A 54,893-nucleotide genomic window follows, 5' to 3' on the forward strand; every position below is an offset into this window, starting at 1 on the left:
ACTCTATCAGACTCTTTCGTGTCCGATTCCCGGTCGAAGCGGGTCAAGCGATTTTCGCTTTCCAGTTCTTCGCTTTCGCGTTTCCCTTTCCGGCGAGTCCGACTCTATCAGATCCTTTCGGGCCTGATTCCCAGTCAGCGGGGCTTGCCTTCCCGGCCGTTGGGCCGTTCCGACGAGTGAGACATTAGCGGATTCCTGGACTCCGACGCCAATCGGGGTCGCGCCCTTTCGAACGCGGATTCCTCATTTCGCATAAGCGCACGCCAAGACATGCGACAACTGTCGCGTGCTCGTTGTATTTCTTGCGGAATGGCTGTCCGGGGACCGACCGGGGTCGGCGCTCACGTCGGACAACTCGGAGCACACTACGGATCGGGAGAGGGCGTGTCAACCCCGGGGTGGCCGGGGTCGACGCGTGGGTGTCAGCCGTTGCCGGAGGCCAGTTCGCGGCTGCGGTCGCGGGCGGCTTCGAGGGCTGCGATGAGGGCCGCGCGTACGCCGTGGTTCTCCAGCTCTCGGATGGCGCTGATCGTGGTGCCGGCCGGGCTGGTCACGGCCTCGCGGAGCTTGACCGGGTGCTCGCCACTGTCCCGGAGCATCACGGCGGCGCCGATCGCGGCCTGGACGATGAGGTCATGGGCCTGGGCGCGCGGCAGGCCGAGCAGGATGCCGGCGTCCGTCATCGCCTCGACCAGGAAGTAGAAGTACGCCGGGCCCGAGCCGGACAGGGCGGTGGCCGCGTCCTGCTGGGACTCCGGGACGCGCAAGGTCTTGCCGACGCCCTTGAAGATGGCGTCCGTCGAGGCGAGGTGATCGCCCGTGGCGTGGCTGCCCCCCGAGATGACCGACATGCCCTCGTCCACCAGGACCGGGGTGTTCGGCATGACGCGGACGACCGGGGTGCCGGCGGCGAGGCGGTCCTCGATGAACGCGGTCGTGATGCCGGCCGCCGCACTGATGACCAGGCGGTCCGCGGTGAGGTGCGGGGCCAGCTCGTCCAGGAGGCGGCCCATGTCCTGCGGCTTGACCGCGAGGATCAGGATGTCGGCCCGCTCGGCGGCCTCCGCGTTGGTGACCGCGTCCACGCCGTAGCGGTCGTGGAGTTCGGCGGCCCGGTCCGAGCGGCGGGTGGTGACCAGCAGGTTCGACGGGCGCCAGCCGGCCCGGATCATCCCGCTGAGCAGGGCCTCGCCGATCTTGCCGGTGCCGAGGACTGCAACTGTCTGGGTCATGCCGTTCACCCTCCGGGCGGTGCTCGATGTGCGCGGTGCTCAGTGCTCGTCGGCGCCATCTTCGCACCGCCCCGTCAGGCGGTGCGGCGGCGGAGGGTGGCCGCGCCGAGGGCCAGGACGAGCAGGGCGCAGCCCGCCACGACGAGGACGTCGCGGACGAAGTCCCCGGTGACGTCGGTGTGGTGAAGGACCTGGTTCATCCCGTCCACGGCGTACGACATCGGCAGCACGTTCGAGATGGCTTCGAGGAACGGCGCCATCCGGTCGCGCGGGATGAACAGGCCGCAGAGCAGCAGTTGCGGGAAGATCACCGCGGGCATGAACTGCACGGCCTGGAACTCGGAGGCCGCGAACGCCGACACGAACAGGCCGAGTGCCGTGCCGAGCAGCGCGTCGAGCAGGGCGACCAGGAGCAGCAGCCACGGCGATCCCATGACGTCCAGGCCGAGGGCCCACACCGACAGGCCGGTGGCCAGGAGCGACTGGAGGACGGCGACGGCGCCGAAGGCGAGCGCGTAACCCGCGATGAGGTCGCCCTTGCCGAGGGGCATCGCGAGCAGGCGCTCCAGGGTGCCGGAGGTGCGTTCGCGCAGGGTGGCGATCGAGGTCACCAGGAACATCGTGATCAGCGGGAAGATCCCGAGGAGCGAGGCGCCGGTCGAGTCGAAGGTCTGCGGGCTGCCGTCGAAGACGTACCGCAGCAGGGTGATCAGAAGGACCGGGATCAGCAGGAGCAGCGCGACCGTACGGGGGTCGTGGGCGAGCTGGCGCAGGACGCGGCCGGCGGTGGCGAGGGTGCGGGCCGGGGTCAGGGGGGCCGTGGTGCTCATCGGGCGTTCTCCTTGCGGTGGGCGGCCGCGTCGACCAGGTGGAGGAAGGCCGCTTCGACGGTGTCGGTGCCGGCGGCGGTGCGCAGGGCGTCCGGGGTGTCGTCGGCGAGGATCTCGCCCCCGCGCATGAGGAGGAGGCGGTGGCAGCGCTCGGCCTCGTCCATGACGTGGGAGGAGATGAGGAGCGCGGTGGAGCGTTCGGCGGCGAGGGTGTGGAAGAGCTGCCACAGATCGCGGCGCAGGACCGGGTCGAGGCCGACGGTCGGTTCGTCCAGGACGAGCAGGTCCGGGGTGCCGAGGAGGGCGACGGCGAGCGAGACGCGGGTGCGCTGGCCGCCGGAGAGGTTGCCGGCGAGGGCGTCCTCGTGGCTGGTCAGGTCGACCTCGGTGAGCGCGCGGGTGACGGTCTGGTGGCGGGCGTCGCGGTGGGCGCGGCCGGGCCGGAGGATCGCCGCGAAGTAGTCGAGGTTCTGGCGGACGGTGAGGTCGGTGTAGACGGAGGGCGCCTGGGTGACGTACCCGACGCGGGGGCGGAGGGAGGGGTGTCCTGCGGGGCTGCCGAGGACCTTGAGGGTGCCGGTGACCTTGGCCTGGGTGCCCACGACAGCGCGCATGAGGGTGGATTTGCCGCAGCCGGAGGGGCCGAGGAGGCCGGTGATCCTGCCGGGTTCGACGGTGAAGTCGAGGCCCTTGAGGACCGTGCGGCTGCCTCGTTGGACGGTGAGGCCACGGGCCTCGACGGCGACGCCCGAAGAATTCATCATGTGATGAATATTGGCTCGGCGGGGCATCGCCGTCAAGGGACGGGGCGGGGCTGTCGGCTCAGCGCACGGCCGCGTGCAGCTCCACGACGTACGCCTCCTCCACCGTGCCGTCCGGGAACTCCGCCAGGAGCCGGTCCCGCTCCTCGGCGAGGAAGCCCCGGGCCGCCTCGTCGTCCATGGTCAGGAACGCGGAGTGGCTGCCGAGGTTGTCGACGTGGGTGGTGAGGGGGACGCGCCGGGTCCACGGGACGCGGCGGTACGTGAAGTCGAGGTCCGGCGGCAGGCCGCGGTCCTGGTCGGCCGCGCCGTGGGAGCCGCGTCCCAGCTCCTCCGGCCCGACCCCGAAGAAGCGCAGGAGCCGTTCCCCCTGGGCGGCGATCCACGGGACCGTGCGGTCTGAGACGTTCCACCAGAGGGCGAGCGTGCCGCCCGGCCGCAGGACGCGCCGGACCTCGGCGGCCGCGCGGGCGTGGTCGGTCCAGTGCCAGGACTGGGCGTACGTGATCAGGTCGGCCGAGGCGGTCGCGAAGGGGAGCCGGTTGCCGTCGCCCTGTACGAGCGGAGCGTCCGGGAGGTCCCGGCGCAGCTGGGCGGCCATGCCGGGCCCGGGTTCGACGGCGACGACGCGGGCGCCCCGGTCGAGGAGGCGGCGGGTCGAGATGCCGGTGCCCGCGCCCACGTCCAGGGCGCGGGCACCTCGCAGGGGGCGTCCGGCGATGTCCTCGACGGCGTCGAACAGCGCGTCCGGGTAGCTCGGGCGGGCGGCGGCGTACTGGGCGGCGGCCCGGTCGAAGGACAGGGCACGCGTGGGGCCCGGGACGGCGCCCGGTGAGTGTGTCGTGGTCATGCGGCCATCGTGCCCGGTGGCCGCACGGCCGCGTCAGCCGCGGCGGCCCTTCTTCTTGCGGGCGGCCGGGTTGCCGGTGCGGGAGGCGCGGCGCTTCGCGTACCGGGCGACGGCCTCCTCGTACTCCGTGCGCCGCAGCTTCTCACCGGGCGCCTCGGTGAACGTACGGAAGAAGTACGCGAGCAGCGAGCCGATGAAGCCGATGGCCTTCAGGCCGCGCAGGTTCTCCTCGCGGGCCGGGTCGGCGGGGCGGCGGCTGAAGCCCTCCCAGGTCTTGCGGAAGGCGACCGCGCTGCAGAGGGCGAACATCGCGACCACCAGCACGCCGACGAAGCCGCCGACGTCGGCGATCTCCAGGCCCTGGTACGCGAAGCGCAGGACGAAACAGGCGGCGGCGGCCGCGAGGAGGGAGCCGGCGGCGGCTCCGGCGCGGCGCAGACCGTAGTGGCCGTCGTGGGCGACCCAGGTGGTGCCGAAGAAGCGGAGGGGCTCGGGCTGCGGGCCCTGCGGGGTGCCGGCCGCGGGCTCGGACGGGCCGGGGGCCGCGCCTTCGGGGGTCTCGCTGTTCTCGCTCACGGGGTCGATTATCCCGCAGGGTCGGGGGGCGCCGGGGGGCCGTGCGTGCGGCCCCCCGGTCCTGCTTGCGTCAGCCCAGCTTCGAGACGTCGCGGACGGCGCCCCGGTCGGCGCTGGTCGCCATCGCGGCGTACGCGCGAAGGGCGGCCGAGACCTTGCGGTCGCGGTTCTTCGGGGCGTAGACGCCGTTCAGGGCCTCGCGGCGGGCGGCCAGTTCCTCGTCGGGGACCAGGAGGTCGATCGAGCGGTTCGGGATGTCGATCCGGATGCGGTCGCCGTCCTCGACGAGCGCGATCGCGCCGCCGGAGGCCGCCTCGGGCGAGGCGTGGCCGATGGACAGGCCCGACGTGCCGCCGGAGAACCGGCCGTCCGTGATCAGGGCGCAGCTCTTGCCGAGGCCGCGGCCCTTCAGATACGAGGTCGGGTAGAGCATCTCCTGCATGCCGGGTCCGCCCTTGGGGCCCTCGTAGCGGATGACGACGACGTCGCCCTCGTTGACCTGCTGCGTGAGGATCTTCTGGACGGCCTCCTCCTGCGACTCGCAGACGACGGCCGGGCCCTCGAAGGTCCAGATGGACTCGTCGACACCCGCCGTCTTCACGACGCAGCCGTCCACGGCCAGATTGCCGCGCAGGACCGCGAGGCCGCCGTCCTTGGAGTAGGCGTGCTCCACGGAGCGGATGCAGCCGCCCTCGGCGTCCTCGTCCAGGGTGTCCCAGCGCTCGGACTGGGAGAACGCCTCCGCCGAGCGCACGCAGCCGGGGGCGGCGTGCCACAGCTCGACGGCCTCCGGCGCCGGGGAGCCGCCGCGCACGTCCCAGGTCTTCAGCCAGTCGGCCAGCGACGGGCTGTGCACGGAGTGCACGTCCTCGTTGAGCAGGCCCGCGCGGTGCAGTTCGCCGAGGAGGGCCGGGATGCCGCCGGCGCGGTGCACGTCCTCCATGTAGTACGTGCGGTTCTTGCCGACGTTGGGGGCGACCTTGGCCAGGCACGGGACGCGGCGCGACAGGGCGTCCATCTCGGTCAGGCCGTAGGCGACGCCCGCCTCCTGGGCGGCGGCCAGGAGGTGCAGGATCGTGTTGGTGGAGCCGCCCATCGCGATGTCGAGCGCCATGGCGTTCCCGAAGGCGGCGGCCGTGGCGATGTTGCGGGGCAGGACCGATTCGTCGTCCTGCTCGTAGTAGCGGCGGGTCAGGTCCAGCACCGTGCGGGCGGCGTTCTCGTAGAGCGCCTTGCGTGCGGTGTGGGTGGCCAGGACCGATCCGTTGCCGGGGAGCGAGAGGCCGATGGCCTCGGTCAGGCAGTTCATCGAGTTGGCGGTGAACATGCCGGAACAGGAACCGCAGGTGGGACAGGCGTTCTCCTCGATACGGAGGATGTCCTCGTCGGAGATCTTGTCGTTGACCGCCTCCGACATCGCGTCGACCAGGTCGAGCGTGCGGACGGTGCCGTCGACCAGCGTGGCGCGGCCCGACTCCATCGGGCCGCCGGAGACGAAGACGGTCGGGATGTTCAGGCGCAGGGCCGCGTTGAGCATGCCCGGGGTGATCTTGTCGCAGTTGGAGATGCAGATCAGCGCGTCGGCGCAGTGCGCCTCGACCATGTACTCCACGCTGTCCGCGATGAGGTCGCGGGAGGGGAGGCTGTAGAGCATGCCGCCGTGGCCCATGGCGATGCCGTCGTCCACGGCGATCGTGTTGAACTCGCGCGGGATGCCTCCGGCGGCGACGACCGCCTCGCTGACGATCCGGCCGACGGGGGCCAGGTGGGTGTGGCCGGGCACGAACTCCGTGAAGCTGTTGGCGACGGCGATGATCGGCTTCCGGCCGATGTCCGCGCCGGGTACCCCGGAGGCGCGCATAAGGGCGCGGGCGCCCGCCATGTTGCGGCCGTGGGTGACTGTGCGGGACCTCAGCGTGGGCATCGTCCTGTCGCTCCTTCTGCGTTGAAGACTGCTCCCGAGCGTACGCCGTTGGTGCCAGGATGTGGACCGGGTGTCCGCTATGCGGAAGCGTGCGGGGGCGGGGGGCGCCTGCGGCGGGCGTTGTCCCCTGCCCGCCCCTTCCCGGAACCGGGGCGCTGCCCCGGGCCCCGCTCCTCAAGCGCCGGAGGGGCTGAGTTTCCGCGGCGGGGTGGGTCTGCGACGGCAGCGGCACAATCAAGCCCCTGCGGCGATTGAGCAGCGGGGGTCGGGGGGCAGCGCCCCCGACAACGGTGCCGCGGGCTTACGCGGACGGCTCCGTCAGGTAGCGCTGGAGGGTCGGGGCCACCATCGCGACGATCTTCTCCGGCGGCGCGGACGCCAACGGCTCGGCCCGCAGCACGTACCGCACTATCGCGATGCCCACCATGTGCGAAGCCGCGAGCTCCGCGCGGAACGTCGCGTCCGGGACGTCCAGGCTCGCCGCCACGCGTTCCAGCAGGCGGCGCAGGACGAAGCTGCGGAGGACCGTCGCGGCGGCCTCGTGGGTGAGGGCGGAGCGGAGGACCGCGAGGAGGGGGGCCCGGGTCGTCGGGTTCTCCCAGATGCCGATGAAGGCGCGGGCGAGGCGTTCGCCGACGTCGGCGGTGTCGCCTTCGAGGACGGCCGGGACGAGCAGGGCCGGCTCGAAGGACAGCTCGATCGCGGCGGCGAAGACCTCGTCCTTCGTACCGAAGTAGTGGTGGACCAGCGCGGAGTCGACGCCGGCCGCGCGGGCGATGCCCCGGACCGAGGTCTTGTCGTACCCGCGCTCGGCGAACTCCGTGCGGGCGGCCTCCAGGATGCGGGTGCGCGCGTCCGGGCCGGTGTCCGAAGCGGCGCGGGCGGGGCGGCCCCGGCGCCTGGGGCCCGGTGCGTCGGGAGTCATGAGCGGGGCGCGCGCTCGGGGGACGCGGCGAGGTGGAGCCGGGTGAAGGCCAGCGCCTCCGCGAGGTCGGCCTCGCGTTCGGCGGTGGACATCGCGCGGCGGGTGTTGACCTCGATGACCACGTGCCCGTCGAAGCCGGAACCGGCCAGCCGCTCAAGGAGTTCCGCGCAGGGCTGGTCGCCCCGGCCGGGCACCAGGTGCTCGTCCTTGTTGGAGCCCTTGCCGTCGGCCAGGTGGACGTGGGCCAGCCGGTCGCCCATCCGGTCCACCATGGCGAGGCCGTCCGTGCGCGCGGTGGCGGTGTGCGACAGGTCCACCGTGAAGTGCCGGTAGTCGTCGTTGGTGACGTCCCAGTCGGGGGCGTACGCGAGCATCTCGCGGTCCCGGTAGCGCCACGGGTACATGTTCTCGACGGCGAAGCGGACGTCCGTCTCGTCGGCCATCCGCCAGATTCCGGTGACGAAGTCCCGGGCGTAATTGCGCTGCCACCGGAACGGGGGGTGCACGACGACCGTCGACGCGCCCAGCTTCTCGGCGGCGGCGCGGGCCCGCTGGAGTTTGACCCACGGATCGGTCGACCAGACCCGCTGGGTGATCAGCAGACACGGCGCGTGCACGGCGAGTATCGGCACCTGGTGGTAGTCGGAGAGCCGGCGCAGCGCCTCGATGTCCTGGCTGACCGGGTCGGTCCAGACCATGACCTCGACGCCGTCGTAGCCGAGGCGCGCGGCGATCTCGAAGGCCGTCGCCGTCGACTCCGGATAGACCGAGGCCGTCGACAGGGCGACCTTCGCATCCGGGACGCGCACCACTGGTTCTGCCACGCAGACAGCGTACGGGCAGTGCTGCGCACCGCCGAGGGAGAGCGGCGGAAAGTGACCAGGGCCGCACCACGCCCCCCGCACCTCAGTCCAGCGCCGCTTCCCCGGCCGACGGCAGGTGGTCCAGGCGGCGCAGGATCACGCCCTCGCGCAGCGCCCACGGGCAGATCTCCAGCTCGTCCACGTCGAGCAGATCCATCGCGCCTTCCGCGACCAGCGCCCCGGCCAGCAGTTGCGCGGCCCGGCCCTCGGAGACGCCGGGCAGGGTCTGCCGCTCCTCGGCGGTCATCGCGGCCAGCTTCGGCACCCACTCCTCCAGCGCCTTGCGGCTGAGGGTGCGCGGCACGTACTGGCCCTCGGCGGAGCGCGCCGCGCCCGCGATCCTGGCGAGCTGCTTGAACGTCTTGGAGGTGGCCACCACATGGTCCGGGCGGCCGATGCGCGTGAAGTCGCCGACGCTGCGGGCGATGCGCGCCCGTACGTGCCGGCGCAGCGCCTTGACCTCCGCCGGGTCCGGCGGGTCGCCCGGCAGCCAGCCGGCGGTGAGGCGCCCGGCGCCCAGCGGCAGCGAGACGGACGCGGCCGGTTCCTCGTCCATGCCGTACGCGATCTCCAGCGAGCCGCCGCCGATGTCGAGGACCAGCAGCTTGCCCGCCGACCAGCCGTACCAGCGGCGGGCGGCGAGGAAGGTGAGCCGCGCCTCCTCCGTACCGCTGAGGACCGCGAGGCCGACGCCGGTCTCCTCCCGTACCCGCTCCAGCACCTGGTCGGCGTTGCTCGCGTCGCGTACCGCGGAGGTGGCGAAGGCGAGGACGTCCTCGCAGCCCTTGTCCTCGGCTGCTTCGAGCGCGCCCGCGATGGTCCCGACCAGCCGGTCCACGCCGAGCGGACCGATCGCGCCGTCCTCGTCGAGGAGTTCGGCGAGGCGCAGCTCGGCCTTGTGCGAGTGCGCGGGCAGCGGGCGGGCGCCGGGGTGGGCGTCCACCACCAGCAGATGAACCGTGTTCGACCCCACGTCGAGGACTCCGAGTCTCATGCAGGGCACGCTACTGCGGGCGGCGGACTTACTCTGGGCCCGTGCCAAAGACGAAAAAGGCGAAGCCGGGCAAAGCCACGAAGAAGCGGGACATCGAGGCGGAGACCCCGCAGGACATCAAGCACGTCGAGAAGGTGGAGATGCACACGCCGCTGGCGGAGCCCGACCCTTCCGACGAGACGGAGCCGGACTTCCCCCGCGCCTGGGTGGAGTTCCCCGACCCCGCCGACGACGAGCAGGTCTTCCGCTGCGATCTGACGTGGCTGACGTCGAGGTGGACGTGCATCTTCGGCAGCGGCTGCCAGGGCATCCAGGCGGGCCGCGCCGACGACGGCTGCTGCACACTGGGCGCCCATTTCTCGGACGAGGACGACGAGAAGCGCGTGGCCGGTCATGTGGCGCGCCTCACTCCGGAGCTGTGGCAGTTCCACGACGTGGGTACGGAGACGGGCTGGACCCAGACCGACGAGGACGGCGACCGCCAGACGCGGCGCTGGCAGGGCTCCTGCATCTTCCAGAACCGGCCGGGCTTCCCCGCCGGGGCGGGCTGCTCGCTGCACATCCTGGCGCTGCGGGAGGGCCGGGAGCCGCTGGAGACCAAGCCGGACGTGTGCTGGCAGCTGCCCGTACGGCGTACGTACGAGTGGATCGACCGGCCCGACGACACGCGGGTGCTCCAGGTGTCGATCGGTGAGTACGACCGGCGGGGCTGGGGCCCGGGCGGCCATGACCTGCACTGGTGGTGCACGTCGGCGACCTCGGCGCACGGGGCCGGTGAGCCGGTGTACGTGTCGTACCGGCCGGAGCTCATCGAGCTGATGGGCAAGGAGGCGTACGCCACGCTGACCGAGCTGTGCGAGCAGCGGCTCGCCTCGCTGCTGCCGATGGCCCCGCACCCGGCGGACCCGGCGTAGGGCTTCTCCTTCGGACCGGGCCGCATGGTCAGTCCGCGGGGGGCGGGGTGCTCGGCCCCTTCGGCGGGGCGGGTGGTTCCGACGAGCCGGTGGGGTCCGGGGGCGGGCTCGTCTCGGACTCCGTGGGCGTCGGCGTGGGCGTCGGGTCGCTCGGGTCCGGCGTCGGCGTGGACGGGTCCGGGGTGCTCGGGTCCGGGTCCGGCGGGGTGGACCTCGGCGGGACCGGGCGCGGGTGGAGTCCGCGCGGCGTGGCGCCGGGGGTGGGCGCCTTGGCCCCGTAGCCGTGCAGGGCGACGACCGCGCCCGAGGGGGCGACGGTGAGGTGGGCGGTCCAGGGCCCCGCGGGCTGCCGCGCGTGGTCCACGAGGGCACGGATCGTGACGCTGCCACCGGCCGGGAGCTTCCCGGAGGTGCGGCTCAGGCGCACCCAGGACCGGTCGGTGGCGACGGACCAGGAGACCGGGCCGGCCTTCGACGCGGTGAGGGTGATCAGGGTCGCGGAGCCGGCCGTGCCGGTCCGCACGGTGAGCCGGCCCCCGCCGTGCGCGCCGGGCTCGCGGGAGGGGTCGGTGCCCTTGCTGACGATCTCAGCGGAGACCTCGGGCCGGGAGTCCTTTCCGGTGAAGCGGGAGCCGGCGTCCGGGCGGGCGTTGCCTGCGTTCTCGTAGTCGTCGTAGGGGGTCTGCGTCGTGCCGGTCCCGTTGTCGGCGGCGCTGACCGCCGGGCCGTCTCGGCCCTCGCCGGTGAGGGGCGCGCCCCGGTAGGCGGACCACAGGGCGATGACCGGGGCGGCGACCACGGTGGCGACGACCGTCGTCGTCATGACCCGGGAGCGCAGCCGGTCGCGGCGGGCCGCGTGGTCCTTGGGGTCCATGGGGAAGCCGGTGCGGTCGAAGCGGGGTGTGGCGGACCGATTCTTCTGGTGTTTCTGCGCGTGCAGCATGGCCACGTACGCGGACGGCCTCGGGGCCTCCACGACCGGCAGCACGGCGGCCGGGGTCACCGTCTTCCCGGGCCACGGCCCCTCGGCCCCGGCGCGTTCGGCGGCGCGGCGGCAGCGCGGGCAGTCGTCCACGTGCCGGACGAGCTCGCGGCGGAGCGTGGGCGAGAGGAGGGCGCGGTGGTCGCCGGTGAGCCGGCCGGCCGTGGGGCAGTTGCCCGTCTCGACCACGGCGAGGGCGGCCCTGGTGCGCTCGACCTCGCAGGCGGCGCCCGCCAGGAGCTCCCGGGCGGCCGTGGCGTCGAGGCCGAGGACGGCGGCGACGGCGCGCGGGGTCAGCCCGTGCCGGACGGCGAGCTCCAGGGCCTCGCGCTGTTCCGGCGTGGTGCCCGCGGCCTCGGGCCAGGCCAGCTGGGCCAGCTCCCTGCGGTGCGCCTCGGCGGCGGGGGCGCTTTCCGTGGCCTCCGCCGGGGCGGGCGCGGCTGCGTGGGCGGCCGGTGACGCGGGCCGCGCCGCGCGGCGGGCGGGGCGGGCGGCAGCGCCGGCGTGGCGGTCCTCGTCGGCGGGTCTGCGGTGCGGGGGGCGGGCGGGGTCGGGGCGGCGGTGGGCGCGGCGGCCCTGCTTCTGCTCGGTGAGCCGGCGCAGACAGGTCCACCTGGCCAGGGCGTACAGCCAGGTTTTACGTTCCTCCTCGCCGGCCGGGCAGCGGGAGCCCTGGCGTTCGGCGAGGGCCAGGACGCCGCCCAGCGCCTCGGTGGCGGCGTCGTGGTCGCAGAGGACGGAGAGGCAGTAGGTGAAGAGGCCGTCGAGATGCGGCTCGTAACGGGCGGGCGGCTTCTTCGGCGCGGCGTGCGAGGAGTGGGGCGCGCGATGCTGTCCGCGGTGCGCGCCGGGGGTGTTCGTCGGAGTCTCCAGCCTGCTGCTCGTCACCTTGCGACCGTAGGCGCGGCGGCTTCGCCCCTCGCACTCCTTGAGTAGATTTAACCCTTACGGGTGAACGTATCGCGCGATAAGGGACAGCCGTTCCCGGCCGCGCTGTCAGTGCCCACCGATACGGTGGCGCCATGGCTGCCCGTACGAAATCCGCGAAGGACCGGCCGTCCTACCGCTGCACCGAATGCGGCTGGACCACCGCGAAGTGGCTCGGCCGTTGCCCCGAGTGCCAGGCGTGGGGGACGGTCGAGGAGTTCGGCGGCGCGCCCGCCGTCCGGACCACGGCCGCGGGGCGGGTCTCCACCGCCGCGCTGCCCATCGGCCAGGTCGACAGCCGGCAGGCCACCGCCCGGCCGACCGGGGTGAGCGAGCTGGACCGGGTGCTGGGCGGGGGTCTGGTGCCCGGGGCCGTCGTGCTGCTCGCGGGCGAGCCGGGCGTCGGGAAGTCCACGCTGCTGCTCGACGTCGCGGCCAAGGCGGCGACCGACGAGCACCGCACGCTGTATGTGACGGGCGAGGAGTCCGCCTCCCAGGTCCGGATGCGGGCCGACCGGATCCGGGCGATCAGCGACCACCTGTATCTGGCGGCGGAGACCGATCTGTCGGCGGTCCTCGCCCACCTGGACGCGGTCAAGCCCTCGCTGCTGATCCTGGACTCGGTGCAGACCGTGGCCTCGCCGGAGATCGAGGGCGCGCCGGGCGGGATGGCGCAGGTCCGCGAGGTGGCGGGGGCGCTGATCCGGGCCTCCAAGGAGCGCGGGATGTCGACGCTGCTCGTGGGCCATGTCACCAAGGAGGGCGCCATCGCCGGGCCCAGGCTCCTGGAGCACCTGGTGGACGTGGTGCTGTCGTTCGAGGGCGACCGCCATGCCCGGCTGCGCCTGGTGCGCGGCGTCAAGAACCGGTACGGGGCGACCGACGAGGTCGGCTGCTTCGAGCTGCACGACGAGGGGATCACCGGGCTCGCCGATCCGTCCGGCCTGTTTCTCACGCGGCGCGACGAGCCGGTGCCGGGCACCTGCCTGACCGTGACGCTGGAGGGGAAGCGGCCCCTGGTCGCGGAGGTACAGGCGCTGACGGTGGACTCGCAGATCCCGTCCCCCCGGCGGACCACGTCGGGCCTGGAGACCTCCCGGGTGTCGATGATGCTCGCGGTCCTGGAGCAGCGCGGCCGGATCAGCTCGCTGGGCAAGCGGGACATCTACAGCGCGACGGTGGGCGGTGTGAAGCTGTCCGAGCCGGCCGCCGACCTGGCGATCGCGCTGGCGCTGGCGAGCGCGGCGAGCGACACACCGCTGCCGAAGAACCTGGTGGCGATCGGCGAGGTGGGCCTCGCGGGCGAGGTCAGACGGGTCACGGGGGTCCAGCGCAGGCTGGCCGAGGCGCACCGGCTGGGGTTCACGCACGCCCTGGTCCCGACCGATCCGGGCAAGGTCCCGGCCGGTATGAAGGTGACGGAAGTGGCCGACATGGGCGACGCCCTCAGGGCGCTCCCGCGCCGGACCCGCGCACAGGCCCCCCGGGAGGACGACGCACGCCGGTAGACTTTGCCCTGGTCTCGCCCGTCCGTACGAACGGCACGTGGGACGTAGGGTCCTTCGATCGGATCCGGCCTGTTTCCGACCGACAGGCCACGAGGGCACCGCAAACCTGTGACCGGAGGAGTGCAGTGGCAGCCAGCGACCGGGCAGCATCGCCCGGAAAGTCCGGCCAAACCACGGGCAACGAGGCGCTGATGCGCGCCTCGTTGAGCGCCGTCGCGCCCGGAATGGCCCTGCGGGACGGCTTGGAGCGCATTCTCCGCGGCAACACCGGGGGTCTGATCGTGCTCGGCATGGACAAGACCGTCGAGTCGATGTGCACGGGCGGCTTCGTGCTGGACGTGGAGTTCACCGCGACCCGGCTGCGGGAGCTGGCCAAGCTGGACGGCGCCCTGATCCTCGACAAGGACATGACCAAGATCCTGCGCGCGGGTGTGCAGCTGGTCCCGGACGCGTCGATCCCCACCGAGGAGACCGGCACCCGGCACCGCACCGCGGACCGGGTCTCCAAGCAGTGCAATTTCCCGGTCGTCTCGGTCTCCCAGTCGATGCGCCTGATCGCGCTGTACGTGAACGGGGAGCGGCGGGTCCTGGAGGAGTCGGCGGCGATCCTGTCCCGCGCCAACCAGGCCCTCGCCACGCTGGAGCGGTACAAGCTGCGGCTCGACGAGGTCGCCGGGACGCTCTCCGCGCTGGAGATCGAGGACCTGGTGACCGTCCGGGACGTGACGGCGGTGGCCCAGCGCCTGGAGATGGTCCGCCGGATCGCGACGGAGATCGCGGAGTACGTGGTGGAGCTCGGCACCGACGGCCGGCTGCTCTCGCTCCAGCTGGACGAGCTGATCGCGGGCGTGGAGCCGGAGCGCGAGCTGGTCGTGCGGGACTACGTGCCGGAGCCGACGGCGAAGCGTTCGCGCACGGTGACGGAGGCGCTGACCGAGCTGGACTCGCTGACCCACACCGAGCTGCTCGAACTCCCGGTGGTGGCGCGGGCGCTGGGCTACAGCGGCTCGCCCGAGACGCTGGACTCGGCGGTGTCGCCGCGCGGTTTCCGGCTGCTGGCGAAGGTGCCGCGGCTGCCGGGCGCGATCATCGACCGGCTCGTGGAGCACTTCGGCGGTCTGCAGAAGCTGCTCGCGGCGAGCGTGGACGACCTCCAGACGGTGGACGGGGTCGGCGAGGCCCGGGCGCGCAGCGTGCGCGAGGGCCTGTCCCGGCTGGCCGAGTCGTCCATCCTCGAACGGTACGTGTAGCCCTCCGGCACTCCCCCGGGACGTCCGCCCCGGCGCTCAGTCCTTCGCGAGGACGAACGAGGCGCGCTGCACGGGCTGGCCCGGCGCCTTCGCCTCCACGAGGTACGTGCCCGGCTTGGCCTTGCCCGGCGGCGGCGTCGCGCACTTGGGGGCGCTCTTCGCCCGGTCCCACTGAACGGTGTGCACGACGGTCGTCCCGGCGGGCACCTCGATCAGGGCGGGCTTCGGGTCGCGCGGGCAGTCCTTGGACGACCAGACCTCGTCGTCGTCCCCGCCCGCCTCGGTGACGGTGAGCACCGCGCTCTTCGGCCCGAAGTCGGCCTTGCAGGCGGTGGACGAGGTGTTCGTGACGAACAGCCGGAACTTCGGCTTCTCGTCGGGGGCGTAGCTGAGTTCGGTCTTCAGGGAGATCCGGATCGCCCCGGCGGTGCAGTCGGCGAGCGAGGAGCCGGCCGGGACCGGACGCGCGGCCTGCGCGCCTTCGCCCGTACCGGAGCCGGTGGAACCGGAAGCGGAACCCGAACCGGTGTCCTGGCCGCCGCCGTTGGCGTCCGAGGAACCCGAGGAGCCGCCCGTACCGGCGGAACCGCCGCCCGAACTGCCGTCCTTGTCACCGCCGCTGCCGCCGGAGCCGTCCGACTCGCCGCTCCCGCCGGGCTGTTCGGTGATCGCGGGGCCGGAACCGGAGGGTCCGGGCGTGATCGATCCCGCAGGGCCCGAGCTCGGCGGCTTGGAGTCGTCGTGGTGATCCCCGTTGCCGCCACCGGAGGTGACGGCCCATGCGATCAGCAGCGCGAGCAGCACGACCAGGGCCGCCGCGACCGCCCTCCGTCGCCAGTAGATGCTGGAGGGTAGCGGACCGATCGGATTGCGCAGAGATCCCACGGCGCAAACTGTACGAGAGATCCGGCCCAACTCCCGCCCCACCCGCCGCCTTGATCCCCAAGTTTTCCGGATCATCATCCCGCGAGGGCCAGTTCGGGCACCGGAAGTGCGCGATGTGACCTCGTGCGACGAAACGTTTGCGCACGGTGATCACGTCCGGGCGGGCGGAAAACGGGTCATCGGCCAGTTGCCGCAACGGCTCGCGGGGCGTGGGGCCTCTGACCGGAACGCCGTGTCAGGATCGAAGGTGCGATGACTGCCACGACTGCGACACAGACGCCCCCCGCCTCCCTCCACGCCCCCGTGATCGGGTGGTTCGACCAGCACGCCCGCGATCTGCCCTGGCGCCGCCCCGAAGCGGGTGCCTGGGGTGTGATGGTGAGCGAGTTCATGCTGCAGCAGACCCCCGTCAGCCGGGTCCTCCCGGTGTACGAGCAGTGGCTCGCCCGCTGGCCGCGCCCCGCCGACCTCGCGGCCGAGCCGCCCGGCGAGGCGGTCCGCGCCTGGGGCCGGCTCGGCTACCCGCGCCGCGCTCTGCGCCTCCACGGGGCCGCCCAGGCGATAACGGAACGCCATGGCGGAGACGTACCGAGTGAGCACGCCCAGCTCCTCGCCCTGCCCGGCATCGGCGAGTACACGGCGGCGGCCGTGGCCTCGTTCGCGTACCGGCAGCGTCACGCCGTCCTCGACACCAACGTCCGCCGGGTCTTCGCACGGGCCGCGTCCGGCATCCAGTACCCGCCGAACGCGACGACGGCCGCCGAGCGCAGGCTCGCCCGGGAGCTGCTGCCCGACGAGGACGAGCGGGCGGCCCAGTGGGCGGCGGCCACGATGGAGCTGGGCGCCCTCGTCTGCACCGCGAAGAACGAGGACTGCTCGCGCTGCCCCATCGCGGAGCAGTGCGCCTGGCGGCTGGCCGGGAAGCCCGCGCACCAGGGGCCGCCGCGCCGGGGTCAGACCTACGCCGGCACGGACCGGCAGGTGCGCGGCAGGCTCCTCGCCGTGCTGCGCGAAGCGGTCGGCCCGGTGCCGCAGGCGGCGCTGGACACGGTGTGGGACGAGCCGGTGCAGCGCGCCCGCGCGCTGGACGGGCTGGTCGCCGACGGGCTGGTCGAGCCGCTGGCCGGCGGCCGTTACCGGCTGCCGCTGACCTGAGGGTCCGGGTCGTCCCACCCGCGTAACAGCGTCCGCCCGCCTTCGTAACAACGGCGGACAGGGTCCGTCCGCTCCGTGACAATGACGGGGCGGGCGGGCCTTTCGCGCGTCCGGCGCGGGATCGTTTGTCCGGTCTCCTCCCCGCGCTGTTACACAACCGATGGACAGCCGTGCGTCCGCCTACGGCTGCCCCGCACAGCCTCGTGACAACCGCTCCGTAGCGTCTGCGACGTCAGCCGGAAACGACCACCGGCGGGCGGCGGTACGAGCGGTTCAACGGGGATCCACGGGGATGGAGGCGGTTGTGATGGCGCAGGGCGAGGTGCTCGGCTTCGAAGAGTACGTACGGACCCGGCAGGAGGCGCTGCTGCGCAGTGCGCGCCGGCTCGTCCCGGACCCGGTGGACGCCCAGGACCTGCTCCAGACCGCGCTGGCCCGGACCTACGGCCGCTGGGACCGCATCGAGGACAAGTCCCTCGCCGACGCCTATCTGCGCCGCGTCATGATCAACACCCGCACCGAGTGGTGGCGGGCCCGCAAGCTGGACGAGGTGCCCACCGAGCAGCTGCCCGACGCGAGCATCGAGGACGGCACCGAGCAGCGCGCCGACCGCGCCCTGCTGATGGACATCCTGGGCGTGCTGGCTCCCAAGCAGCGCAGTGTCGTCGTCCTGCGACACTGGGAGCAGATGAGCACGGAGGAGACGGCCGCGGCGCTCGGCATGTCGGCCGGTACGGTGAAGAGCACGCTGCACCGTGCGCTGGCGCGGCTGCGCCAGGAGCTGGAGAACAGGGAAGCGGCGAGCCGGGAAGTCCGGCTCGCCGAGGAGCGGGGGCGGGAGCGGTGCGCGGCCTGACAGGCAGCGGTGACGACGGCACGGTCACCGGCACAACGGGCGGGGGAACGGCCGGCGCCGGCAGGCGCCGGCTGACCGGCTGGGCGGCGAGCAGCGCGGCCCTGGCCGGCCTCGCCGTCTTCGGGCTGTTCGCCGTCAGCTGCTCCACCGGCGGCACGGGGACCCGGGACGAGGGCCCGGCGGGCGCCGAGCCGGTCGTCCGGGTCACCCCGAGCAGCACGGCCGCCTCCACCGCGAAGCCCGCGCCCCGGGTGGACGCCGTGGCGCTGCTCAAGGCCGATCCGAAGGTGAGCGGGCGGATCCGGACGGACCTGAAGGCGTGCAGCGGCGACGAGTACCCGGTGGACACCTCGTACGGCAGGATCACCGGCGGCCCGTCCGCCGACGTCGTGGTGAACGTGATGACCTGCGGCGACTCCGTGGGGGTCGGCACCTACGTCTACCGGCCGCGTGCCAACGGCACGTACGAGAACGTCTTCACCGTCGAGCAGCCCGCCGTCTACGGCACGATCGACCGCGGGGACCTGGTGGTGACGACCCAGGTGTACGAGAAGAAGGACTCGGTGGCCTATCCCTCGGGCGACGAGGTGATCACGTACCACTGGGCGAACGGCCGGTTCCACGAGCAGGACCGGGTGCGCAACGACTTCAACCGGGCCGTGGGCGCCGGTGACGGGGACCTTCCCGAGCCCACGGAACCGCCGAGGAACTGAGAGCTTTCCGATGGCCGAGACCCATGTGCTGTTCGTCGAGGACGACGACGTCATCCGCGAGGCCACCCAGCTCGCGCTGGAACGGGTCGGATTCGCGGTCACCGCGGTGCCCGACGGGCTGGCCGGCCTCGAAGCCTTCCGGGCGGACCGTCCCGACATCGCGCTGCTCGACGTCATGGTCCCCGGTCTGGACGGGGTCAGCCTGTGCCGCCGCATCCGGGACGAGTCGACGGTCCCCGTGATCATGCTGTCGGCGCGGGCCGACTCGATCGACGTGGTCCTCGGCCTGGAGGCCGGGGCGGACGACTACGTGACCAAGCCCTTCGACGGGGCGGTCCTGGTGGCCCGGATCAGGGCGGTGCTGCGCCGCTTCGGCCACGCTTCGGGCGGCCGGGCCGACGGCGGGCAGCCGGAGCCCGAGGCCGTCGGCGGGGTGCTGGTCTTCGGGGACCTGGAGGTCGACACCGAGGGCATGGAGGTCCGCAGGGGCGGTGCGCAGGTGGCGCTGACGCCGACCGAGATGCGGCTGCTGCTGGAGTTCTCCTCGGCGCCCGGCACCGTACTCTCCCGCGACAAGCTCCTCGAACGGGTCTGGGACTACGGCTGGGGCGGGGACACCCGGGTCGTGGACGTCCATGTGCAGCGGCTGCGCACGAAGATCGGCCAGGACCGGATCGAGACGGTCCGCGGCTTCGGCTACAAGCTGCGGGCATGAGGCGGCCCGCCCTGCGGACGGGTGTCCGCTGGAAGATCAGCATCGCCATCGCGGCGGTCGGCGCGCTGATCGCGGTGGCGCTGAGCCTGGTGGTGCACAACGCGGCCCGGGTCTCGATGCTGGAGAACGCCCGCGAGGTCCAGCTGGAGCGGCTGACCTACGCGCAGCTGCTGTACGAGGCGAAGAAGACGAAGAAGGCCGACCCCCGGTTCGGGGCGAAGCTCAACGATCCGACGATGCCGCAGAGCCTGCGCGAGGAGGTCCGGCGCAACCGCCGGGCCACGCATGTGGAGGAGTCCGGCGGGGTGCCCGACGTCTGGGCGGCCGTGCCGGTGGGCAACGGGAACGTGCTGTCGCTGCACACCCGGTTCGCGGACCGCTCGACCACGATCATGGGCGACCTGGACCGGGCCCTGATCATCGGTTCGGTCTCGGTGGTCCTCGGCGGCTCCGCGCTGGGCGTGCTGATCGGCGGCCAGCTCTCGCGCCGGCTGCGCAAGGCGGCCGCGGCGGCGGGCAAGGTCGCCCAGGGCAACACGGACGTCCGGGTCAGGGACGCGGTCGGCGGGGTCGTGCGCGACGAGACGGACGAGCTGGCCGGTGCGGTGGACGCGCTGACCGACGCGCTGAACGGCCGGATCGAAGCGGAGCGCCGGGTCACCGCGGACATCGCCCACGAGCTGCGTACGCCGGTGACCGGGCTGCTCACGGCGGCCGAGCTGCTGCCGCCGGGCCGCCCGACGGAGCTGGTGCGCGACCGGGCCCAGGCGATGCGCACGCTGGTCGAGGACGTCCTTGAGGTGGCCCGGCTGGACAGCGCCTCGGAGCGGGCCGAGCTCCAGGAGATCGCGCTCGGCGAGTTCGTCAGCCGGCGGGTGGCGCTGCTGGATCCGGAGGTCCGGGTCCAGATCGTGCACGACTCCTGGGTCAACACGGACCCCCGCCGCCTGGAGCGCATCCTGGGCAACCTGCTGGGCAACGCGGCCAAGCACGGGTCGACCCCGGTGGAGGTCACGGTCGAGGGCCGGGTGGTCCGGGTCCGCGACCACGGGCCCGGTTTTCCGGCGGCGCTGCTGCGGGAGGGGCCGAGCCGCTTCCGTACCGGGTCGACCGACCGGGCCGGGCACGGGCACGGTCTCGGGCTGACCATCGCTGCGGGCCAGGCCCGGGTGCTCGGGGCCCGGCTGACCTTCCGGAACGCGGCGCCGGAGGGCGCGGCGGAGGGCAGCGGCGGGGCGGTCGCGGTGCTGTGGCTGCCCGAGCACGCGCCGACGGCCACGGGCAGCTATCCGATGCTCCAGTTCGCGGAGCAGCGGAGCGCGGTGGAGTCGGAGGCCGAGAAGGGGCGCTGACGGGCGAGGGCCCCGGGACGCGTGGTCCCGGGGCCCTCTTCGTACGACCGCGCCGGTCAGATCTCCGCGACCGCCGGGGCGGGCTTCGCCTCGGGGCCCGCGCCCCGCAGCGGGACCTCCTTGACGAACAGGGAGGCGACGACCGCGACCAGGCCGACGGACGCGCCGACGAGGAACGCGATGTGGGTGCCGGACGAGACCGCGAACTCGTACGCCTCGCGCACCGGCACCGGCAGCTTGGCCAGGCTCGCCGCATCCAGCTGGGCGGAGTGCGCGGTGGCCGCGCCGCCGCCTCGGGAGGCCATCTCGTCCTGGACCTTGCCGGTGAACAGCGCGCCCATGATGGCGACGCCGAAGGAGCTGCCCAGCGTCCGGAAGAGGGTGGTCGAGGAGGAGGCGACGCCCATGTCCTTCAGCTCGACGCTGTTCTGCGCGACGAGCATCGTGATCTGCATCAGGAAGCCCATGCCGGCGCCGAGCACCGCCATGTAGAGCCCGGAGGTGAAGCGGCTGGTTCCGGTGTCCATCTGCGCGAGCAGGAAGAGGCCGATGACCATGAGGATCGAGCCCACGATGGGGAAGATCTTGTACTTGCCGGTGCTGGTGGTGACCCGGCCCGCGATGAGCGAGACGACCATCATGGACAGCAGCATCGGCAGGAGCAGCAGCCCCGAGTTGGTCGCGGAGGCGTGCTGTACGGACTGCTGGTAGAGCGGCAGGAACAGCACCGCGCCGAACATCACGAACCCGGCCATGAAGCCGACCACGGACATGAGCGTGAAGTTGCGGTTGCGGAAGATGTGGAGCGGGATCATCGGTTCGGCGGCCTTCGTCTCCACGAAGAGGAAGCCGGCCAGCGCGGCGACGCCGATCGCGATGAGCTCCATGATGACCGCGGAGTTCCAGTCGTACTCGGAACCGCCCCAGGTGGTGACCAGCACGATCGCGGTGATGCCGGTGGTGAGCAGCGCGGCGCCGAGGTAGTCGACGTTCCGCTTGGTGCGCTCACGCTTCGGCAGGTGCAGCACCGCGGTGATCATGACCAGTGCGACGGCACCGAGCGGCAGGTTGATGTAGAAGCTCCAGCGCCAGCCGAGGTGGTCGGTGATGGTGCCGCCGACCAGCGGTCCGCCGATCATGGCGATGGCCATCACGCCGGCCATCATGCCCTGGTACTTACCGCGCTCGCGGGGCGGCACGAGGTCGCCGATGATCGCCATGACGCCGACCATCAGACCGCCGGCGCCGAGGCCCTGGATCGCCCGGAAGCCGATGAGCTGGCCCATGTCCTGGGCCATGCCGCTGAGGACCGAGCCGATCAGGAAGATCACGATGGACGTGAGGAAGATGCCCTTGCGTCCGTACATGTCGCCGAGCTTGCCCCAGATGGGCGTGGAGGCGGCGGTGGCCAGGGTGTACGCGGTGACGACCCAGGAGAGGTGTTCGAGGCCGCCGAGGTCACCGACGATCGTCGGCATCGCGGTGCCGACGATCAGGTTGTCGAGCATCGCGAGCAGCATGGCGATCATCAGGGCGAGCACCACCACCCGGACGCTGCGCTGCGGCGGAGCCGATGGCTCCGCCTTTGTGGCCGGTGGTCCGCCCGCCTTCCCGTCCGCCGTCTTGATCAGGTCCGCCATCTTCCCCAACTCCCCAGTCACCCTGCCACCGGGCCCTTACTTGCCGCCCGGCTAGTTGCTTACACTGGAGGAAGGTAGCCCCGTAACTAGCCGGGCGTCAAGTAAGTTAATTGGGAGAGCACCATGGGCAGCACGCCGCAGCCGCGCCGGGGCAACACGCGCCAGCGCATCCAGGACGTCGCCCTGCAGCTCTTCGCCGAGCAGGGTTACGAGAAGACCTCGCTCCGCGAGATCGCCGAGAAGCTGGACGTCACCAAGGCGGCGCTCTACTACCACTTCAAGACGAAGGAAGACATCCTCGTCAGCATCTTCGAGGACCTGAACCGGCCGGTGGAGGAGCTGATCGCCTGGGGCGAGACGCAGCCGCGCACCCTGGAGACCAAGACGGAGCTGCTCCGCCGCTACAGCGACGCGATGGCCGACGCCGCCCCGCTCTTCCGCTTCATGCAGGAGAACCAGGCGACGGTACGGGATCTGAGCATCGGCGACACGATCAAGCACCGGGTCCTCGGCCTGGTGGACCTGATCAAGGAACCGGACGCCCCGCTCACCGACCAGGTGCGGTGCTTCAGCGCGCTCTTCACCCTGCATGCCGGGATGCTCGCACTCAAGGATGTCGAAGGCGACCCCGAGGAGAAGCGCAAGGCCGCTCTCGAAGTCGCCGTCGAACTGGTCACCCGGGCCCACGACCCGGAAACCCCCCGGTAACCCTGCTCGGGAGCAGGGGCCGGGGGGCCGGGAGCACGGGCCGGATCAGACGTTGATGCCGTGCTTGTGCAGGAAGTTGACCGGGTTGACCGCCGAACCGTAGTTCGGGGTGGTCCGGATCTCGAAGTGCAGGTGCGGGCCGCTGGAGTTGCCGGTGTTGCCGGACAGGGCGATCTTCTCGCCCTTCTTCACGTGCTGGCCGATGTGCACGTCGATCTTGGACAGGTGCGCGTACTGCGAGTACGTGCCGTTGCCGTGCGAGATCACGATGGCGTTGCCGTACGCGGGACCGTCGCCGCCGCCGTTCGGGCCGGCCTTCACGATCGTGCCGCTGTGGGCGGCCTCGACCTTGGTGCCGATCGGCACGGCGAAGTCCTGGCCGGAGTGCTTGTGGGCCCAGCGGCTGCCGTCGTTGCCGAAGCTGGCGCTCAGCTCGTACTTGCTGACCGGGGTCTCCCACGGAAGCTTGGCGATGGCCTTCTTCTTGGCCGCGGCCTTCTTCTTCGCGGCCGCCTTCTTCTTCGCCGCGTCGGCCTTCTTCTCGGCCTCGTGCTTGGCCGCGGCCTTGCCCTGCGCGGTCGCCTGCTTGGCGACCGAGTCGGCGGTGGCCGAGGAGACCAGGGCGGGGGCCTGGGGGGCGTCCGCAGTGCCGGCCGCGAACGCAGCACCCGCACCGAGAACCATCGACGTCCCCAGACCGGCTGCCACCACGGCGCCACGCATACGGGACACGGACGGGCGGCGGGACTGGAACGTAACGCGCTTCGACATAAGCGGAAATCCTCCGGAGATGACTGGACCCGGCGGTGTGCCGGGCTGGCCATACCTTGGTAACCCGCACCCCCGCCGGTGCTCAAACACCCCATCTACGATCAAAAGCCGTAGAGAGCATCCCGGGAATTCGCCCGGCGGACCCCTGTCGGACCCCTCCGGAAGACGCCCGGAAGTCCCCCTCCGGAACAGGTTTAGGCCCAGTTCCAAACCGCCCCAACCGGACATACGCCCTCCATGCGGGCATACGTCCCCGAATGCACAGAGGGCCCGTCCGCCGCAGGGCCGAAAGGCCCGCGACGGATCGGACCCGTTGCTCCTAAGGCGGCTAGTAGGCCCGAATCGGCCTGTGCGCCTTGTCACCGGCGGTGGGACCGAAGGCCGTCCGTTTCGGGACCTTCGGCCCGGTGCCGATCGCTACCCCACGGGCAGCCCGGTCACCTTCTTCGCATGCAGCGCGACCAGGTTCCTGCCGCCCGAGGCCAGGTACCAGCGGTCGAGGTCGCCGGAGCCGTCGTTGTACGTCCAGAGCAGCTTGCCGTCCGCCGGGTCGAAGGCGTGGATGCCGCCGTTCTTGTCGAACGTGGTCGCCCCGTAGAGGACACCGCCCACCTCGGCGAACTGCCAGGGGGCGTCGATGTCCAGGCTCTCCGGGTTGTGCCAGTGCCGCTTTCCGGTCGCCGGGTCGACCGCCCACAGGGCGTGGACGGTGTCCGAGACGTAGAGGACGCCGTCCAGAACGGCGGGGTCGTTGAAGCGGCTGTACTTCTCGGTCGCGAGGGACCAGCGCTCGGCGCCCGTCTCCAGGTCGAAGGCGCGCAGCTGCTCGCCGGTCGCGATGATGACCAGGCCCTCGTGGACCTCGAAGCCGCGGTTGCTGCTGCGGCCGGTCTTCTTCGTCCAGACCTGGTGGCCGGTGGCGGTGTCGCGGACCGTGAGGTTCTCGCGGAAGTCCGTGTAGACGAGGCGCTTGCCGGAGACCCGCGCGGTGAGGCCGTTGGCCTCGGTGCCGTGGTCGCGCTGCTCGCGCCAGACGACCTTGCCGGAGGAGGTGTCGATGGCGGCGATCACGTTGTCGGGGGTCCGGAAGTCCTTGTCCAGGATTCCGGCGACGACATAGACGTGATCGGCGTCGGCGGCGATGACCCGGGGCTGGGAGTACTCCTTGTCGCCGAGCCGGCTGCGCCAGGTGTCCTTGCCGGTCTTGGGGTCGAGCCCGATGATGTTGCCGTCGTAGCGGGCGCCGGCCAGGTAGAGGGTGCCGTCACCGATGAGCATGCTCGCGCCCGGGGTGGTCACCTCGGCGCGGGACCAGAGCTCCTTGCCGGTGGTCAGGTCGCGGGCCACCAGCGGGTCGCCGGAGACCAGCACCACGTTGTCGACCACGGCGACCGCGGAGATCCAGGCCAGCCCGTCGTAGGTGGTGGTGTGCTGCCAGGCCGGCTTCGGCTTCCCGCCCGGCGCGGGGGCGTCGCCGCCGGGCTTACCGGACTCCCCCGGCTTCGGCGAACCCGGACCGCCGCCCTCGACCGGCTCCTCGGCCGGGCCGCAGGCCGCGGTCCCGGCGCCCAGCAGGGCCAGCCCCGCCCCGGCTCCGGCCAGCTTGATCATCCGCCTGCGCGACACGTCGACTCTGCCCATGGCGTGCCCGTCCCCCTCGTTCATGCGCGATCCCGGGCTCCTCGTTCGCAATCGAAAAGCCCCACCCGGGCCGACCGCCCGAAGCGGGGCCAGATTAACGAGCGATTTTCGCTCCATGCGCGTAGCGAACGCGACCGGAACGTTCCTGTGACGCCGCTGTCACGGTGTCCACGACGCGAAAAGAGGCGGCCCCGGCCGGTCGAAACCGGTCCGGGGCCGCCCCTTCGGACGCTCGGGACGCTACTGCCGCACGAGGCGGAAGGCGCCTGTCACGCTTCCTTCGTCATGTTCGGGCCGCCGCCCGCCGCCTGCTCGATCGGCGGGACGTCGGGCAGAGCCGACTTCTCCTCGCCGCGGAAGGTGAACTTCTCGTCGTCGCCCTCGCCCTCGCTGCCGACGACCACGATGTGGCCGGGGCGCAGCTCGCCGAAGAGGATCTTCTCCGAGAGGACATCCTCGATCTCGCGCTGGATCGTCCGGCGCAGCGGCCGGGCGCCCATCACGGGGTCGTAGCCCTTCTTGGCGAGCAGCTTCTTGGCGTCCGTGCTGAGCTCGATGCCCATGTCACGGTCCTTGAGCCGCTCGTCCACCTTCGCGATCATCAGGTCGACGATCTCGATGATGTCTTCCTGGCTGAGCTGGTGGAAGACGACCGTGTCGTCGACACGGTTGAGGAACTCGGGCCGGAAGTGCTGCTTGAGCTCTTCGTTGACCTTGACCTTCATCCGCTCGTAGTTCGTCTTGACGTCGCCCTGGGCGGCGAAGCCCAGGTTGAAGCCCTTGGAGATGTCCCGGGTCCCGAGGTTGGTCGTCATGATGATGACCGTGTTCTTGAAGTCCACGACCCGGCCCTGGGAGTCGGTCAGGCGACCGTCCTCCAGGATCTGGAGCAGGGAGTTGAAGATGTCGGGGTGGGCCTTCTCGACCTCGTCGAAGAGGACGACGGAGAACGGCTTGCGGCGCACCTTCTCGGTGAGCTGGCCGCCCTCCTCGTAGCCCACGTAACCGGGGGGCGAACCGAAGAGGCGGGAGACCGTGTGCTTCTCGCTGAACTCCGACATGTCGAGGGAGATCAGCGCGTCCTCGTCACCGAAGAGGAACTCGGCGAGCGTCTTGGACAGCTCGGTCTTACCGACACCGGACGGGCCGGCGAAGATGAACGAGCCACCGGGGCGCTTCGGGTCCTTCAGGCCGGCCCGCGTACGGCGGATGGCCTGCGAGAGCGCCTTGATGGCGTCCTTCTGCCCGATGACGCGCTTGTGGAGCTCGTCCTCCATGCGCAGCAGCCGGGAGGACTCCTCCTCGGTCAGCTTGAAGACCGGGATGCCGGTGGCGGTGGCGAGGACCTCGGCGATGAGCTCGCCGTCGACCTCGGCCACGACGTCCATGTCGCCGGCCTTCCACTCCTTCTCGCGCTTGGCCTTCGCCGCCAGCAGCTGCTTCTCCTTGTCGCGCAGGGAGGCTGCCTTCTCGAAGTCCTGGGAGTCGATGGCCGACTCCTTGTCGCGGCGCACGCCCGCGATCTTCTCGTCGAACTCGCGGAGGTCCGGCGGCGCGGTCATCCGGCGGATGCGCATCCGGGAACCGGCCTCGTCGATCAGGTCGATCGCCTTGTCCGGCAGGAAGCGGTCCGAGATGTACCGGTCGGCCAGCGTCGCGGCCTGGACCAGCGCCTCGTCCGTGATGGACACGCGGTGGTGGGCCTCGTAGCGGTCGCGCAGACCCTTGAGGATCTCGATGGTGTGCGGCAGCGACGGCTCCGCGACCTGGATGGGCTGGAAGCGGCGCTCCAGCGCGGCGTCCTTCTCCAGGTGCTTGCGGTACTCGTCGAGCGTGGTGGCACCGATGGTCTGGAGTTCACCGCGCGCCAGCATGGGCTTCAGGATCGAAGCCGCGTCGATGGCGCCCTCGGCGGCACCCGCACCGACCAGCGTGTGGAGCTCGTCGATGAACAGGATGATGTCGCCGCGGGTGCGGATCTCCTTGAGGACCTTCTTCAGGCGCTCCTCGAAGTCACCGCGGTAGCGGGAGCCGGCGACCAGGGCGCCGAGGTCGAGGGTGTAGAGGTGCTTGTCCTTGAGGGTCTCGGGCACCTCGCCCTTGACGATGGCCTGGGCCAGGCCCTCGACGACGGCGGTCTTGCCGACGCCGGGCTCGCCGATGAGCACCGGGTTGTTCTTCGTACGGCGGGAGAGCACCTGCATGACCCGCTCGATCTCCTTCTCGCGCCCGATGACCGGGTCGAGCTTGGATTCGCGGGCGGCCTGCGTGAGGTTGCGGCCGAACTGGTCGAGCACCAGCGACGTGGAGGGAGTGCCCTCCGCGGGGCCGCCTGCGGTGGCCGCCTCCTTGCCGCCGGAGTATCCGGACAGCAGCTGGATGACCTGCTGGCGCACCCGGTTCAGGTCGGCGCCGAGCTTCACGAGGACCTGGGCGGCGACGCCCTCGCCCTCGCGGATCAGGCCGAGCAGGATGTGCTCCGTGCCGATGTAGTTGTGGCCGAGCTGGAGGGCCTCGCGGAGCGACAGCTCCAGGACCTTCTTGGCTCGGGGCGTGAAGGGGATGTGGCCGGACGGGGCCTGCTGGCCCTGGCCGATGATCTCCTCCACCTGCTGGCGGACCGCCTCGAGCGAAATCCCGAGGCTCTCCAGGGCCTTAGCGGCGACACCCTCACCCTCGTGGATCAGGCCCAGGAGGATGTGCTCGGTGCCGATGTAGTTGTGGTTGAGCATCCGGGCTTCTTCCTGAGCCAGGACGACAACCCGCCGCGCGCGGTCGGTGAACCTCTCGAACATCGTTAATCGCTCCTCAGAGCGGTCAGGCAGTAAGGGGTCGGTCCCCTCCCTGTCCTTCCGCAGCTTAGTCCCGCAAGCGGGGACCGCTCATTTCAACTGCCGACACCCGGCCCTGCTTCCCGGGGGATCGCCCGCCCCGAACGCCGACAACTGCTCCAACCCGATGGTGCGAGACGATGTTCCCGCAGGCCAGGCCAATACCCCAGTCGCCAGTACGCCGATGGCGAACGTGAGACGTGCATGGCTTGCGTGTCGCCCCTCCCCACTAGGGATGTCTTACCCGCAATTACAGACAGTCCATGCGGCGTACGCGGGTTCCCTCCGCTACGGGCGAACATCTTCGTACTCCTGAATGCGCCCGTACGCCCCCAACCCGGACACCCTACGCGGTCGCGTGTGCGCGGTACGTAACCTGGGGAGCCGGTCGGGGGTTGTTCCGTCATGACCCTCACCGTCCCGCCGCCCCGTGTCCCGCCCGCCGTCGAGCTGGGCGGTGACGCCCGGGGCGAGCCGTGGGACGGCTGGGCCGGGTGGTACGAGCGGGAGATGGGCTGGGCCACGGCGGGCGGTGCACCGGTGCGGCTGCTGACCGGGCTGCGGTTCGACGTGCTCGTCGTCCCCGCCGTCGCCGGACACGCGGCACTGCGGCGGGTGGGCCCGACGGGGCCGGTGGTGCTCATGGGGCTGCGGATGAGCCTGCTGGTGGCGCCGGGGAGCGCGGAGGAGCTGCCGGGGCTGCTCGACTGGCTGGAGTGGGGCGGGGTCGCGCTGTCGCTGACCGGTCTGGGCGCGGGCGGGCGGATCACCGCTCCGCCGCCGCCCGGACGTCCGGCGGAGCCGGGGGCCGCCTCCTGGCTGCGGCCCCCCAGGCCGTCACGGGAACAGGACGAAGCGCCGGTTCTCCCGGCTTTCTCCGGCTTCGGGAGCGCGCGTGGCGATGCTCCCGACCTCGTCCGGCTCGTGGACGCCGTGGCGACGGAATGCCACCGGGCCCGACTGGCGCGTGCCCGGGCGGGCTTGTTCCACGATGAGCCCGTGGCTCAGCCGTTGGCCTTCTCGTAAGCCTCACGGATCTCGGCGGGAACGCGACCGCGGTCATTCACATTGTGGCCGTTCTCGCGGGCCCACTTACGGATCTCGGCGGTGTCCTTGTTGCCACCGGAGACGGCGCGGCCCTTGCCACGTCCCGACGCCGCACGGCCACCGGTACGCCGGCCGTTCTTCGCGTAGGGCTCGAGAAGGGAACGCAGCTTGTCCGCGTTGCTGGTGGTGAGGTCGATCTCGTACGTCTTGCCATCCAGCGCGAACGTCACCGTCTCGTCCGCCTCGCCACCGTCGAGGTCGTCAACAAGAAGGACCTGAACCTTCTGTGCCACCGGATTTCCTTTCATCGAAAATGGAGTACGCGGAAAGGAAACCGCTTTTCACCGGAAAACACAAACCCCCGGGAGAGGTTCAGCAGCTCAAGGAGACGGGAAACATGCGCGATTCGGACATAGGGGCGCGCGCTCCTCTTCCCGCTCTTCGCGCGGTCACAGGTGCAGAAGCATCCGGCTGTTGCCCAAGGTGTTCGGCTTCACTCGTTCGAGACCGAGGAACTCCGCGACTCCCTCGTCATAGGAACGCAGCAGCTCGCTGTAGACATCTCCGTCGACGGGCGTCTCTCCGATCTCCACGAAGCCGTGCTTCGCGAAGAAGTCGACTTCGAAGGTGAGACAGAAAACCCGGCGGACACCCAGCCAGCGGGCGGTCCGGAGCAGCTTGTCGAGGACCTGGTGGCCCACTCCGGCGCCCTTGAGGCCGTGGTCGACGGCGAGCGTACGGACTTCGGCGAGGTCCTCCCACATGACGTGCAGCGCACCGCAGCCGACGACCGAGGCGTCCTCGTCGCGTTCGGCGATCCAGAACTCCTGGATGTCCTCGTAAAGCGTCACCGTGGCTTTGTCGAGGAGGATGCCTTCCCGCACGTAGCCGTCGAGGAGACGACGGACGGCGGGCACATCGCTCGTCCGTGCGCGCCGGACGGTGATGGCCACGTTTATAACCGACGGTTCGGTCTGGGAATCGGTTTGCGGAAGCTCTGAGGACATACGCAGACGCTATCGCCCGGTCTCCGGCTCCGCGCCATCGGCCGCTTCACGGGCTTCGCCATCCCCGGCTTCGTCCGCGGGGGCCGCGCCGTCCTCGGGAAGAGTGGGCAGAACGATCCGCATCGCGTCGCGCAGAGCCTCGCGCTGCTCGGCCGACATCATCCCGAAGAACGCGACGAGCGCGGCCGCCGGGTTGTCGCTGAGCGACCAGGCTTCGTTCATCAGGGCGGCGGCGTATGCGGCGCGGGTGGAGACGGCCGTATATCGATATGCGCGGCCCTCCACTTCGCGGCGGACCCAGCCCTTCTGATGGAGATTGTCCATTACCGTCATGACGGTGGTGTAGGCGATGGACCGCTCCTGCTGAAGGTCCTCAAGGACTTCCCGCACAGTGACCGGACGGTTCCATTCCCAGACCCGTGTCATCACGGCGTCTTCGAGCTCTCCCAATTGACGGGGCACAGCGTCACCTTAGTGCCAGATGTCTGGAATGCGTAGCTATTCGCACAGCAAAAGGGCGTACGACTCCTCGGGAGTCGTACGCCCTTTCGTTTTCGGGAGCGCCGGGCGCGCCCGGAGGGGTCAGGCCCCTTCGGTACGCGGGGTCTGCTGCACCGACTCGGCGCGGCTGATCGCCGCGTCCACGGCCGCGTCCTCCTTGGCCTTGTTGGGGCCGCCCTGGCTCTTGACGATCGTCACGACCAGGCCGATGAAGAAGGCGGCCATCACCACGGGGGGCACGAGCGCGGATACGTAGTCCATGCCCTCCAGAGTAGCGAGCGGCTTCCCGGCTCCCGGAGAGGCCCTACCCCGCGCGGCGCTGCGGCGGCTGCGGTACGGGGCGGCGCGGCGGGAAGACCTCGGAGGGCTTCGGGGCCGGGCGCTCGGACGGCGGCACGGGGCGGGCCGGGGCCGGCGGCGCCTTCGGCCTGTCCGGCTCGGCGGCGCGCCCGCCGGGCAGGGCGAGCAGCCGGCTGCGGGGCGCCGGGGCGGTCGCGGGCACGGCCCGTCCGGCGAGCCGGGCGCGCACCGAGCCCTCCGCGATCATCTGGCAGCGCTCCAGGAGGGCCGCGGCGAGCGGGCCGCCGCGCAGGGCGCGCAGCGCGGCCAGGTCCTCGGGGAGCGGGTCGTATCCGGCGGCCAGGGCGTCCTGGAGGAGCTCCAGATAGCCGGTGAGGGAGCCGGGCAGGGCGTCGCGGTAGCGGACGAGGTCGGCGAGGAGGAAGGCGCGCAGCCGTCCGGCCTCGGCGACGGCCTCGTCCACGCTGCCCGCCAGCCGCAGGCAGTCCTGGACATCCTCGTCGGGCAGGGGCGCGGGGTGCAGCGCGAAGGCGAGGGCGCGTCGGAGCACTCGCAGCTCGTCCGCGCTGAAGGCCATACCGCCGCGTGATCCGTAGGGCGTGGGCATGACGCGACAATACGTGCTAATGGGACAAAATCGGCTTAACTGGTCGTCGATGGCGCGGCGGCCCCGGAGCGTCGTCACACCCGGAGCCGCCGGTCAGGGGCCCTTCGCTACAGCCGGGACACGTTGCGCTCGTACACCAGGCGGAGCCCGATGAGGGTCAGCCAGGGCTCGTGCTCGTCGATGACGGAGGACTCGCCCAGCACCATCGGAGCAAGGCCGCCCGTCGCGATGACGGTGACGTCGTCCGGGTCGGACGCCAGCTCCTTCTTCATCCGCTCCACGACCCCGTCGACCTGGCCGGCGAAGCCGTAGATGATGCCCGCCTGCATGGCCTCGACGGTGTTCTTGCCGATGACGCTGCGCGGCCGGGCCAGCTCGATCTTGCGGAGCTGGGCGCCCCTGACGCCCAGCGCCTCGACGGAGATCTCGATGCCGGGCGCGATGACGCCGCCGGCGTACTCGCCCCGGGCCGAGACCGCGTCGAAGGTGGTGGCCGTGCCGAAGTCGACCACGATCGCCGGGCCGCCGTAGAGGTCCACGGCGGCGACCGCGTTGATGATGCGGTCCGCGCCGACCTCCTTCGGGTTGTCCATCAGGATCGGCACCCCGGTCTTGATGCCGGGCTCCACGAGCACGGCGGGGACGTCGCCGTAGTAGCGGCGGGTCACCTCGCGCAGCTCGTGCAGCACGGCCGGGACCGTGGAGCAGATCGCGATGCCCTCGATGCCGTCGCCCAGCTCCATGCCGAGCAGCGGGTGCATGCCCATGAGGCCCTGGAGCAGCACGGCCAGCTCGTCGGCGGTGCGGCGGGCGTCCGTGGAGATCCGCCAGTGCTCGACGATCTCCTCGCCGTCGAACAGGCCGAGGACGGTGTGGGTGTTCCCGACGTCGATGGTGAGCAGCATCAGGCGCCGGCCCCGTCGGTGTCGCGGAAGTCCAGGCCGATGTCCAGGATCGGCGAGGAGTGGGTCAGCGCGCCCACGGCGAGGTAGTCGACCCCGGCCTCCGCGTACGCGCGGGCCGTGCCGAGGGTGAGCCGGCCGGAGGACTCCAGGATCGCGCGCCCGCCGGTCAGGGCGACCGCCTCGGCGGTCTCGGCCGGGGTGAAGTTGTCCAGCAGGACCAGGTCGGCGCCCGCGTCCAGCACCTCGGCGAGCTGGGCCGGAGTGTCCACCTCGACCTCGATCGGGAGGTCCGGGAACTCCTCCCTGACCCGCTTGAACGCCTCGGCGACCCCGCCCGCCGCGATGACGTGGTTGTCCTTGACCAGCGCGGCGTCGGACAGCGAGAACCGGTGGTTGACGCCGCCGCCGCAGCGCACCGCGTACTTCTCCAGGGCGCGCAGCCCGGGCGTCGTCTTGCGGGTGTCCCGGACCTCGGCCTTGGTGCCCTCCAGCACATCGGCCCAGGCGCGGGTGGCGGTGGCGATGCCGGAGAGGCGGCAGAGCAGGTTGAGGGCGCTGCGCTCGCCGGTGAGGAGGTCGCGGGTGCGGGTGGTGACGGTCAGCAGCTTCTGGCCGGGGGCGACGCGGTCGCCGTCCTCGACATGCCGCTCGACCTCGAACTCGGAGGTGCAGACGATCGACAGGACCGCCTCGGCCACGCGCAGCCCGGCCACCACACCTGCCTCGCGGGCGGTGAAGTCGCCGGTGGCCATGGCGTCCTCGGCGACGGTGGCGACGGTCGTGACGTCCACCCCGCCGTCCAGGTCCTCGGCGATGGCGAGGTGCGCGATGTCCTCGACCTGGATCGGGTCCAGGCCGGATTCGACGAGGAGCTGGGCGAGCGCGGGGTCGAGCCCGCACTCCTCGTACTCCTCGTCGCCGCCGCAGCCGCAGCCGTCCCCGCAGCCGCCCGCGGCGGGGGCGGGCGCGCCGACCCGGATCAGCGGGACGTCCACGGGTGTGGGGCGCGGATTCTCTTCGGGCGTGCTCACGGTTACGGCTCCTCGGGAGTGGGGTGGGTGGTGCTCGTCGCTGCGCAGTCTGGTGCCCCGGGCGCGTCCACGGGCCCGAATGCCTCGGTATCCGTCCGACGGAGGACGAGAGCGCCGTCCGGACCGAGCCGTACGACGAGGTGGCGGCGCCACTGCGCGTCGTCGCGCTCGGGCCGGTCCTCGCGCCAGTGGCAGCCGCGGGTCTCCTCGCGGGCGCGGGCGGCGGCGACCAGGGCCCGGGCGACGAGCAGCAGGTTGGTGGCCTCCCACGCCTCGACGCCGGGCACCGCGGGCTTGCTGCCCGCCGCCCCGGTCTCGTGGGCGCCGAGCCGCAGCTCCTCCAGCTCGGCGGCGGCGGTGGCCAGGCTCTCGGCGGAGCGCAGCACCCCGGCGCCCCGGCTCATGGCGCGCTGCACCGTGAGCCGGGTCTCGGGGGCGAGGAGGGGGACGGGCGTCCCGTCGGGTCCGACCGCCTCGCCCGCGTGGGGGCGGTCGGCCACGATGTCGGCGGCGATGCGCTCGGCGAAGACGAGTCCTTCGAGCAGCGAGTTGGACGCCAGCCGGTTCGCGCCGTGCACCCCGGTGCAGGCGACCTCGCCGCAGGCGTACAGGCCGGGGACGGTGGTACGGCCCCGCAGGTCGGTGCGGACGCCGCCGGAGGCGTAGTGCGCGGCGGGGGCGATGGGGATCGGCTCGGTGACCGGGTCGATGCCGTGGGACCGGCAGGCGGCCAGGATGGTCGGGAAGCGGTTCTCCCACATCTCGGCGCCGAAGTGGCGGCCGTCGAGATACATGTGGTCGGTGCCCTTGAGCTGCATCTGGCGCGTGATGCCCTTGGCGACGATGTCGCGCGGGGCCAGCTCCGCCAGCTCGTGCTGCCCGAGCATGAAGCGCGTACCGGAGCCGTCCACGAGGTGGGCGCCCTCGCCGCGTACCGCTTCGGAGACCAGCGGCTGCTGGCCCTCGGAGCCGGCGCCGAGGAAGAGGACGGTGGGGTGGAACTGGACGAACTCCACGTCCGAGACCTCCGCACCGGCCCGCAGCGCGAGCGCCACGCCGTCGGCGGTGGAGACCGAGGGGTTGGTGGTGGCGGAGAAGACCTGGCCCATGCCGCCGGTGGCCAGGACCACGGCCGGGGCGTTGACCGCGCCGACGCCGTCGTGCTGGCCCTCGCCCATGACGTGCAGGGTGACCCCGGCGGTACGGCCTTCGGCGTCGGTGAGGAGGTCGAGCACGAGGGCGTTCTCGACGGTGTGCAGGGCGGCCTCGCGGACCGCCTCCACCAGGGCGCGGGAGACCTCGGCGCCGGTCGCGTCGCCGCCCGCGTGGACGATGCGGCGGCGGTGGTGGCCGCCCTCGCGGGTGAGGGCGACCGAGCCGTCGTCGTCGGTGTCGAAGCGGGCGCCGGTCTCCATCAGCCGGCGCACCGCGCCCGGGCCGTCGGTGACCAGGGCCCGCACCGCGGACTCGTCGCAGAGGCCGACGCCGGCGACCAGGGTGTCGTCCAGGTGCTGTCCGGGGGTGTCCCCCTCGCCGAGGGCCGCGGCGATGCCGCCCTGGGCCCAGCGGGTGGAGCCGGCGTCCAGGCGGGCCTTGGTCACCACGACGGTGGCGAGGCCCGCGGCGGCGCAGCGCAGGGCGGTGGTGAGTCCGGCGACGCCGGAGCCGACGACCACGACGTCGGCGTCGATGGACCAGCCGGGTGCGGGGGCGGTCAGCCGTATTCCGGTCACGGGGTCGCTCCGAAGGTGAGGGGGATGTTGTCGATGAGGCGGGTGGCGCCGACCCGGGCGGCGACGGCGAGGATCGCCTCACCGGCGGCGCGGTCGTCGGGGATCTCGGTGAAGTCGGCCGGGTCCACGAGCGCCACGTAGTCCAGGGCGAGCGGCGGGCTCGCGGCCTCGGCGTCCTCCAGGACCGTGCGGGCGGCGGCGCGCACGGCGGCGGGTCCGGCGTCCGGGCGGGCCCGGGCGACCGCCTGGGCGTCGGCCGCGAGACGGGCCTCGCCGAGCCGGTTGAGCCCGGCGGCCCGGTCCTCGGTGGCGCCGGTGGCCTGTGCGCGGGCGTGCAGGGCGGCCTGGGCGGCGAGCCGGTCGCGGGCCGCGAACAGGGCCCGGGACAGGGCGAGCGCGGTGCGGCGCTCGTGCGGGTCGAGGAAGCGGTTGCGGCTGGACAGCGCGAGGCCGTCCGGCTCCCGGACCGTCTCCACGCCGGTGATCTCCACCGGGAAGTTGAGGTCGCGCACCATGCGCCGGATCAGCGCCAGCTGCTGGGCGTCCTTCTGCCCGAAGAACGCGGTGTCCGGGCGGGTGAGGTGGAGCAGCTTGGCGACGACGGTGAGCATGCCGTCGAAGTGGCCGGGGCGCGAGGCCCCCTCCAGGCGCTCGCCCATCGGGCCCGCCGAGATCCGGACCTGGGGCTCGCCGCCCGGGTAGACCTCGTCCACGGAGGGCGCGAAGACCACGTCGGCGCCGGCCGCGCCGGCCACCGCGAGGTCGGCGTCGAGCGTGCGCGGATAGCGGTCGAGGTCGGCGGCCTCGCCGAACTGGAGCGGGTTGACGAAGACGGTGACGACGACCTGCCCGGCGGGGCCCGCGTGGGCGCGGGCGGCGCGGATGAGCGAGGCGTGGCCCTCGTGCAGGGCGCCCATCGTCATGACGACGGCCCGCTTCCCTCCGGGGGCGTACGCACGCAGCTCACCGGCCGTGTCGAGCAGGACCGGGGTGGTGGATGCGGTGGCGGTCATCGGGACTCCTCCGGTCCGGTGCCGGTGTCGCCGGAAGGGTTCGGGCCGTCGGGGCCGGTCGGGCCGCCGGGGCCCTGCCTGCCGGTGCCGCCGTCCGCCAGGGCGTCGAGCAGGTCCTCGGCCAGCTCCGGCTTGAGCAGGCCGTGGGCGAGGGCGCGGTCCGCGGTGGCGCGGGCCATCGCGACGTAACCGGCGACCGTCTGCGGGGCGTGGGCACGCAGCTCGCCGAGGTGCGCGGCGACCGTGCCGGCGTCACCGCGCGCGACCGGTCCGGTGAGCGCCGCGTCGCCGGAGCGCAGGGCGTTGTCCAGGGCGGCGCCGAGCAGGGGGCCGAGCATCCGGTCGGGGGCGGTGACCCCGGCGGTGCGCAGCAGTTCCATCGACTGGGCGACCAGGGTGACCAGGTGGTTCGCGCCGAGGGCGAGGGCCGCGTGGTACAGCGGACGGGACTCCTCCGCGATCCATTCCGGCTCGCCGCCCATCTCGATGACCAGCGCCTCCGCGGCGAGCCGCAGCTCGTCGGGCGCGGTGACCCCGAAGGAGCAGCCGGCCAGCCGCTGGACGTCCACGGAGGTGCCGGTGAACGTCATCGCGGGGTGCAGCGCGAGGGGCAGGGCGCCGGCCCGGCGCGCGGGGTCCAGCACCTTCGTCCCGTACCGCCCGGAGGTGTGGACGAGGAGCTGTCCGGGGCGGACCGCCCGGGTCTCGGCCAGCCCCTCGACCAGCCCGGGGAGGGCGTCGTCGGGGACGGTCAGCAGGACGAGCTCGGCGCGTGCGAGGACGTCGGCGGGGGTCACGACGGGTACGTCGGGGAGGAGGTCTGCGGCACGCCGTCGCGAGGCGTCGGAGACCCCGGAGACGGCGACCGGGCGGTGCCCGGCGAGGGCGAGGGACGCGGCCAGGGCGGGGCCGACACGGCCCGCCCCCACCACGCCGACGGTGAGCCGGGCGGGGCGGTCCCTGGCGTCGAGCGGGTCCTTGGAAGCTGTTGCGTTCACACTGCGGGCCTTCCGTTCCAGTCCGCGGGGGGTACCGGACGATTCCCTTGCATGCTACGCCAGCGGCCACCCCGCGCTCCCGGCTTGTCCACAGCCTGTGGATACCGTTCCGGGCGGGCCCAGGAAACGCGGTGGGCAGGTCCGGTGTTCTGCGTGATGATCGTCCCATGGCAGACACGAACACGCAGGTGACGGACGAGACGGCGGAGCCGGGGAGCGAGGAGGCGGCGCGGCTGCGCCGGCTCACCGCCTGGCGGCAGGGGAGGCGCGCCCTGTCCCGCCTCCCCCAGGACCGCACGCTCGGCGAGCAGCTGGCCGCCCTCGCGGCGGACGCCGGGACGGTCACCGACCCGGGCCTCCCGGCGGACATCTACGGGGACGGTGTCGTCGGTGAGCTGGAGCGGCGGGTCGCCGGGCTGCTCGGCACGGAGGCCGCCGTGTTCTTCCCGACCGGGACGATGGCGCAGCAGGTCGCGCTCCGCTGCTGGGCCGCCCGCACCGGCAACCCCGTGGTCGCCCTGCACCCGCTCGCCCACCCGGAGGTGCACGAGAGCGGCGCCCTGGGGGCGGTGAGCGGGCTGCGCACGGTCCACCCGACGACGGAGCCGAGGCTGCCGACCGCCGACGAGGTCCGCGACTTCCCGGAGCCGTTCGGCACCCTGATGCTGGAGCTGCCGCTGCGGGACGCCGGATTCCTGCTGCCCGCCTGGGAGGAGCTGGAGGCCGTGGTGGCCGCCGCCCGGGACCGGGACGCGGTCGTCCACTTCGACGGGGCCCGGCTGTGGGAGTGCGCCACGCACTTCGGGCGCGGGCTGCCGGAGATCGCCGCGCTCGCGGACAGCGTGTACGTGTCGTTCTACAAGTCCCTGGGCGGGATCTCCGGGGCCGTGCTCGCCGGTTCCGCCTCGCTGGTCGAGGAGGCCCGCCTCTGGCGGCACCGGTACGGCGGTCAGCTCTTCCAGCAGTTCCCGGCGGCGGTCGCGGCCCTGGCCGGGCTCGACCGGGAGCTGCCGAGGCTGCCGTCGTACGCGGCACACGCGAAGGTGGTGGCCGGGGCGCTGGCCGAGGGGATCGAGGCGGGCGGCGCGGGCTGGTTCCGGGTGCATCCGCAGGTGCCGCACACCCACCAGTTCCAGGTGTGGCTGCCGTACGACGCGGAGGTGCTGACCGAGGCGTCGGTGCGGCAGGCGGAGGAGACGGGCACGGTGCTGTTCCGCCGCTGGTTCACGCCGGACGCGGGGGCGCCCGGGGTGGCGTTCACGGAGGTCACGGTGTCGGAGGCCGGGCTGGAGTGGAGCGCGGACGACGTCCGGGACGCGGTGGCCGCGTTCCTGGAGCGGGTGACAGGCACCATGGACCGGTGAGCGTCACCATCGACATCGCGGGGCTCGACCCCGACCGCATCGTCTTCCGGACCTCCCCGCTCGTGGAGCTGGGCGTGGCCCTGCACGCCCTCTCCGAGCCGGGCCACCACCCGGGCCTGCACGGCTGGGCGACGGCCACCGCCACGGCCCTGGAACCCGATCTCGCCGACCGGCTGCACGAGGCGGAGTTCCTGTGGCGGAACACCTTCTCGGACATCTTCATGCCGTCCGCCGGGGTCGTCGGGGGCGACGGCGCGCCGGGCGACAGCCTCGCCGCCGAGCTGGACCTCCTGGACCGTCTCGACGACGACCGGTTCGTCTCGGCCGCGCTGGAGTTCACCTGCGCCGCGTTCCACGGGACCGGCGCGGCCTCCCCGCTGCGCAACACCGACGCGCGCGGCCGGGCGATGGAGATGGCGGCGGCGCGCGGTCCGCGCCAGGTGGACTTCACCGAGCGGCTGCTGGCCGACCCGGCTCCCGTACGCCGCTGGCTGCGCCGCCTGTTCGAGGACTGCGACCAGGCGTTCTTCGCGGACACCTGGGAGCGGACCCGCATCCAGCTGGTGGCGGACGCGCGGCACAAGACGGACCTGCTGCGGCGCAAGGGGCTCGCCGAGGCGATACGGGCGGTCTCGCCCGCGCTCTCACTCGACGCGGACGGCGGCCGGATCAGCGTCGACAAGCTGGTCGAGGGGGCCACCACCGCGACGGACCCCGCCATCGGCCCCGGGCTCACACTGATCCCGACCAGCTTCGGCTGGCCGCATCTGATGGTGCTGCACGCCCCGGGCTGGCGTCCGGTGATCCACTACCCGGTGCACCGGCCGGAGCTGCCCGCGCCCGCCTCGGTGGAACTGCTCCAGCTGCGGATGGAGGCGCTGGCGCACCCGATGCGGATGCGGCTGTGCCGGAACATCGCGCGTTCCCCGTACACCACCGGTGAGCTGGCCGACACGAACGGGATCACCCCGCCCGAGGTCTCACGCCATCTCGCGGTGCTCAAGAAGGCCGGTCTGGTCACGACCCGGCGCCGGGGCCGGTACGTGCTGCACCAGCTGGACCTGACGGTGGTGGCCCGGCTCGGCAGCGACTTCCTGGAGGGGATCCTGCGCTAGGGAGCGCCTTGCCGATCATGGCCGGGTCCGCGCCCTGATCGACAAGACACCCCCTAGCCGCCGGCGCGGACCAGCCCGGTCTCGTAGGCGAGGACGACGACCTGCACCCGGTCGCGCAGCGACAGCTTGGTCAGGATGCGGCCGACGTGCGTCTTCACGGTCGCCTCGGAGAGCACCAGGCGGCCCGCGATCTCGCCGTTCGACAGGCCCTGCGCGACGAGCAGCATCACCTCGCGCTCGCGCTCGGTGAGCTTGGCGATGTCCTTGTGCTGCGGTTCCGGGGTGCCGCTGGGCAGCATCGGCGAGAACCGGTCGAGCAGCCGGCGGGTGGTGGAGGGGGCGACGACCGCGTCGCCGCTGTGCACGGAGCGGATCGCAGCGAGCAGTTCGCCCGGCGGCACGTCCTTCAGCATGAAGCCGCTGGCCCCGGCCTTCAGCCCGGAGAACGCGTACTCGTCCAGGTCGAACGTGGTCAGGATCAGCACCTTCGGCGGCTCGGCCCGCGCGCAGATGCGGCGGGTGGCCTCGACGCCGTCCAGCTTCGGCATGCGGACGTCCATCAGCACCACGTCCACGGCGGTGGCGCGCAGGATGTCGATCGCCTCCGCGCCGTCACCGGCCTCGGCGACCACCTCCATGTCGGGCTGGGCGGCGAGCACCATCCGGAAGCCGGTGCGCAGCAGAACCTGGTCGTCGACGAGCATCACGCGGATCGCCATGGGGGCTGTTCTCTCCTCGTTCGTTCAGCGGTCGGCGGCCTTGAGGGGCAGCAGCGCGCTGATCCGGAATCCTCCGCCGGGGCGCGGCCCGGCGTCCAGTGTGCCGCCGACCATGCCGACGCGTTCCCGCATGCCGATCATGCCGTGGCCGGCGCCGTCGGCGCCCCCGTCCTCGTACAGCTCGTGCGCGGCGCCCCGCCCGTCGTCCTCGACCAGCAGGCCGAGCCCGTCGTCGAAGTAGACCAGCCGCACACTGGCCCCGGCGTGCGGGCCGCCGTGCTTGCGGGTGTTGGTCAGGGCCTCCTGCACGATGCGGTACGCGGTCAGCTCGACGCCGCTGGGCAGCGGGCGGGCGGTCCCCTCGACCTTGAAGTCCACCGCCAGGCCGGCCTTGCGGACCTGGTCGATCAGCTCCTCGATCTGCTCGACGTCGGGCTGCGGGACGTACTCCCCGCTCTCCTCCGCGTCGCCCGTCCGCAGCACCCCGAGCAGCCGCCGCATCTCCGCGAGTGCCTGGCGGCCGGTGCTGGAGATGGTCTCCAGCGCCTGCCGGGCCTGGTCGGGCGCCGCGTCCATGACGTAGGCGGCGCCATCGGCCTGCACGACCATCACGGAGACGTTGTGCGCGACGACATCGTGCAGTTCACGGGCGATACGGGCCCGCTCGGCGGCCACCGCGACCTTCGACTGGGCCTCGCGCTCCCGCTCCAGGCGGGCCGCCCGCTCCTCCAGCTGGTCGAAGTAGGCGCGCCTGGTCCGCATCGAGTCGCCGAGCACCCAGGCCAGCACGAAGGGCACCGTCAGCACGGCGACGACGAACAGCGTCTGCGCCCAGTTGCGCGGGTCGCCCTCCTCGTTGGGCCAGCGGAGCTGGGACAGCGTGGCGGCGGTCAGGCTGCACGCCAGGGCGAGCCGCGACGCCCAGCGCTCACCGACGGTGGCGACGGTGAAGGTGATGACGAGCATCGCGAAGTTCGCGACGGTCGGCCGGACACCGCAGATCAGCTGGACGACGCCCATCGCGATGGCGAGCAGCAGCATCTTCTCCGGCGCGCGGCGGCGCAGCGCGACGACGAGGCAGAGCCCGAGGACGACCGGCACGACCGCGATCCGTTCGAGACGGCCGCCGTGCCCGACGTCGCCCACCACGATGGTCATGCCGGAGATCCCGAGGAGGAAGACAGCCCAGAAGCTGTCGACGCCCGTCGGGTGTCTGCGGATGAAATCGTAGAGGCGCTGCACGTAACCCAGCGTAAAGAAGGCCGGGGGCCGCCGGGTCAACCGGAGGACCGATCCGGGTCCCCGGACCGTACTCCCCAAGGTGGAGACTGGGCCCGTGACGGATGAGTGGCGCGGGTGGCAGGAGGCGGCGGAGACCGCTCTCTACGGCGACGAGGGTTTCTACCGGCGCCCCGAGGGCCCCGCGGGCCACTTCCGTACCTCTGTGCACGCCTCCCCCCTCTTCGCCGCCGCCGTCGCCCGGCTCCTGGTCCGCACGGCGGCGGAGCTCGGCACCACGCACGTGGACCTGGTCGACATGGGCGCCGGGCGCGGGGAACTCGTCACCGGCGTCCTCGCCGCGCTCCCGGCCGAGGGCGGCCGGGACCTCGTGGTGCGTGCGTACGCGGTGGAGCTCGCCGACCGCCCCGAGGGCCTGGACCCCCGGGTGGAGTGGTGCGCGGCACCGCCGCCCGGGGCGCGCGGGCTGCTCTTCGCCAACGAGTGGCTGGACAATGTGCCGCTCCCCGTCGCGGAGACCGATGCCGAGGGCGTCGAACGGTACGTCGAGGTGCGCACCTGCGACGGCGCGGAGCGGCTGGGCGCTCCGGTGACCGGGGCGGACGCGGAGTGGCTGCGCCGCTGGTGGCCCCCGGCGGGCCCGGGCAGCCGGGCGGAGATCGGCCGCCCGCGCGACGAGGCGTGGGCGGCGGCGGTGTCCTCCCTGTCCGCGGGGCTCGCGGTGGCGGTGGACTACGCGCACGTACGCGGGGAACGCCCGCCCTTCGGCACGCTCACCGGCTTCCGCGCGGGCCGCGAGGCCCGGCCGGTGCCGGACGGGAGCCGCGACCTGACGGCCCATGTGGCCCTGGACGCGTGCGCGGCGGCGGCCGGACCACCGGCCCACCTGCGGACCCAGCGCGAGGCCCTGGCGACCCTGGGCATCACGGGCGAACGCCCGCCCCTGACCCTGGCGTCGGCCGACCCGTCCGCGTACCTGCGCGCCCTGTCCACGGCGGGCGAGGCGGCGGAACTGACGGCGAGGGGCGGCCTGGGCGACTTCGGCTGGCTGGAGCACCGGAGACCGTGAGCCCCTCCGGCGATTGCGGAGCGGGGCCCGGGGCAGAGCCCCGGGCAACGGCGCGGCACGCAATAATCGCCCCATGACGGAGACGACCATCGGCATCGGCGGCGCAGCCGAAAGCACCGACATGGTGCTCAACATCGGCCCCCAGCACCCCTCCACCCACGGCGTGCTCCGCCTCCGCATCGTCCTGGACGGCGAGCGCATCCAGCACGCCGAACCGGTCGTCGGCTATATGCACCGCGGCGCGGAGAAGCTGTTCGAGGCCCGCGACTACCGCCAGATCATCATGCTCGCCAACCGCCACGACTGGCTCTCCGCGTTCTCGAACGAGCTGGGCGTCGTGATGGCCGTGGAGCGGATGCTCGGCATGGAGGTCCCGGAGCGCGCGGTCTGGACCCGCACCCTGCTCGCCGAGCTGAACCGGGTCCTCAACCACCTGATGTTCCTCGGCTCGTACCCGCTGGAACTCGGCGGGATCACCCCCGTGTTCCACGCGTTCCGGGAGCGCGAGGAGCTCCAGGCGGTGATGGAGGAGGTCTCCGGCGGCCGCATGCACTACATGTTCAACCGGGTCGGCGGCCTCAAGGAGGACCTGCCGGCGGGCTGGCTCGGCCGCGCCCGGGACGCCGTCGCCTCGGTGCGCTCCCGGATGGACGTGTACGACGGACTCGTCCTCGGCAACGAGATCTTCCGGGCCCGCACCCGGGGTGTCGGTGTGCTGTCGGCCGGGGCGGTGCACGCGTACGGGGTGTCCGGGCCGATCGCCCGCGCCTCGGGCGTCGACTTCGATCTGCGGCGCGACGAGCCGTATCTCGCGTACGGGGAACTGACCGAGACCCTGAAGGTCGTCACCCGGACCGAGGGCGACTGCCTGGCCCGGTTCGAATGCCTGCTGGAGCAGACGCACAACGCCCTGGACCTCGCCGACGCCTGCCTGGACCGGATGGCGGATCTCGCACCGGGGCCCGTCAACCAGCGGCTGCCGAAGGTCCTCAAGGCCCCCGAGGGCCACACGTACGCCTGGACCGAGAATCCGCTCGGCGTCAACGGCTACTACCTGGTGTCCAAGGGCGAGAAGACCCCGTACCGGCTGAAGCTGCGCTCGGCGTCGTTCAACAACATCCAGGCGCTCACCGAACTGCTGCCGGGCACGCTGGTCGCCGACATGGTGGCGATCCTGGGCTCGCTGTTCTTCGTCGTCGGCGACATCGACAAGTAGGGCGCCGACGGCGCGTACCGGGCGCCGACGGGCGCCCCCGCGTCACGAGATCGCGCTGCGCAGCTCCGCGACGTCGAGCTGCTCCGTCTCGTCGTGCGCGGTGAGGTCGATGACCTTGCCGACGGCGCGGTCCTCCGGCGTGTCCGGGCGGTGCGCGGCCAGGACCTCCTCGCCGACCACGTCGGCCAGGTCCTCGTTCTGCACGGCCTCGATCGCGGCACGCTCGGCCGCGGCGGGCACGGCCTTCTGCGTACCGAAGAAGTCGAAGCTGCCCTGCGGCACCGGCTGGCGGCGGGACGCCGCGTACGGGACGACCGCGCTGGCGGCCGGGACCGGGCGCATGGCGGGCGGCTGGACTGCGGGCCGGGTGGCGGGCAGGGCGGCCTGCGCCTGCTCCTCCTCCCGGGTGCCCTCCGCGCGGTCCCGCTGCGCCTGACCGGCGATCCGGCGGGCCTTCTGGAGCGCCGCGTTGCGCGGGAGGTCGGCCAGCGCCCGGGCGGCGCGGGCGTAGGAGTCCGGGGTGGGCGTGGAGCGGGCCGGGGGCAGGGCGCGGGCGGGCGCGGACGTCTCGATCGCGAGCTGCCGGCGGCTCTCCAGGGCGCTGGCGCGCTCGGTCTCCGCGTTGGCGTAACGGCGCAGCAGCGCGGCGTGTTCGCCCCGGAGCCCGGCCAGTTCGACGCGCTTGCGGCGCAGCTTGGTCTCCAGGCGGGCGCGGATCTCCCGCGCCTCCTCCAGATCCGCTTCGAGCTCCGCCGCGCGCTCCTCGGCGCGCCACTCGTCGCTCGCGCGGGCCCGGGTCAGCTCGGCGACGCGACGGCCCGCCTCGCGGTCCCAGCCGCGCATGAGGACCGCGCCGGTGACGGCGGCCGCCGCGGCGGCCGCGACCACTGCGCGCAGGACCATGGGTTCGGTCAGCAGCCAGGCTCCCGCCGCACAGGCGACCGCCGCTCCGGCGACTGCCGAAGGCGGAAGGATTCTGTGCAGTGGCGGCGAATGGCGGTGGCGTCCACGGGGCATGGCCCGAAATTTACCGTGTGCGCGCCGTACTTGGGGAGCCGCCCGGCAATCTGTGCCCGGCAAGTTACCCGGCGGCTCCCGCGGCCCGTTCTCCGGGCGCCTCCCCGGAGGCCTTTCTACTTCTTGATCAGCCCCTTCGACTGGAGGTATTCGCGGGCCACATCGGCCGGCTTGGCGCGCTCCGCGTCGACCTTGCGGTTCAGTTGTGCGAGGTCCTCGGTGGTGAGTGCGCCGGTGAGCTTGCCGAGCGCGTCGGCTATCTCCTGGTCGCCCGCGTCCTTCGCGTTCAGGACGGGCAGGACGTTGTCCGCGTTCTGGAGCTTCTTGTCGTCGTCCAGGAACACCAGGTCGTAGGTGTCGAGCACGGCGTCGGTGGTGGTGGTCAGGACGAGTTGGTCCTTGCCGTCCTTCACCGCCTGCTTGGACTGCGGGGTGCCGACGCCCTTGGGGTCGATTCCCGTGACGTCGATGCCGTACGTCTTCTTGAGTCCGGGTGCGCAGAAGGGCCGCACCTCGCACTCGTCGCCCGCCGCGACCTTGACGCCGATCTTCGCCGCGCCGAGATCGGAAAGGGTCTTCAGCTTGTGCTTGTCGGCGAATTCCTTGGTCACCGCGAACGCGTTCTGGTCGACGGCCTTCCCCGCCGGAAGGACCTTCAGTCCGCGCGGCTCGGCGAGCTTCTTCAGGGCGGCGAGGGTGGCCGCGGTGTCGCCCGAGGCGACCGGCTTCGACTCGGCTGCCTTCGCCCCGTTCACCTTCGCGTTCAGGAATTCCGCGATCGTCGCCGCGTATTCCGGAACGACGTCGATCTCGCCCTTCTCCAGGGAGGGTTCGTACAGTTCGCGGTTCTTCACGGTGGTGACCGAGGTGCTGTATCCGGCGTCCCCGAGGATCTGCGCGTACAGCTCGGCGAGCACCTTGGACTCGGTGAAGGCGGCGGCGCCGACGACGAGCGAGCCCTTCTTGCCGGAGTCCTGGCCGCCGGACGGGGCGCCCTTGTCCTTCTCCAGGCTGTCCCCGCCGCACGCGGCGAGCGAGCCCGCCAGCGCGAGGATGCCGATGACGACGCCGGCCGTGCGTGAGGTCCTGCTCATGATCTTCTCCGTCCACGGCGGCGAAGCCGTATGCGACAAGTGGTGGATATGCGACATGCGTTACGGGTGTGACGGGCCGGGGCCCTCAGGCCGGCCGACGGCGGCGCAGCGGGGAGAGCAGGCGGTCGACGGCCACCAGGACCGCTTCCACCAGCAGGGCGAGCACGGCGACCAGCAGGGCCCCCGCCACCACCTGCGCGGTGTCGTACGTGTTGAAACCGGCGGTGATGATCCGGCCGAGGCCGCCCTGACCGACCATGGCCGCGATGGTCGCCGTGGCCACGACCTGGACGGCGGCCGACCGCAGCCCGGTCATGATCAGCGGGTAGGCGAGGGGCAGCTCGACGCGCAGGAAGAGCTGGCCGCCCGACATGCCCATCCCGCGCGCCGCCTCCGCCACCGAGCGGTCCACCTCGGTCATCCCCACGTAGGCGTTGGTCAGCAGCGGCGGCACGGCGAACAGCACCAGGGCGATGATCGTCGGGATGTACCCCGCGTTGCGCAGGGGCGAGACCATGAAGAGGGCCAGCACCGCGAAGACGGGCACCGCGCGCCCGACGTTGGCCAGGTTGACCGCGAGGGCGCCGCCCTTCCCGATGTGGCCGAGGTACAGCGCGAGGGGCAGGGCGATGGCGCAGGCCAGGGCGAGCGCGACGCCGCTGACGTACAGGTGCTCGCTCAGCCGGTGCGCGGCCCCGCTCTCCCCGGACCAGTTGGCACCGGTGGTGAGCCAGGTCCAGGCGTCCCCGAGAACTCCCATGTCAGACCGCCTCCGCCTTCGCCGGGCCGGGCGCGGCCACACGTATGCGCGTCCAGGGCGTCAGCAGCCGCTGGAGCCCGAGCAGCAGCAGGTCCGCGACGACCGCGAGCAGCACGCAGAGCACCGAGGCGGCCAGCACCTGGGCCTTGAAGAAGCTCGGCAGCGCGTCCTCGATGAGATTGCCGAGGCCGCCCCGCCCGACGATGGAACCGACCGTGGTCAGCGCGATCGTGGACACCGTGGCGATCCGTATCCCCGCCATCAGCGCGGGCAGCGCGAGCGGCAGCTCCACCTCCCACAGCAGGCGGACCGGCCCGTAGCCCATGCCGTGCGCGGCCTCCTTCGCCTCCTCGGGCACCGCTTCCAGGCCCGCCAGGATGTTGCGCACGAGGATGGTCAGCGAATACAGCACGAGCCCGGTCACCACCAGGGCGGCGGAGAGCCCGAAGAAGGGCAGCAGGAGGGAGAACATCGCGAGCGAGGGCACGGTGTAGAGCACCGTCGTCAGCCCGAGGACCGGTCCGGCGAATCCGCGGCCCCTGCGTGCGAGGAGCGCCAGCGGGAAGGCGACGGCCACACCTATCGCGACCGAGACGGCGGTGATCCAGATGTGCTGGACGGTGGCGTCCGTCAACTCCTGGCTGCGGGAACGGAGATACTCCCCGCAGATCCAGTCGTTCGTCACCAGGCAGTTCTGTCCGGCCATACGTACCCCCACCTCCCGTTCGCCTTCTCGTACTGATGTCCGGCGAGCCTATCCTCGACCACTGACAATCGCCGGAGACGTTGTGTTCCAGCAACATGTCCTTCACAGAACACCCGCGACAATGGGGAACCATGATCCGTTTCGAGCACGTCACCAAGCGGTATGCGGACGGCACCACCGCCGTCGACGGCCTTTCCTTCGAGGTCGCCGAGGGTGAACTGGTCACGCTCGTCGGACCGTCGGGATGCGGCAAGACGACCACCATGAAGATGGTGAACCGACTGATCGAACCGACCGAGGGCCGGATATTCCTCGACGGGGACGACATATCCGCCATCGACCCCGTCCGACTGCGTCGCCGCATCGGCTATGTGATCCAGCAAGTGGGCCTCTTCCCGCACAAGACGGTCCTGGAGAACACCGCCACCGTTCCCCATCTCCTCGGCTGGAAACGCCAAAAGGGCCGGGCCCGCGCCGCCGAACTCCTCGACCTCGTCGGACTCGATCCTTCCGTTTATGGCGACCGCTATCCGGAACAGCTCTCCGGCGGACAGCGCCAACGCGTGGGGGTGGCCCGGGCCCTGGCCGCCGACCCGCCGGTCCTGCTGATGGACGAACCGTTCGGCGCGGTCGACCCGGTGGTCCGCGAACACCTGCAGAACGAATTCCTGAAACTGCAGGAACAGGTCCGCAAAACCGTGCTGTTCGTCACGCACGACATCGAGGAAGCGGTCCGTCTCGGTGACCGCATCGCCGTCTACGGACAGGGCTCGATCGAGCAGTTCGACACTCCCGCGACCGTGCTCGGCGCCCCCGCCAACGCCTATGTCGCCGACTTCGTGGGCGCCGACCGGGGCCTCAAGCGGCTCTCGGTCACCCCCGTCGAGGAGAGCGACCTCGACCGCCCGCCCGTCGTCCACCTGGACGACCCGCTGTCCACCGCGACCGAACGCCTCCGCGCGGAGGGCGCCCGCTGGGCCGTCGTCCTGGACGGCGACGAGCACCTGCACGGCTGGATCGCCGCCGACGACACACGCACCGGCTCCAAGGGCACCGTCCGCGACCACGCCCGCCGCATGGAGGCGTGGCTTCCGCTCGGCGCCCCGCTCAAACAGGCATTCGCCACCATGCTCCAGCACGACGCCGGGTGGATCGCCGTCATCGACGAGGCCGGCGAGGGCCGCTTCCTGGGCGTGCTCACCCCGGCCCGGCTGCACGAGGCGCTGCGCCGCTCGGTCGGCGCGGACGGCCGCGCGGTCCCCCGCGCGGAGGTCGAGGTCGAGAGCGTGGCGGGCGCGGCCGGGCTGTAAGAAGGCCGGGCCCGTACGCTCAGCTCTCGCTCAGCCGGCTGCTCAGCCACTCCAGCGCCGCCGGGATCTCCCGGCGCCAGGTGTTGAAGTTGTGCCCCCCGCTGTCCAGCACGATCGAGGAGACCTGCGCCGGCTGCTTCACCCCGGCCACGAACCTCTTGGTGTCGGCGTAGTTCGCCTCGCCGTGCCGCGAGGTCGTCACCAGGAACGAGGAGTCCGGCTGCGGCCGGTTGTCCAGCGTCCACAGCAGGTCCGCGTGGTTCCGCGCCGCCCGGTCGCCGTGGAAGAGGTCACCGGTCGTCGGGTCCTCGGCTGCCTTGTAATACGCGGAGAGCCCCGCGCTCGCGGCGTACCGGCCGGGGTGGTGCAGCCCGATCTTCAACGCGCAGTAGCCGCCGGTCGAGTTGCCGATGATGCCCCAGTTCCGGGCCCGCTTACCCACCCGGTACCCGGCCGACACCGCCCGGGGCACGTCGTCCGCGAAGAACGTCTCCGTCTTCGGACCGCCCTTTATGTCCACGCACTCGGTGTCCCGGGGCGGCGCCACCGTCGGACGCAGCATCACCAGGACCATCGGCTGCGCCCGTCCGGCCTTCACCCGTTCGTGTGCCGTACGCGGATAGCGCAGCCCCTTGATCAGATTCTCCGAGGTGCCCGGGTAGCCGGTCAGCACCACCACCGCCGGAAACTTCCGCCGGGCGAACGCCGGCTGGAAGTACTCCGGCGGCAGGTAGACGTACGCCGAACTCTCGATGCCCGAGTGCTTCCCCGCGATCACGACCTTGTCGATCCGGCCGCCCACCCTGGGCAGCGCCCCGCCCGGCACGTCCGGCCGCTGCGAGCCCACCCGCACGATGTTCTTCGCGGCCAGCGTCCCGGAGGCGTGGTCGGTGACCACGCCCAGCTCCTGCTTGCGGCCGAACAGATCGGCCCAGGAGCCGTAGAAGAGGAAGCTGTTGTTGGCCAGCAGGCCGACCGTGGCGAACACCGCCACCTGGGTCGCGAGCAGCATGCCCACCCGGCCGAGCACGGCCGGCGCACTGCGCCGGGCGAGCCTCGGCCAGCACCAGACGGTGACGGTGAACAGCACGACGGCCAGCACGATCGCCAGGATCAGCAGTGGCTTGCCCGTAAGGCCCATGACCGGTGAACTTTCTGTCAGGAAATTTCCGGGCAGCGGGTGAACCCACGGCCCGGAAGGATCGTCCTAGAGGTCGCACATCGTCCGCAGGGCTCCGGCCGCCGGACTCCAGGAATCTCTCGCGGAACCACGGGAAGCGATGTCTGTCACGCTAGATGGGGATAAATCAGGATCGGTTCCGGTTCGCGCACGTGCGTTCGTGCGCGGCCCCCGGCCGGAAGCCGTGCCCGCGCTCGTCGGCACGGCCTGCACCGCCGTCGGACTGATCGACGTCGCCGCCGGGGTGTTCCCGCGCTTCCGGCACAGCCGCATGCACAGCCTGGCCGAGGTCCTTCCCGGAGCCCTCGGCCCGTTCGCGGCAGCACTCTCGCTCAGCGCCGGGGTCCTGCTGCTGCTCCTGGCCCACGGCCTCAAGCGGCACAAGCGCCGGGCCTGGCGGGCCGCCGTCGTCCTGCTCCCGGCCGGCGCGCTGGCCCAGTTCAGCTACCGGCACTCGGTCCTCGGCGCCCTGGTCTCGCTGACGCTGTGTTACCTGCTCGTACGTCACCGGAGCGAGTTCGCCGCCCTGCCCGACCCGCGCAGCCGCTGGCGGGCCCTGGCCAACTTCGTCCTGCTCGGCGCCGGCTCGCTCGGCCTCGGCCTGGTCATCGTCAGCGCCCACCCGCGCCGCCTGGTCGGCAGCCCCAGCATCGCCGACCGCCTCCAGCACGTGCTGTACGGCCTGGTCGGCTTCGAAGGGCCCGTCGACTACTCCGGGGACACCTCCTGGACCGTCGGCTGCTCGCTCGGCGCGCTCGGCCTGCTGACCGCCGTCACCACCATCTACCTGGCCTTCCGCCCCGAACACCCGGCAGCCCGGCTCACCGAGGACGACGAGGCCCGGCTGCGCGCCCTGCTGGAACGGCACGGCGGGCGCGACTCGCTCGGCCACTTCGCGCTCCGCCGCGACAAGGCCGTCGTCTTCTCGCCCAGCGGCAAGGCCGCCGTCTGCTACCGCGTGGTCTCCGGCGTGATGCTCGCCAGCGGCGACCCGATCGGGGACGTGGAGGCGTGGCCCGGCGCCATCGAACGCTTCATGGACGAGGCGCGGGCGCACTCCTGGGCCCCCGCCGTCATGGGATGCGGCGAGACCGGCGGCGAGGTCTGGACCCGCGAGACCGGACTCACCGCCCTGGAGCTCGGCGACGAGGCGGTGGTGGACGTCGCGGATTTCTCCCTCGCCGGGCGCGCGATGCGCAACGTACGCCAGATGGTGAAGCGCATTGAGCGGAACGGCTACGAGACCCGCGTCCGGCGCGTGGCCGACATCGGCGAGACCGAACTCGCCCGCATCCGCCGGGCCGCCGCCGACTGGCGCGGCACCGACACCGAACGCGGCTTCTCCATGGCGCTCGGCCGGATCGGCGACACCGCCGACCGGGACTGCTTCATCGCCACCGCCCACAAGACCGACGAGCAGAGCGCCGACTCCCCGTACGGCGACCTGAAGGCCGTGCTCCACTTCGTGCCCTGGGGCAACGACGGCATGTCCCTCGACCTCATGCGCCGCGACCGCTCCGCCGACCCCGGCATGAACGAGCTGCTGATCGTCGCCTCCCTCCAGGCCGCACCCCGGCTCGGCATCGGCCGGGTCTCGCTGAACTTCGCGATGTTCCGCTCCGCGCTCGCCCGGGGCGAGCGGCTGGGCGCGGGGCCCGTCCTGCGGGTCTGGCGGGGACTGCTGATCTTCCTCTCGCGCTGGTTCCAGATCGAGTCGCTGTACAAGTTCAACGCCAAGTTCCGGCCGCGCTGGGAGCCCCGCTTCGTCGTCTACCGGACCGCCCGCGACCTGCCCCGCATCTCCTTCGCCGCGATGCAGGCCGAGGGCTTCGTGCACCTGGCGCTCCCCCGCCCGCTCCGGTTCGCCCCGCGCCGCCCGTGCGGCCACGCGCGGTCCCAGGCGGGCGAGCAGGACGCCCGTACGGCATAGCGCCGCGCCGTACGGGCCTAGGCTGGTCATATGAGTACGTTGCGCGGGACGGTCCAGGGTCTGCCGGAGTGGGACCGCTGCGCGGTCATGGGGGTCGTCAACGTGACCCCCGACTCCTTCTCCGACGGAGGCCGCTGGTTCGACACCACGAGGGCCGTCAAGCACGGCCTCGACCTCGTCGCCGAGGGCGCCGACCTCGTGGACGTCGGCGGCGAGTCCACCCGCCCCGGCGCCAGCAGGGTGGACGAGTCCGAAGAGCTGCGCCGGGTGATCCCGGTCGTCCGGGGCCTGGTCTCCGAGGGCGTCACGGTCTCCGTCGACACCATGCGCGCCCGGGTCGCCGAGCAGGCGATCGCCGCCGGAGCCGTCCTCGTCAACGACGTCAGCGGCGGCCAGGCCGACCCGGACATGGTCCCCGTGGTCGCCGCCGCCGGCGCCCCGTTCGTCGTCATGCACTGGCGCGGCTTCAGCGAGTCGATGAACAGCCGGGCGGTGTACGGGGACGTGGTCGGCGAGGTCACCGACGAGCTGCGCGCCCGGATGGACGCGGTGGTGGCAGGCGGCATCGCCCCGGAACGCCTCGTGATCGACCCCGGGCTCGGCTTCGCCAAGGACGCCCCGCACGACCTGGCGCTGCTGGCCGGGCTCGACGCCCTGCACGCCCTCGGCCGCCCCCTGCTGGTCGCCGCGTCCCGCAAGCGGTTCCTGGGCCACGTGCTGGCCCGCGAGGGCGCCGCCCCGCCGCCCGCCCGCGAGCGCGACGCCGCCACGGCCGCCGTCTCCGCCCTCTCCGCCCGGGCCGGCGCCTGGGCGGTCCGCGTCCACGAGGTACGGGCCACCGCCGACGCGGTCCGGGTCGCCCGCGCCATCGAGGGAGCCGCGTGAGCGGGCCGGGCGACGAGGTGACCGGGCCCGGTGACGAGGTGACCGGGCCGGGCGACGGGCACGCGGACGCCGCCGCCGACATCGCGGCCGTCGAGCAGGCCAACACGGCGTACTACGAGGCCGTGGAGCGCGGCGACCTGGACGCGCTGACGGCCGCCTGGCTGCCGGACGAGGAGCTGACGGTCTCCTGCGTCCACCCGGGCTGGCCGGTGCTCAGCGGGCGGCGCGAGGTGCTGCGCAGCTACGCGCTGATCATGGCGAACACCGAGTACATCCAGTTCTTCCTGACCGACGTCGGCGTCTCCATGACGGACGACACCGCACTGGTGACCTGCACCGAGAACATCCTCAGCGGCGGCCCCGCCGAGGAGGGCGCCTCGCTCGGCCCGCTCGTCGGGCAGCTCGTCGTCGCGACGAATGTGTTCCGCCGCACTCCGGACGGCTGGAAGCTCTGGTCGCACCACGGTTCGCCCGTACTGGCCGAAACCGGTGAGGAAGAGGACGAAGACCCCACGTCCTGAGCCGGCCCGCCCCTCTTTCGGGCACAAAAGCCGGTCCGGGGTGATTGGCCCGGGACACTTCGGGGTATCAGCGGCTATCTGTTCCGCGCCCGCAGGCCCGCCCCCCACGGGGCAGGGGTGTCGGTGCTCGCAGGTAGATTCGAAATCGGGCAACCGGCCGCCCGCACGCGGCCCTGCGCCCCCGGACCAACGACAGCAGGAGTGATTCGCGTGGATCGTGTCGCGCTGCGCGGCCTCAAGGCCCGCGGGAACCATGGCGTCTTCCCCCGGGAACGGGAAGAGGGACAGACGTTCATCGTGGACCTGGTGCTCGGCCTCGACACCCGCCCCGCGGCAGCCACCGACGACCTGACGAAGACCGTGCACTACGGCGTGGTCGCGGAGGAGGTCGTCGCCGTGGTCCAGGGCGAGCCGGTCGACCTGATCGAGACGCTCGCCGAGCGCATCGCCCAGCAGTGCCTCAAGCACGACGGCGTCGAGGAGGTGGAGGTCGTGGTGCACAAGCCGGACGCGCCCATCACCGTCCCGTTCGACGACGTCACCATCACCATCACCCGGAGCCGAGCATGACTGCATTTTCCACCGAAGGGCAGAGCGACCCGACCGTACAGCCGGTGCCCGCCTCCGTGGTCGAGCAGGTGGACGCGGCGGACATCACCCTCTCCAACCCCAAACTGGCCGTGCTCTCGCTCGGCGCCAACCTGGGCAACCGCCTGGAGACGCTCCAGGGCGCCATCGACGCCCTGGAGGACACGCCCGGCCTCCGGGTCAAGGCGGTCTCCCCGGTGTACGAGACGGAGCCCTGGGGCGTCGACCCGGGCTCCCAGCCCTCGTACTTCAACGCGGTGATCGTCGTGAAGACGACGCTGCCCCCGTCCTCGCTCCTGGAGCGCGGCCAGGCCATCGAGGAGGCCTTCGAACGGGTCCGCGAGGAGCGCTGGGGCCCGCGCACCATCGACGTCGACATCGTCTCGTACGCGGATGTCGTGTCGGACGACCCCGTGCTCACCCTCCCGCACCCCCGGGCCCGCGAGCGCGCCTTCGTCCTCGCCCCCTGGCACGACGTGGACCCCGAGGCCCAGCTGCCCGGCGCGGGCCCGGTCGCCGATCTGCTGACCGGTGTCGGGCGCGACGGCGTGCTCCCCCGGGCCGACCTGGAACTCCGGCTGCCCGAGTAGTCGTTAGGCTCACAGAACACAGCACGAAGGACACGACGGACACAGGCGGCGAAGGGCGGCTCACGGGGTGAAGCAACTACGGCTCGGAGTCCTGGCCGGCCTCTTCGCCGCCGCCGGAGTCCTCTCCTGGGGCGCCGCCCGCCTCTGGGACTCGCTGGGCACGCTGCCGAGCGTCCCGCTCTTCGCGCCCATCGTCCTCGCGCTGATCGCCGTCGTCCTGCTGGCGACGGCGCTGTCCATCCGCGCCCGCCTGCGCGCCCAGCGCGAGCGGCGCCCGGACGCGAAGGGCGTCGAGCCCATGATGGCCGCCCGGGCCCTGGTCTTCGCGCAGGCGAGCGCCCTGGTCGTCGCCCTGGTCTCCGGCATGTACGGCGGCACGGCCGTCTTCCTGCTCGGCTCCCTGGACAACCCGCCCCGCCGCGACCAGGCGATCTACGCCGGCTTCGCGGTCCTGGCCGGCATCGCGGTCATCGCCGCCGCCCTCTTCCTGGAGCACGTCTGCAAGCTCCCGGACGACAAGGACGACAACAAACCGGACGCGGCGGCGGCGTAACGCCGGTGCCGGGTCCGGCTCGGGCCGGGGGCGGGATCAGCGCGCCATGATGAGGCTCATGGCCTCGGCGCGCGTGGCGGGGTCGCGCAGCT

General features: G+C 72.3%; 54 protein-coding genes (1 of these 54 running past the window's edge). 21 read left to right on the forward strand and 33 right to left on the reverse strand.

The window, feature by feature from the left end; all coding sequences use genetic code 11:
- Positions 1-422: 422 nt before the first annotated feature.
- The 9 genes from proC to ACFZAT_RS14850 all read right to left on the reverse strand — a co-directional run bounded on the left by proC (position 423) and on the right by ACFZAT_RS14850 (position 8,955).
- Complete coding sequence (gene proC, locus ACFZAT_RS14810) at positions 423-1,232, reverse strand: pyrroline-5-carboxylate reductase (protein WP_391264304.1); 810 nt, start codon at positions 1,230-1,232, stop codon at positions 423-425.
- A 74-nt stretch (positions 1,233-1,306) separates the two neighbouring features.
- Complete coding sequence (locus ACFZAT_RS14815; RefSeq protein WP_391264305.1) at positions 1,307-2,062, reverse strand: ABC transporter permease; 756 nt, start codon at positions 2,060-2,062, stop codon at positions 1,307-1,309.
- Positions 2,059-2,826: an ATP-binding cassette domain-containing protein gene (locus ACFZAT_RS14820; protein ID WP_391264307.1), complete on the reverse strand. Its 768-nt coding sequence runs from the start codon at positions 2,824-2,826 to the stop codon at positions 2,059-2,061. The genes ACFZAT_RS14815 and ACFZAT_RS14820 overlap by 4 nt, the downstream gene beginning before the upstream one ends.
- A gap of 58 nt (positions 2,827-2,884) precedes the next feature.
- The gene (locus ACFZAT_RS14825; protein WP_391264309.1) at positions 2,885-3,673 is read right to left on the reverse strand and encodes a methyltransferase domain-containing protein; all 789 of its coding nucleotides are present in this window, start codon (positions 3,671-3,673) and stop codon (positions 2,885-2,887) included.
- A 33-nt stretch (positions 3,674-3,706) separates the two neighbouring features.
- Positions 3,707-4,249 carry a hypothetical protein gene (locus tag ACFZAT_RS14830; RefSeq protein WP_391264310.1) on the reverse strand — a complete coding sequence of 181 codons (543 nt, stop codon included), beginning with the start codon at positions 4,247-4,249 and terminating at the stop codon, positions 3,707-3,709.
- 70 nt (positions 4,250-4,319) lie between these two features.
- Entirely contained in the window at positions 4,320-6,173 is a 1,854-nt protein-coding gene (ilvD, locus tag ACFZAT_RS14835; protein WP_391264312.1) for a dihydroxy-acid dehydratase, read from the reverse strand.
- A 301-nt stretch (positions 6,174-6,474) separates the two neighbouring features.
- Positions 6,475-7,098, reverse strand: a complete 624-nt coding sequence (locus ACFZAT_RS14840) for a TetR family transcriptional regulator (protein WP_391264314.1) — start codon at positions 7,096-7,098, stop codon at positions 6,475-6,477.
- Positions 7,095-7,922, reverse strand: a complete 828-nt coding sequence (locus tag ACFZAT_RS14845) for a TIM barrel protein (protein ID WP_391264317.1) — start codon at positions 7,920-7,922, stop codon at positions 7,095-7,097. The genes ACFZAT_RS14840 and ACFZAT_RS14845 overlap by 4 nt, the downstream gene beginning before the upstream one ends.
- Positions 7,923-8,004: 82 nt before the next feature.
- The gene (locus tag ACFZAT_RS14850) at positions 8,005-8,955 is read right to left on the reverse strand and encodes a Ppx/GppA family phosphatase (RefSeq protein ID WP_391264319.1); all 951 of its coding nucleotides are present in this window, start codon (positions 8,953-8,955) and stop codon (positions 8,005-8,007) included.
- Between the two features lie 140 nt (positions 8,956-9,095).
- Here ACFZAT_RS14850 and ACFZAT_RS14855 point away from each other — a divergent pair, with 140 nt between their 5' ends.
- Positions 9,096-9,869: a hypothetical protein gene (locus ACFZAT_RS14855; RefSeq protein WP_391265007.1), complete on the forward strand. Its 774-nt coding sequence runs from the start codon at positions 9,096-9,098 to the stop codon at positions 9,867-9,869.
- A 28-nt stretch (positions 9,870-9,897) separates the two neighbouring features.
- Here ACFZAT_RS14855 and ACFZAT_RS14860 read toward each other — a convergent pair whose 3' ends face one another.
- A complete protein-coding gene (locus ACFZAT_RS14860) occupies positions 9,898-11,739 on the reverse strand; it encodes a hypothetical protein (RefSeq protein WP_391264321.1) in 1,842 nt (613 codons plus the stop codon).
- Positions 11,740-11,873: 134 nt separating this feature from the next.
- Between ACFZAT_RS14860 and radA the strand changes: the two genes are divergently transcribed.
- Together radA and disA are read left to right on the forward strand one after the other, a co-directional pair.
- On the forward strand, positions 11,874-13,286 hold the full coding sequence (radA, locus tag ACFZAT_RS14865; RefSeq protein WP_073966310.1) for a DNA repair protein RadA: 1,413 nt from the start codon (positions 11,874-11,876) through the stop codon (positions 13,284-13,286).
- Between the two features lie 125 nt (positions 13,287-13,411).
- A complete protein-coding gene (gene disA, locus ACFZAT_RS14870; RefSeq protein ID WP_391264324.1) occupies positions 13,412-14,536 on the forward strand; it encodes a DNA integrity scanning diadenylate cyclase DisA in 1,125 nt (374 codons plus the stop codon).
- 36 nt (positions 14,537-14,572) lie between these two features.
- Here the strand turns inward: disA and ACFZAT_RS14875 are convergent, their stop codons facing one another.
- A complete protein-coding gene (locus ACFZAT_RS14875) occupies positions 14,573-15,340 on the reverse strand; it encodes a hypothetical protein (RefSeq protein WP_391265008.1) in 768 nt (255 codons plus the stop codon).
- 333 nt (positions 15,341-15,673) lie between these two features.
- Here ACFZAT_RS14875 and ACFZAT_RS14880 point away from each other — a divergent pair, with 333 nt between their 5' ends.
- From ACFZAT_RS14880 to cseC, 5 genes are all read left to right on the forward strand, one after another.
- The gene (locus ACFZAT_RS14880; protein ID WP_391264326.1) at positions 15,674-16,576 is read left to right on the forward strand and encodes an A/G-specific adenine glycosylase; all 903 of its coding nucleotides are present in this window, start codon (positions 15,674-15,676) and stop codon (positions 16,574-16,576) included.
- 307 nt (positions 16,577-16,883) lie between these two features.
- A complete protein-coding gene (locus tag ACFZAT_RS14885; RefSeq protein WP_391265009.1) occupies positions 16,884-17,432 on the forward strand; it encodes a SigE family RNA polymerase sigma factor in 549 nt (182 codons plus the stop codon).
- Positions 17,420-18,145, forward strand: a complete 726-nt coding sequence (locus ACFZAT_RS14890; RefSeq protein ID WP_391264328.1) for a hypothetical protein — start codon at positions 17,420-17,422, stop codon at positions 18,143-18,145. Before ACFZAT_RS14885 ends, ACFZAT_RS14890 begins: the two co-directional genes overlap by 13 nt.
- A 10-nt stretch (positions 18,146-18,155) precedes the next feature.
- Positions 18,156-18,860, forward strand: a complete 705-nt coding sequence (gene cseB / locus ACFZAT_RS14895) for a two-component system response regulator CseB (RefSeq protein WP_073966314.1) — start codon at positions 18,156-18,158, stop codon at positions 18,858-18,860.
- Positions 18,857-20,212, forward strand: coding sequence for a two-component system sensor histidine kinase CseC (gene cseC / locus ACFZAT_RS14900; protein WP_391264330.1), 1,356 nt, complete (start codon positions 18,857-18,859; stop codon positions 20,210-20,212). The genes cseB and cseC overlap by 4 nt, the downstream gene beginning before the upstream one ends.
- A 56-nt stretch (positions 20,213-20,268) precedes the next feature.
- Here cseC and ACFZAT_RS14905 read toward each other — a convergent pair whose 3' ends face one another.
- Positions 20,269-21,852 (reverse strand): DHA2 family efflux MFS transporter permease subunit, encoded by a 1,584-nt coding sequence (locus ACFZAT_RS14905; protein ID WP_391264332.1) that lies wholly within the window; start codon positions 21,850-21,852, stop codon positions 20,269-20,271.
- Between the two features lie 123 nt (positions 21,853-21,975).
- On the opposite strand from ACFZAT_RS14905, the gene ACFZAT_RS14910 reads away from it, so the two are divergent.
- Positions 21,976-22,560 (forward strand): TetR family transcriptional regulator, encoded by a 585-nt coding sequence (locus tag ACFZAT_RS14910; protein WP_391264334.1) that lies wholly within the window; start codon positions 21,976-21,978, stop codon positions 22,558-22,560.
- Positions 22,561-22,605: 45 nt separating this feature from the next.
- On the opposite strand, the gene ACFZAT_RS14915 is transcribed toward ACFZAT_RS14910, so the two are convergent.
- From ACFZAT_RS14915 to ACFZAT_RS14925, 3 genes are all read right to left on the reverse strand, one after another.
- Entirely contained in the window at positions 22,606-23,331 is a 726-nt protein-coding gene (locus ACFZAT_RS14915) for a peptidoglycan DD-metalloendopeptidase family protein (RefSeq protein WP_391264336.1), read from the reverse strand.
- 417 nt (positions 23,332-23,748) lie between these two features.
- Entirely contained in the window at positions 23,749-24,996 is a 1,248-nt protein-coding gene (locus ACFZAT_RS14920; RefSeq protein WP_391264338.1) for a PQQ-binding-like beta-propeller repeat protein, read from the reverse strand.
- Between the two features lie 245 nt (positions 24,997-25,241).
- Positions 25,242-27,767 (reverse strand): ATP-dependent Clp protease ATP-binding subunit, encoded by a 2,526-nt coding sequence (locus ACFZAT_RS14925; protein WP_073966320.1) that lies wholly within the window; start codon positions 27,765-27,767, stop codon positions 25,242-25,244.
- Positions 27,768-28,208: 441 nt separating this feature from the next.
- Here ACFZAT_RS14925 and ACFZAT_RS14930 point away from each other — a divergent pair, with 441 nt between their 5' ends.
- A complete protein-coding gene (locus ACFZAT_RS14930) occupies positions 28,209-28,829 on the forward strand; it encodes an SCO3374 family protein (protein WP_391264341.1) in 621 nt (206 codons plus the stop codon).
- On the opposite strand, the gene ACFZAT_RS14935 is transcribed toward ACFZAT_RS14930, so the two are convergent.
- The 10 genes from ACFZAT_RS14935 to ACFZAT_RS14980 form a co-directional block, all read right to left on the reverse strand.
- Positions 28,808-29,143 carry an Lsr2 family protein gene (locus ACFZAT_RS14935; protein ID WP_018102272.1) on the reverse strand — a complete coding sequence of 112 codons (336 nt, stop codon included), beginning with the start codon at positions 29,141-29,143 and terminating at the stop codon, positions 28,808-28,810. The two genes, ACFZAT_RS14930 and ACFZAT_RS14935, sit on opposite strands and share 22 nt — an antisense overlap.
- 156 nt (positions 29,144-29,299) lie before the next feature.
- A complete protein-coding gene (locus tag ACFZAT_RS14940; RefSeq protein WP_328900836.1) occupies positions 29,300-29,857 on the reverse strand; it encodes an amino-acid N-acetyltransferase in 558 nt (185 codons plus the stop codon).
- 9 nt (positions 29,858-29,866) lie between these two features.
- A complete protein-coding gene (locus tag ACFZAT_RS14945) occupies positions 29,867-30,319 on the reverse strand; it encodes a BlaI/MecI/CopY family transcriptional regulator (RefSeq protein ID WP_391264344.1) in 453 nt (150 codons plus the stop codon).
- A gap of 120 nt (positions 30,320-30,439) precedes the next feature.
- On the reverse strand, positions 30,440-30,619 hold the full coding sequence (locus ACFZAT_RS14950; protein ID WP_018102269.1) for a hypothetical protein: 180 nt from the start codon (positions 30,617-30,619) through the stop codon (positions 30,440-30,442).
- 43 nt (positions 30,620-30,662) lie between these two features.
- Positions 30,663-31,235, reverse strand: coding sequence for a hypothetical protein (locus ACFZAT_RS14955; protein ID WP_391265010.1), 573 nt, complete (start codon positions 31,233-31,235; stop codon positions 30,663-30,665).
- A gap of 137 nt (positions 31,236-31,372) precedes the next feature.
- The gene (locus ACFZAT_RS14960) at positions 31,373-32,170 is read right to left on the reverse strand and encodes a type III pantothenate kinase (RefSeq protein WP_391264347.1); all 798 of its coding nucleotides are present in this window, start codon (positions 32,168-32,170) and stop codon (positions 31,373-31,375) included.
- Positions 32,170-33,201: a carboxylating nicotinate-nucleotide diphosphorylase gene (nadC, locus tag ACFZAT_RS14965; RefSeq protein ID WP_391264349.1), complete on the reverse strand. Its 1,032-nt coding sequence runs from the start codon at positions 33,199-33,201 to the stop codon at positions 32,170-32,172. The genes ACFZAT_RS14960 and nadC overlap by 1 nt, the downstream gene beginning before the upstream one ends.
- Positions 33,202-33,203: 2 nt before the next feature.
- Positions 33,204-34,934, reverse strand: coding sequence for an L-aspartate oxidase (locus ACFZAT_RS14970; protein WP_391264352.1), 1,731 nt, complete (start codon positions 34,932-34,934; stop codon positions 33,204-33,206).
- Positions 34,931-35,947: a pantoate--beta-alanine ligase gene (panC, locus tag ACFZAT_RS14975; RefSeq protein ID WP_391264354.1), complete on the reverse strand. Its 1,017-nt coding sequence runs from the start codon at positions 35,945-35,947 to the stop codon at positions 34,931-34,933. The genes ACFZAT_RS14970 and panC overlap by 4 nt, the downstream gene beginning before the upstream one ends.
- Positions 35,944-36,945 carry a DUF2520 domain-containing protein gene (locus tag ACFZAT_RS14980; RefSeq protein ID WP_391264356.1) on the reverse strand — a complete coding sequence of 334 codons (1,002 nt, stop codon included), beginning with the start codon at positions 36,943-36,945 and terminating at the stop codon, positions 35,944-35,946. Before ACFZAT_RS14980 ends, panC begins: the two co-directional genes overlap by 4 nt.
- Positions 36,946-37,112: 167 nt before the next feature.
- Here ACFZAT_RS14980 and ACFZAT_RS14985 point away from each other — a divergent pair, with 167 nt between their 5' ends.
- The gene (locus ACFZAT_RS14985) at positions 37,113-38,309 is read left to right on the forward strand and encodes a beta-eliminating lyase-related protein (protein WP_391264358.1); all 1,197 of its coding nucleotides are present in this window, start codon (positions 37,113-37,115) and stop codon (positions 38,307-38,309) included.
- Positions 38,306-39,424, forward strand: coding sequence for a DUF5937 family protein (locus tag ACFZAT_RS14990; protein ID WP_391264361.1), 1,119 nt, complete (start codon positions 38,306-38,308; stop codon positions 39,422-39,424). Before ACFZAT_RS14985 ends, ACFZAT_RS14990 begins: the two co-directional genes overlap by 4 nt.
- A 53-nt stretch (positions 39,425-39,477) precedes the next feature.
- Here the strand turns inward: ACFZAT_RS14990 and ACFZAT_RS14995 are convergent, their stop codons facing one another.
- Together ACFZAT_RS14995 and ACFZAT_RS15000 are read right to left on the reverse strand one after the other, a co-directional pair.
- Positions 39,478-40,143, reverse strand: a complete 666-nt coding sequence (locus tag ACFZAT_RS14995) for a response regulator (protein WP_391264363.1) — start codon at positions 40,141-40,143, stop codon at positions 39,478-39,480.
- Positions 40,144-40,167: 24 nt separating this feature from the next.
- Positions 40,168-41,385 (reverse strand): histidine kinase, encoded by a 1,218-nt coding sequence (locus ACFZAT_RS15000; protein WP_391264366.1) that lies wholly within the window; start codon positions 41,383-41,385, stop codon positions 40,168-40,170.
- Positions 41,386-41,479: 94 nt separating this feature from the next.
- Here ACFZAT_RS15000 and ACFZAT_RS15005 point away from each other — a divergent pair, with 94 nt between their 5' ends.
- Complete coding sequence (locus tag ACFZAT_RS15005; RefSeq protein WP_391264368.1) at positions 41,480-42,451, forward strand: SAM-dependent methyltransferase; 972 nt, start codon at positions 41,480-41,482, stop codon at positions 42,449-42,451.
- A 73-nt stretch (positions 42,452-42,524) separates the two neighbouring features.
- Complete coding sequence (locus tag ACFZAT_RS15010; protein ID WP_391264371.1) at positions 42,525-43,667, forward strand: NADH-quinone oxidoreductase subunit D; 1,143 nt, start codon at positions 42,525-42,527, stop codon at positions 43,665-43,667.
- Positions 43,668-43,709: 42 nt separating this feature from the next.
- Here the strand turns inward: ACFZAT_RS15010 and ACFZAT_RS15015 are convergent, their stop codons facing one another.
- The 4 genes from ACFZAT_RS15015 to ACFZAT_RS15030 form a co-directional block, all read right to left on the reverse strand.
- A complete protein-coding gene (locus ACFZAT_RS15015; protein ID WP_391264373.1) occupies positions 43,710-44,684 on the reverse strand; it encodes a hypothetical protein in 975 nt (324 codons plus the stop codon).
- 116 nt (positions 44,685-44,800) lie between these two features.
- The gene (locus tag ACFZAT_RS15020) at positions 44,801-45,778 is read right to left on the reverse strand and encodes a glycine betaine ABC transporter substrate-binding protein (RefSeq protein WP_391264375.1); all 978 of its coding nucleotides are present in this window, start codon (positions 45,776-45,778) and stop codon (positions 44,801-44,803) included.
- A gap of 85 nt (positions 45,779-45,863) precedes the next feature.
- On the reverse strand, positions 45,864-46,538 hold the full coding sequence (locus ACFZAT_RS15025) for an ABC transporter permease subunit (protein WP_391264377.1): 675 nt from the start codon (positions 46,536-46,538) through the stop codon (positions 45,864-45,866).
- Between the two features lies 1 nt (position 46,539).
- Positions 46,540-47,244 (reverse strand): ABC transporter permease subunit, encoded by a 705-nt coding sequence (locus ACFZAT_RS15030; RefSeq protein ID WP_391264380.1) that lies wholly within the window; start codon positions 47,242-47,244, stop codon positions 46,540-46,542.
- 131 nt (positions 47,245-47,375) lie between these two features.
- Between ACFZAT_RS15030 and ACFZAT_RS15035 the strand changes: the two genes are divergently transcribed.
- Positions 47,376-48,554 (forward strand): betaine/proline/choline family ABC transporter ATP-binding protein, encoded by a 1,179-nt coding sequence (locus ACFZAT_RS15035; protein ID WP_391264382.1) that lies wholly within the window; start codon positions 47,376-47,378, stop codon positions 48,552-48,554.
- A 19-nt stretch (positions 48,555-48,573) separates the two neighbouring features.
- Here ACFZAT_RS15035 and ACFZAT_RS15040 read toward each other — a convergent pair whose 3' ends face one another.
- Positions 48,574-49,695: an alpha/beta hydrolase-fold protein gene (locus ACFZAT_RS15040; RefSeq protein ID WP_391264384.1), complete on the reverse strand. Its 1,122-nt coding sequence runs from the start codon at positions 49,693-49,695 to the stop codon at positions 48,574-48,576.
- A gap of 139 nt (positions 49,696-49,834) precedes the next feature.
- Between ACFZAT_RS15040 and ACFZAT_RS15045 the strand changes: the two genes are divergently transcribed.
- The 6 genes from ACFZAT_RS15045 to ACFZAT_RS15070 all read left to right on the forward strand — a co-directional run bounded on the left by ACFZAT_RS15045 (position 49,835) and on the right by ACFZAT_RS15070 (position 54,801).
- Positions 49,835-51,664, forward strand: coding sequence for a phosphatidylglycerol lysyltransferase domain-containing protein (locus ACFZAT_RS15045; protein WP_391264387.1), 1,830 nt, complete (start codon positions 49,835-49,837; stop codon positions 51,662-51,664).
- An 87-nt stretch (positions 51,665-51,751) separates the two neighbouring features.
- Entirely contained in the window at positions 51,752-52,549 is a 798-nt protein-coding gene (gene folP, locus ACFZAT_RS15050) for a dihydropteroate synthase (RefSeq protein ID WP_391265011.1), read from the forward strand.
- A 17-nt stretch (positions 52,550-52,566) separates the two neighbouring features.
- Positions 52,567-53,070, forward strand: coding sequence for a nuclear transport factor 2 family protein (locus ACFZAT_RS15055; protein ID WP_391265012.1), 504 nt, complete (start codon positions 52,567-52,569; stop codon positions 53,068-53,070).
- 210 nt (positions 53,071-53,280) lie between these two features.
- A complete protein-coding gene (folB, locus tag ACFZAT_RS15060; protein ID WP_391264389.1) occupies positions 53,281-53,640 on the forward strand; it encodes a dihydroneopterin aldolase in 360 nt (119 codons plus the stop codon).
- Positions 53,637-54,248 carry a 2-amino-4-hydroxy-6-hydroxymethyldihydropteridine diphosphokinase gene (folK, locus tag ACFZAT_RS15065; protein WP_073966344.1) on the forward strand — a complete coding sequence of 204 codons (612 nt, stop codon included), beginning with the start codon at positions 53,637-53,639 and terminating at the stop codon, positions 54,246-54,248. The genes folB and folK overlap by 4 nt, the downstream gene beginning before the upstream one ends.
- Before the next feature lie 67 nt (positions 54,249-54,315).
- Complete coding sequence (locus ACFZAT_RS15070) at positions 54,316-54,801, forward strand: DUF3180 family protein (protein ID WP_391264391.1); 486 nt, start codon at positions 54,316-54,318, stop codon at positions 54,799-54,801.
- A gap of 36 nt (positions 54,802-54,837) precedes the next feature.
- Here the strand turns inward: ACFZAT_RS15070 and folE are convergent, their stop codons facing one another.
- A protein-coding gene (gene folE / locus ACFZAT_RS15075; protein ID WP_330312569.1) for a GTP cyclohydrolase I FolE crosses the window boundary here: on the reverse strand, positions 54,838-54,893 show its 3' end. 550 nt of this gene lie beyond the right edge of the window; 56 of the gene's 606 nt are visible here — the last part of the coding sequence; its start codon lies beyond the right edge, outside the window; its stop codon occupies positions 54,838-54,840.

Origin of the sequence: Streptomyces sp. NPDC008163, from assembly GCF_042956885.1 — a bacterium.
Classification (GTDB): domain Bacteria; phylum Actinomycetota; class Actinomycetes; order Streptomycetales; family Streptomycetaceae; genus Streptomyces; species Streptomyces drozdowiczii_A.

What these genes read in the sequence shown, in the direction of transcription:
- ACFZAT_RS15010 (WP_391264371.1), top strand. Translation starts at nt 42,525, where the DNA reads ATGACGGAGACGACCATCGGCATCGGCGGCGCAGCCGAAAGCACCGAC.
- ACFZAT_RS15030 (WP_391264380.1), bottom strand. Translation starts at nt 47,244, where the DNA reads ATGGCCGGACAGAACTGCCTGGTGACGAACGACTGGATCTGCGGGGAG.
- ACFZAT_RS14915 (WP_391264336.1), bottom strand. Translation starts at nt 23,331, where the DNA reads ATGTCGAAGCGCGTTACGTTCCAGTCCCGCCGCCCGTCCGTGTCCCGT.
- cseB (WP_073966314.1), top strand. Translation starts at nt 18,156, where the DNA reads ATGGCCGAGACCCATGTGCTGTTCGTCGAGGACGACGACGTCATCCGC.
- ACFZAT_RS15045 (WP_391264387.1), top strand. Translation starts at nt 49,835, where the DNA reads ATGTCTGTCACGCTAGATGGGGATAAATCAGGATCGGTTCCGGTTCGC.
- radA (WP_073966310.1), top strand. Translation starts at nt 11,874, where the DNA reads ATGGCTGCCCGTACGAAATCCGCGAAGGACCGGCCGTCCTACCGCTGC.
- ACFZAT_RS14905 (WP_391264332.1), bottom strand. Translation starts at nt 21,852, where the DNA reads ATGGCGGACCTGATCAAGACGGCGGACGGGAAGGCGGGCGGACCACCG.
- ACFZAT_RS14960 (WP_391264347.1), bottom strand. Translation starts at nt 32,170, where the DNA reads ATGCTGCTCACCATCGACGTCGGGAACACCCACACCGTCCTCGGCCTG.
- ACFZAT_RS14985 (WP_391264358.1), top strand. Translation starts at nt 37,113, where the DNA reads ATGGCAGACACGAACACGCAGGTGACGGACGAGACGGCGGAGCCGGGG.
- ACFZAT_RS14840 (WP_391264314.1), bottom strand. Translation starts at nt 7,098, where the DNA reads ATGACTCCCGACGCACCGGGCCCCAGGCGCCGGGGCCGCCCCGCCCGC.
- ACFZAT_RS14855 (WP_391265007.1), top strand. Translation starts at nt 9,096, where the DNA reads ATGCACACGCCGCTGGCGGAGCCCGACCCTTCCGACGAGACGGAGCCG.
- ACFZAT_RS15025 (WP_391264377.1), bottom strand. Translation starts at nt 46,538, where the DNA reads ATGGGAGTTCTCGGGGACGCCTGGACCTGGCTCACCACCGGTGCCAAC.
- folK (WP_073966344.1), top strand. Translation starts at nt 53,637, where the DNA reads ATGACTGCATTTTCCACCGAAGGGCAGAGCGACCCGACCGTACAGCCG.
- ACFZAT_RS15040 (WP_391264384.1), bottom strand. Translation starts at nt 49,695, where the DNA reads ATGGGCCTTACGGGCAAGCCACTGCTGATCCTGGCGATCGTGCTGGCC.
- ACFZAT_RS14825 (WP_391264309.1), bottom strand. Translation starts at nt 3,673, where the DNA reads ATGACCACGACACACTCACCGGGCGCCGTCCCGGGCCCCACGCGTGCC.
- ACFZAT_RS14940 (WP_328900836.1), bottom strand. Translation starts at nt 29,857, where the DNA reads ATGTCCTCAGAGCTTCCGCAAACCGATTCCCAGACCGAACCGTCGGTT.
- ACFZAT_RS14815 (WP_391264305.1), bottom strand. Translation starts at nt 2,062, where the DNA reads ATGAGCACCACGGCCCCCCTGACCCCGGCCCGCACCCTCGCCACCGCC.
- panC (WP_391264354.1), bottom strand. Translation starts at nt 35,947, where the DNA reads ATGACCGCCACCGCATCCACCACCCCGGTCCTGCTCGACACGGCCGGT.
- ACFZAT_RS14925 (WP_073966320.1), bottom strand. Translation starts at nt 27,767, where the DNA reads ATGTTCGAGAGGTTCACCGACCGCGCGCGGCGGGTTGTCGTCCTGGCT.
- proC (WP_391264304.1), bottom strand. Translation starts at nt 1,232, where the DNA reads ATGACCCAGACAGTTGCAGTCCTCGGCACCGGCAAGATCGGCGAGGCC.
- ACFZAT_RS14885 (WP_391265009.1), top strand. Translation starts at nt 16,884, where the DNA reads ATGGCGCAGGGCGAGGTGCTCGGCTTCGAAGAGTACGTACGGACCCGG.
- ACFZAT_RS14820 (WP_391264307.1), bottom strand. Translation starts at nt 2,826, where the DNA reads ATGATGAATTCTTCGGGCGTCGCCGTCGAGGCCCGTGGCCTCACCGTC.
- ACFZAT_RS14995 (WP_391264363.1), bottom strand. Translation starts at nt 40,143, where the DNA reads ATGGCGATCCGCGTGATGCTCGTCGACGACCAGGTTCTGCTGCGCACC.
- ACFZAT_RS15015 (WP_391264373.1), bottom strand. Translation starts at nt 44,684, where the DNA reads ATGCCCCGTGGACGCCACCGCCATTCGCCGCCACTGCACAGAATCCTT.
- ACFZAT_RS15035 (WP_391264382.1), top strand. Translation starts at nt 47,376, where the DNA reads ATGATCCGTTTCGAGCACGTCACCAAGCGGTATGCGGACGGCACCACC.
- ACFZAT_RS14910 (WP_391264334.1), top strand. Translation starts at nt 21,976, where the DNA reads ATGGGCAGCACGCCGCAGCCGCGCCGGGGCAACACGCGCCAGCGCATC.
- cseC (WP_391264330.1), top strand. Translation starts at nt 18,857, where the DNA reads ATGAGGCGGCCCGCCCTGCGGACGGGTGTCCGCTGGAAGATCAGCATC.
- ACFZAT_RS14920 (WP_391264338.1), bottom strand. Translation starts at nt 24,996, where the DNA reads ATGAACGAGGGGGACGGGCACGCCATGGGCAGAGTCGACGTGTCGCGC.
- folP (WP_391265011.1), top strand. Translation starts at nt 51,752, where the DNA reads ATGGGGGTCGTCAACGTGACCCCCGACTCCTTCTCCGACGGAGGCCGC.
- ilvD (WP_391264312.1), bottom strand. Translation starts at nt 6,173, where the DNA reads ATGCCCACGCTGAGGTCCCGCACAGTCACCCACGGCCGCAACATGGCG.
- ACFZAT_RS14880 (WP_391264326.1), top strand. Translation starts at nt 15,674, where the DNA reads ATGACTGCCACGACTGCGACACAGACGCCCCCCGCCTCCCTCCACGCC.
- ACFZAT_RS14955 (WP_391265010.1), bottom strand. Translation starts at nt 31,235, where the DNA reads ATGGCCTTCAGCGCGGACGAGCTGCGAGTGCTCCGACGCGCCCTCGCC.
- ACFZAT_RS14930 (WP_391264341.1), top strand. Translation starts at nt 28,209, where the DNA reads ATGACCCTCACCGTCCCGCCGCCCCGTGTCCCGCCCGCCGTCGAGCTG.
- ACFZAT_RS14950 (WP_018102269.1), bottom strand. Translation starts at nt 30,619, where the DNA reads ATGGACTACGTATCCGCGCTCGTGCCCCCCGTGGTGATGGCCGCCTTC.
- ACFZAT_RS15020 (WP_391264375.1), bottom strand. Translation starts at nt 45,778, where the DNA reads ATGAGCAGGACCTCACGCACGGCCGGCGTCGTCATCGGCATCCTCGCG.
- ACFZAT_RS14850 (WP_391264319.1), bottom strand. Translation starts at nt 8,955, where the DNA reads ATGAGACTCGGAGTCCTCGACGTGGGGTCGAACACGGTTCATCTGCTG.